This window comes from Sphingobacterium athyrii, from assembly GCF_003071065.1.
GTDB classification, from domain to species: Bacteria; Bacteroidota; Bacteroidia; order Sphingobacteriales; family Sphingobacteriaceae; genus Sphingobacterium; species Sphingobacterium athyrii.
Genome location: NZ_QCXX01000009.1, coordinates 57,672 through 115,342 on the forward strand (window position 1 = coordinate 57,672; position 57,671 = coordinate 115,342).

Annotated in this window: 37 protein-coding genes (1 of these 37 only partly in view); 19 read left to right on the top strand and 18 right to left on the bottom strand. The window is 41.2% G+C overall.

The genetic code is table 11. From position 1 onward, the window contains the following. The 5 genes from DCO56_RS25105 to DCO56_RS25125 form a co-directional block, all read left to right on the top strand. Nucleotides 1–42, top strand: partial view of an alpha/beta hydrolase gene (locus DCO56_RS25105; RefSeq protein ID WP_108636447.1) — the end only. It extends 765 nt beyond the left edge of the window; 42 of the gene's 807 nt are visible here — the last part of the coding sequence; its start codon lies off the left edge, out of view; the stop codon is at nt 40–42. Between the two features lie 160 nt (nt 43–202). Beyond that, a complete protein-coding gene (locus DCO56_RS25110) occupies nt 203–691 on the top strand; it encodes a hypothetical protein (RefSeq protein WP_108636448.1) in 489 nt (162 codons plus the stop codon). Between the two features lie 279 nt (nt 692–970). Beyond that, a complete protein-coding gene (locus DCO56_RS25115) occupies nt 971–1,858 on the top strand; it encodes a DUF3347 domain-containing protein (RefSeq protein WP_108636449.1) in 888 nt (295 codons plus the stop codon). Between the two features lie 11 nt (nt 1,859–1,869). Then, the gene (locus tag DCO56_RS25120; RefSeq protein ID WP_108636450.1) at nt 1,870–2,301 is read left to right on the top strand and encodes a TRASH domain-containing protein; all 432 of its coding nucleotides are present in this window, start codon (nt 1,870–1,872) and stop codon (nt 2,299–2,301) included. A gap of 248 nt (nt 2,302–2,549) precedes the next feature. Next, nucleotides 2,550–4,835, top strand: coding sequence for a multicopper oxidase family protein (locus tag DCO56_RS25125; protein WP_108636451.1), 2,286 nt, complete (start codon nt 2,550–2,552; stop codon nt 4,833–4,835). A gap of 322 nt (nt 4,836–5,157) precedes the next feature. Here DCO56_RS25125 and DCO56_RS25130 read toward each other — a convergent pair whose 3' ends face one another. Both DCO56_RS25130 and pdxR read right to left on the bottom strand, forming a co-directional pair. Further along, nucleotides 5,158–6,156, bottom strand: a complete 999-nt coding sequence (locus DCO56_RS25130; RefSeq protein ID WP_108636452.1) for a beta-ketoacyl-ACP synthase III — start codon at nt 6,154–6,156, stop codon at nt 5,158–5,160. 307 nt (nt 6,157–6,463) lie between these two features. After that, nucleotides 6,464–7,903, bottom strand: coding sequence for a MocR-like pyridoxine biosynthesis transcription factor PdxR (gene pdxR, locus DCO56_RS25135; protein ID WP_108636453.1), 1,440 nt, complete (start codon nt 7,901–7,903; stop codon nt 6,464–6,466). Nucleotides 7,904–8,122: 219 nt separating this feature from the next. Between pdxR and DCO56_RS25140 the strand changes: the two genes are divergently transcribed. Next, nucleotides 8,123–9,289: an aspartate aminotransferase family protein gene (locus DCO56_RS25140; RefSeq protein WP_108636454.1), complete on the top strand. Its 1,167-nt coding sequence runs from the start codon at nt 8,123–8,125 to the stop codon at nt 9,287–9,289. Nucleotides 9,290–9,494: 205 nt separating this feature from the next. Continuing rightward, nucleotides 9,495–9,911, top strand: a complete 417-nt coding sequence (locus DCO56_RS25145; RefSeq protein ID WP_108636455.1) for an NUDIX hydrolase — start codon at nt 9,495–9,497, stop codon at nt 9,909–9,911. 23 nt (nt 9,912–9,934) lie between these two features. Here DCO56_RS25145 and DCO56_RS25150 read toward each other — a convergent pair whose 3' ends face one another. Continuing rightward, the gene (locus tag DCO56_RS25150; RefSeq protein WP_108636456.1) at nt 9,935–10,468 is read right to left on the bottom strand and encodes a hypothetical protein; all 534 of its coding nucleotides are present in this window, start codon (nt 10,466–10,468) and stop codon (nt 9,935–9,937) included. An 80-nt stretch (nt 10,469–10,548) separates the two neighbouring features. Beyond that, a complete protein-coding gene (locus tag DCO56_RS25155) occupies nt 10,549–13,719 on the bottom strand; it encodes an AsmA-like C-terminal region-containing protein (RefSeq protein ID WP_108636457.1) in 3,171 nt (1,056 codons plus the stop codon). Between the two features lie 180 nt (nt 13,720–13,899). On the opposite strand from DCO56_RS25155, the gene DCO56_RS25160 reads away from it, so the two are divergent. The 7 genes from DCO56_RS25160 to DCO56_RS25190 all read left to right on the top strand — a co-directional run bounded on the left by DCO56_RS25160 (nt 13,900) and on the right by DCO56_RS25190 (nt 28,573). Next, nucleotides 13,900–15,246, top strand: a complete 1,347-nt coding sequence (locus tag DCO56_RS25160) for a sensor histidine kinase (RefSeq protein WP_108636458.1) — start codon at nt 13,900–13,902, stop codon at nt 15,244–15,246. A 310-nt stretch (nt 15,247–15,556) separates the two neighbouring features. After that, nucleotides 15,557–18,160 carry a zinc-dependent metalloprotease gene (locus DCO56_RS25165; RefSeq protein WP_108636459.1) on the top strand — a complete coding sequence of 868 codons (2,604 nt, stop codon included), beginning with the start codon at nt 15,557–15,559 and terminating at the stop codon, nt 18,158–18,160. A 34-nt stretch (nt 18,161–18,194) separates the two neighbouring features. Beyond that, complete coding sequence (locus DCO56_RS25170; RefSeq protein WP_108636460.1) at nt 18,195–21,533, top strand: SusC/RagA family TonB-linked outer membrane protein; 3,339 nt, start codon at nt 18,195–18,197, stop codon at nt 21,531–21,533. 20 nt (nt 21,534–21,553) lie between these two features. After that, complete coding sequence (locus tag DCO56_RS25175) at nt 21,554–22,873, top strand: RagB/SusD family nutrient uptake outer membrane protein (protein ID WP_108636461.1); 1,320 nt, start codon at nt 21,554–21,556, stop codon at nt 22,871–22,873. A 75-nt stretch (nt 22,874–22,948) separates the two neighbouring features. Beyond that, a complete protein-coding gene (locus DCO56_RS25180) occupies nt 22,949–23,674 on the top strand; it encodes a LytR/AlgR family response regulator transcription factor (RefSeq protein ID WP_108636462.1) in 726 nt (241 codons plus the stop codon). Nucleotides 23,675–23,936: 262 nt separating this feature from the next. Next, the gene (locus DCO56_RS25185; RefSeq protein WP_108636463.1) at nt 23,937–27,047 is read left to right on the top strand and encodes a SusC/RagA family TonB-linked outer membrane protein; all 3,111 of its coding nucleotides are present in this window, start codon (nt 23,937–23,939) and stop codon (nt 27,045–27,047) included. Nucleotides 27,048–27,088: 41 nt separating this feature from the next. Next, nucleotides 27,089–28,573, top strand: a complete 1,485-nt coding sequence (locus tag DCO56_RS25190) for a RagB/SusD family nutrient uptake outer membrane protein (protein WP_108636649.1) — start codon at nt 27,089–27,091, stop codon at nt 28,571–28,573. Between the two features lie 245 nt (nt 28,574–28,818). On the opposite strand, the gene DCO56_RS25195 is transcribed toward DCO56_RS25190, so the two are convergent. Then, nucleotides 28,819–30,000 (bottom strand): PepSY-associated TM helix domain-containing protein, encoded by a 1,182-nt coding sequence (locus DCO56_RS25195; RefSeq protein WP_206531814.1) that lies wholly within the window; start codon nt 29,998–30,000, stop codon nt 28,819–28,821. Beyond that, a complete protein-coding gene (locus tag DCO56_RS25200) occupies nt 30,001–32,331 on the bottom strand; it encodes a TonB-dependent receptor (protein ID WP_108636464.1) in 2,331 nt (776 codons plus the stop codon). A gap of 363 nt (nt 32,332–32,694) precedes the next feature. On the opposite strand from DCO56_RS25200, the gene DCO56_RS25205 reads away from it, so the two are divergent. Continuing rightward, nucleotides 32,695–33,600 (top strand): glycerophosphodiester phosphodiesterase family protein, encoded by a 906-nt coding sequence (locus tag DCO56_RS25205; RefSeq protein ID WP_108636465.1) that lies wholly within the window; start codon nt 32,695–32,697, stop codon nt 33,598–33,600. On the opposite strand, the gene DCO56_RS25210 is transcribed toward DCO56_RS25205, so the two are convergent. The 4 genes from DCO56_RS25210 to DCO56_RS25225 form a co-directional block, all read right to left on the bottom strand. Beyond that, nucleotides 33,597–34,022 carry a tetratricopeptide repeat protein gene (locus tag DCO56_RS25210; RefSeq protein WP_108636466.1) on the bottom strand — a complete coding sequence of 142 codons (426 nt, stop codon included), beginning with the start codon at nt 34,020–34,022 and terminating at the stop codon, nt 33,597–33,599. The two genes, DCO56_RS25205 and DCO56_RS25210, sit on opposite strands and share 4 nt — an antisense overlap. Nucleotides 34,023–34,122: 100 nt before the next feature. Then, nucleotides 34,123–35,670, bottom strand: coding sequence for a SusD/RagB family nutrient-binding outer membrane lipoprotein (locus DCO56_RS25215; RefSeq protein ID WP_108636467.1), 1,548 nt, complete (start codon nt 35,668–35,670; stop codon nt 34,123–34,125). A 5-nt stretch (nt 35,671–35,675) separates the two neighbouring features. After that, nucleotides 35,676–38,858, bottom strand: coding sequence for a SusC/RagA family TonB-linked outer membrane protein (locus tag DCO56_RS25220; protein WP_108636468.1), 3,183 nt, complete (start codon nt 38,856–38,858; stop codon nt 35,676–35,678). Between the two features lie 585 nt (nt 38,859–39,443). After that, nucleotides 39,444–40,976 carry a sulfatase family protein gene (locus tag DCO56_RS25225; RefSeq protein WP_108636469.1) on the bottom strand — a complete coding sequence of 511 codons (1,533 nt, stop codon included), beginning with the start codon at nt 40,974–40,976 and terminating at the stop codon, nt 39,444–39,446. Between the two features lie 89 nt (nt 40,977–41,065). On the opposite strand from DCO56_RS25225, the gene DCO56_RS25230 reads away from it, so the two are divergent. Further along, the gene (locus tag DCO56_RS25230; protein ID WP_108636470.1) at nt 41,066–42,247 is read left to right on the top strand and encodes a sialidase family protein; all 1,182 of its coding nucleotides are present in this window, start codon (nt 41,066–41,068) and stop codon (nt 42,245–42,247) included. A 91-nt stretch (nt 42,248–42,338) separates the two neighbouring features. Here DCO56_RS25230 and DCO56_RS25235 read toward each other — a convergent pair whose 3' ends face one another. The 5 genes from DCO56_RS25235 to DCO56_RS29930 form a co-directional block, all read right to left on the bottom strand. After that, nucleotides 42,339–43,658, bottom strand: a complete 1,320-nt coding sequence (locus DCO56_RS25235; protein ID WP_165308838.1) for a serine hydrolase domain-containing protein — start codon at nt 43,656–43,658, stop codon at nt 42,339–42,341. Between the two features lie 521 nt (nt 43,659–44,179). Continuing rightward, nucleotides 44,180–44,455, bottom strand: a complete 276-nt coding sequence (locus tag DCO56_RS25240) for a hypothetical protein (RefSeq protein ID WP_108636472.1) — start codon at nt 44,453–44,455, stop codon at nt 44,180–44,182. A 4-nt stretch (nt 44,456–44,459) separates the two neighbouring features. Further along, nucleotides 44,460–45,167 (bottom strand): hypothetical protein, encoded by a 708-nt coding sequence (locus DCO56_RS25245; RefSeq protein ID WP_146191136.1) that lies wholly within the window; start codon nt 45,165–45,167, stop codon nt 44,460–44,462. 207 nt (nt 45,168–45,374) lie between these two features. Beyond that, entirely contained in the window at nt 45,375–47,612 is a 2,238-nt protein-coding gene (locus tag DCO56_RS25255; RefSeq protein WP_108636474.1) for a Tex family protein, read from the bottom strand. An 85-nt stretch (nt 47,613–47,697) separates the two neighbouring features. Beyond that, complete coding sequence (locus DCO56_RS29930) at nt 47,698–48,213, bottom strand: Sec-independent protein translocase subunit TatA/TatB (RefSeq protein WP_108636475.1); 516 nt, start codon at nt 48,211–48,213, stop codon at nt 47,698–47,700. Between the two features lie 239 nt (nt 48,214–48,452). Here DCO56_RS29930 and DCO56_RS25265 point away from each other — a divergent pair, with 239 nt between their 5' ends. Beyond that, a complete protein-coding gene (locus tag DCO56_RS25265; RefSeq protein WP_108636476.1) occupies nt 48,453–49,826 on the top strand; it encodes an MATE family efflux transporter in 1,374 nt (457 codons plus the stop codon). A 161-nt stretch (nt 49,827–49,987) separates the two neighbouring features. On the opposite strand, the gene DCO56_RS25270 is transcribed toward DCO56_RS25265, so the two are convergent. The 3 genes from DCO56_RS25270 to DCO56_RS25280 form a co-directional block, all read right to left on the bottom strand. Continuing rightward, nucleotides 49,988–51,337, bottom strand: coding sequence for a dihydrolipoamide acetyltransferase family protein (locus tag DCO56_RS25270; protein WP_108636477.1), 1,350 nt, complete (start codon nt 51,335–51,337; stop codon nt 49,988–49,990). Nucleotides 51,338–51,461: 124 nt separating this feature from the next. Further along, nucleotides 51,462–52,709: a competence/damage-inducible protein A gene (locus tag DCO56_RS25275; protein ID WP_108636478.1), complete on the bottom strand. Its 1,248-nt coding sequence runs from the start codon at nt 52,707–52,709 to the stop codon at nt 51,462–51,464. 143 nt (nt 52,710–52,852) lie between these two features. Next, on the bottom strand, nt 52,853–55,528 hold the full coding sequence (locus DCO56_RS25280) for a putative LPS assembly protein LptD (protein ID WP_245935914.1): 2,676 nt from the start codon (nt 55,526–55,528) through the stop codon (nt 52,853–52,855). 156 nt (nt 55,529–55,684) lie between these two features. Between DCO56_RS25280 and DCO56_RS25285 the strand changes: the two genes are divergently transcribed. Beyond that, complete coding sequence (locus DCO56_RS25285; RefSeq protein ID WP_108636480.1) at nt 55,685–56,485, top strand: N-acetylmuramoyl-L-alanine amidase family protein; 801 nt, start codon at nt 55,685–55,687, stop codon at nt 56,483–56,485. Between the two features lie 62 nt (nt 56,486–56,547). After that, on the top strand, nt 56,548–57,495 hold the full coding sequence (locus DCO56_RS25290) for an MlaD family protein (RefSeq protein WP_108636481.1): 948 nt from the start codon (nt 56,548–56,550) through the stop codon (nt 57,493–57,495). Nucleotides 57,496–57,671: the final 176 nt, after the last annotated feature.

The following is a 57,671-nucleotide window of genomic DNA, read 5'->3' on the forward strand; positions in this document are numbered from 1 at the left end:
TGCCTGCTGATGCTTAAATGGATCAAAGAACAGGAGAAATAAATAGGTGGTCATTTCGGAGACCGGAAATGAAATCTTACAAATAAAATAAAAAATAGTACAACAGCGATTTGGAAAAATTTACGACCTTTATTCCGTAATAAAGATATAACCTGACATTTGTAATCGGGTAGCTGTAAAAAAAGATAAATTTTAATCCGTTATGTGGGTAAAAGTCAACATCCTGTTGGTCATCTGTATATTGGGGCTGTTTTTAGCTCCGAGCCCGGTGTTTGCCTGCCATCTGAGTCCTGAAAAAACCAAGCAGGAGGACAAAAAGTCCTGTTGCTCGGAAAAAGAACCATATGTAAATGCGGCCGATAAGGGTGAAGGTATAAAAGATACTGACAAAGGTCAAGATTCACATCACGCGCGGAATAACGGCGACATAAAAGATATCGAAGGAAAAGATTGCTGTAAGGATAAAAGCGAGGGGTCACCAACAACACAAGATCACGGTGATGACTGCACTAAAAATTGCGGTGAAATGTCCTGCCGAACCTCCACGCAGTATAATCCCATTATTCCTTTTTATGAAACGGATCTGATTTTACTTTTCGATACGGATCATTTAAAACTATACACCCTGTATAAGCAATCTTTTTGTTCGGATGCTTATTTTTCGATCTGGCAACCGCCCAAAATAGCCTAATAATTGACAATAGCCCATGCTATGTCCTTTTGAATCGTTGTCTACATTCAAAGTCTCTTTTAGTTATTCAATGAAAATTTCCATTGGCTGACATCATCCGATGCCAGTCAACAACTAATTGCTTTGAACGGCAGTTTTCATTGGTATTCATTTAATCAAATTTTATTTATCGTGAAATATCCCCATTTGAAAAGTACAAACACAGATCAAATATGCAGGGATTGAAAATGATGTTTAAAAACAATTCAAGCGTAACAAGCTCAAAAATATAATTTAGCTATGAAATCAATTTCACTAATTGGTATGGTAAGCCTGGTATTACTGACCAATATTACAATACATGCACAGATCAAAAATGCGAAAACAGCAACCGTAAAGGTATTTGGAAACACGCCGGCGGCGAAAGCGGCCATTGAGGGGGGAGGTAAGTCTAGAAAGACCGCCCGAGTGGAGTGGGACCGGGAAACAAATATGGCGACCATTACCTATGATGCGTCAAAAACAAATGCAGATGAGATCCTAAAACGTATTGCCCTGGCGGGATTTGATAATGAGAAATTTCTTGCTCCGGATGATGTTTATGCACAGTTGCCTAAAGCAGATCAATACGTCAGAACCTTGAAGCCAAAGGTGGAAAGCCAGCCTATGAAAGTCATTCCAGAGGACGGACAATGGAGCACGCCGGCAGCTGATCATTCAGCCCATCAAGCAGCGGCGGAAACGGATGCGGGCAAAGAAACACAGTTGACAAATCTGCTCAATCAATATTTTGCTTTAAAAGATGCACTGGTCAAAACAGATGCATCAGCGGCAGCAAATAAAGCTGCCTTATTGCAGGAGGCGATCAAAGCCGTGGATATGAACAAGCTTTCTCCCACCGAACATGCCGTATGGATGAAAGTGATGAACAACCTGGCTACTGACGCAGCTGCCATTACTAAGGGCAAAGATGTGACCAAACAACGGGTAGCATTTGCCTCGCTTTCCACGAAGCTCTATGAACTGGCCAAAGTCAGTTCTTTCGGGAATCCTATCTACTATCAACATTGTCCGATGTTTAATGACGGCAAAGGTGCAAACTGGTTGAGTAAGGAAAAAGCGGTTAAAAATCCATTCTACGGATCGCAGATGATCACTTGTGGAAGTACAATTGAAACGCTTAACTAGTAACCGGCCAAATGAAATATTTAGTTGCTATTATAGCGGTGTTTGTCCTCATATTGACGGCATGCACCAATCCACAAAGTAAATCGAAAGCGGCACTTCTGGAGTCCGAAAAGAATACAACAATACAGGTGGCAACTGCTACAAAGCAGTACAAAAAGGGGGATCTTGTGCCTACCGAAGAGGTGTGCATGGTCAACGATGCTTTTATGGCCAAGAAACAACTGCTAGTCAAACATGAGGGCAAGGTATATTATGGCTGCTGTGAAATGTGTAAGGAACGAATTCCTAAAGATGCCGCTGTTCGTGTTGCTATTGATCCCCTGTCCAAGAAAGAGGTAGATAAGGCCAGCGCAGCAATTGCGATAACAGGTGATCAAGGTGAGGTCTCTTACTTTGAGAACGAAGAGAATTATCGGACGTATGTTGAAAATTTAAATCAATAATACTGCTTTTAAAATTTTTGGCGTTCATGGCTGTTATGACTGGATCAGCTTCGGGTTTTTAGGCATAAATACAGTTGTCCGTTTTGTGACGCTGCGGCGGAGTACCCTAAACTGGACAAACTATTTAATAATGATTTTGTTGATAAGTTTGTCCATGACACTATTTATTACCGGACACCATGGCGTGCAACTGGTCTATCAGTATGGTGTGGGACCTAAAAGCAATGGCGTTTTAATCAAGTAATCGTATGAAAGTAAGTAAAAAGAGAAATATTGTATTAACAGTTGTTTTATTCGTAGCGACACAGGCCGCGGTATTTGCCCAAAAGGTGGTACGGCATAACCTTTATGTACGGGATACCATTGTCAATTATGCTGGCAAAGCAAAACGTGCCATTGCCGTAAATGGGCAGATTCCTATGCCCACGTTGACATTTACCGAGGGGGATACCGCTGAAATCGTTGTTCACAATGAGTTAAAAGAGGGTACCTCACTGCACTGGCACGGTATTTTTCTGCCAAATAAAGAGGACGGCGTACCGCATCTGACCCAAGAGCCGATCAAGCCTAATTCGACCTATACTTATCGTTTCCCGATCATCCAGCATGGAACACACTGGTATCATTCCCACTCGGGTTTGCAGGAACAGATTGGTATGTACGGCAGCCTTATTCTGAACAAACGGGCCGATGACAAGACTTTTCGCAAAGGGATAGATGACTTACCTACTATTCCGGTCATCATAAGCGAATGGACAAATTATAATCCGGATAATATTCAACGGATGCTGCATACGGGAAATGATTGGGCAGCTATTAAAAAAGGCGCGACCCAATCTTACGCGGAGGCGATCAAAGAAGGGAAATTTGCAACGAAAATCACCAATGAGTGGAAGCGTCAGCTCGCTATGGATGTCAGCGATGTGTACTACGACAAGATTCTGTTGAATGGTGCCCATTCCACGGATCTAAAGGAAGTGGATGGCAAGGCATTGAAGGCGGGAGATAAGGTGCGTTTACGGATTTCCAATGGGGGTGCTTCATCCTATTTTTGGCTGCGCTATGCCGGTGGAAAAATTACCGTGGTCGCTAATGACGGGAATGATGTGGTACCTGTGGAGGTGGATAGGCTAATGATCGCCGTATCGGAGACCTATGATGTCGTGGTGACGATTCCGAATGCGGGAACAGCCTACGAATTTATGGCGACGACGGAAGATCGGACGCAATCTGCCAGTTATTTTGTCGGTAGCGGCATCAAACAGCTGATCTCGCCGCTTCCCCGCCTCAAATATTTTGAAGGGATGAAGATGATGAATGACATGATGAAGATGGACGGTAATCTCAATGATATGGGTATGAATATGAGTCTGAATCAGATGGATATGAATGTGGTCATGTATTCGGAAATTACCGGAGATGGAAAGAAAAAAGACGATCATGGCAAGCATAGTGGTATGGATCATGGTAAGATGAAGGCGGATGAGGATCCAAACCGTTACAACGCGAATGCACTGGGGGATATCGTCACGCTCAATTATGCGATGCTGGAATCTCCCAGTAATACCGAATTGCCGAAGAGCGCTCCCGTGCGGGACCTCAAGTTTACCCTTACGGGAAATATGAGCCGCTATGTGTGGAGCATGGATAATAAGATTCTTTCGGAAACTGATAAGATCCCGGTTAAAAAAGGGGAGGTGTTACGGATCACTATCTACAACAACTCGATGATGCGCCACCCGATCCACTTGCATGGCTTTGACTTTAGGCTGCTAAATGGCAAGGGCGCAAAGGCGCCGCTGAAAAATGTGGTCGATATCATGCCAATGGAAACGGATACCATTGAGTTTTTGGCAAATGAAGAAGGAGACTGGTTTTTCCATTGCCATATCTTATATCATATGATGGCCGGAATGAACCGGGTTTTTGCCGTGGATGACTATAAAAATCCCTATTTACCCGATAAGGCCAAGGCCTATAAGGAACTGCAACATGAAAGCAATATGACGCATTTCATGGCACAGAATGATTTTGCGACAAATGGAAATGATGGTCAGGCGATGTTCCAGAATGCACGCTGGCAACTGGGATCGGAATGGCGATTGGGTTACAACGATATGCATGGTTATGAGGTGGAAACGCACCTAGGACGGTTTTTTGGAAAAATGCAATGGTTTATGCCTTTTGTAGGTTTTGATTACCGCTACCGCCGAATGGGCGAAGACGAACATGAAAAAAACATCTTCGGTCAGGCCAATAAAAAAGATAGCCGCAAGGCGGTGAGTCTGGGTTTTATGTATACACTGCCGATGCTGGTGAATTTTCAGGCCGAAGTATATCATGACGGTATTGTCCGATTACAAATGATGCGTGAGGATATCCCGATTTCCCGTAGAATACGTGGTGATTTTATGGTCAACTCGGACCTTGAATATATGGCAGGGCTCAATTATGTCATTACAAAAAATATGGCTTTCAGAACGCATTATGACAGCGATATGGGATTTGGTGTAGGACTATCGTTGAATTATTAACGAACAGATTTTATTTTTCTCGGTTACTAGTTAATAAGGGAGCAAGCTGGGATTATCTCCTTCAATAAGATAGGTCTAGAGGTGAAATTATTCGGACTTTATACGCTTTTATCCAAATGAAGGTGTGTATGAAGTCCGGACAAAGTCCCTATTAATATACTTGTTGATATGAATTTGTAGACCTCTTGTTTCTCTGGAAGCTCAACGTTTTTAAGCAGATGTTCTCCATGGCGGACAGCACAAAAGAAAGCGCCAGAAATTAACGATTTCTGGCGCTTTTTATATTGCTCAGGGGCTTTTGACCGACGCTGTTTTGATTGTGTTAGATCATCCACTTAAAGATGCTCGCCCCCCAGGAGAATCCGGCTCCGAAAGCCGTAAGCATCACTAAATCGCCGGTGTTCAGTTTCTTGATATTTTGCCAGATACACAACGGGATCGTCGCGGCAATGGTATTGCCTAAGTATTCGATATTGCTGAGTGCTCTGTCTTCAGGGATATTAAGACTACGGCCGACGGCATCGATGATACGTTGGTTGGCTTGATGTGGAATTAACCAGTTAATATCCTCAATTTGTAAGTTATTACGCTGTAAAACGGTATTACAAGCATCACTCATGGACTGAACAGCATGTTTGAAAACTGTTTTGCCGTCTTGTTTGAGAAAACGGTTGTCGTTTACAGGAAGATTACTGTCAATCGGGTAGAGTGAACCCCCGGCCTCGATTTTCAAAAACTCACGTCCAGCGCCATTGCTACGCAGGTAGGCATCCATGACGCCCCCTTCAAGTGAAGGTTCGAGCCATATAACGCCAGCGCCATCGCCGAAAAGAATATTGGTGGATCGATCTTTTAGATCAACATAGGTACTGATGTTATCGGCGCCAACAACAAGTATATTCTTGTAACGTTGTGTCTCCACGAGTGACGATGCCATATCCAGTGCATAGAGAAAACCTGAACAAGCAGCATTGACATCAAATGCCCATACGTTGGTCAATCCCAATTTTTCGAGAATAATATTTGCCGTAGCTGGCATAGGCATATCTGGTGTTGAAGTTGCGACGATAAGCGCATCGACATCCCGAAGGTCTTTATTGTATTGCTTTGCTAAATCCTGAATGGCTTTGACCGCCATGTCCGATGTGGCCAGATTTTCATCCAATATCCTTCGCTCCTTAATTCCCGTACGTTTGATAATCCATTCATCGGAGGTCTCGCAAAACTGCTCTAAATCGGTATTGGATCTTCTGTTTGGTGGAATATATCCTCCAACCCCAGTTATTGCTGCATACGGCCTGCTCGGTATTCTTTCAGTCATAAAATAATGTACTCTTTTCTCTCTTTTTATACAGCCAGATCTAACAAATTAGACAGGGTGTAATTTTGCGCCGTAAAACTACGGTTAATTTGTACAACTAAAAGCGGAAAAGATAGGTTTTTGACAAAATAATTACGTTTTGTGGCAAAATTAACCGTTTTTAACCTTTGGTCTATACTATTCTTTTAATTGGTCTTGATGAAGCGAAATTATATGTTGTTTGTTTCGTGTTTGTCGAAATATTAATCTTTTTGTTCTTTTCAGAATAAGGAAACGGTCTAGCTGTTTTTGATGCATTGAGAGCATTTTATGTCGAAATTCGGGCGAGCTGGAGAAGATCAGCTAAGATCCGGATTCCATCTTCGATCTGTTCTTCGGAAAGTGAACCATACCCTAGGCGCAAGCCTCCGTAACAATTGTCTTTATGGTAATTATCGGGATGGGGGATATGAACTGATTTTTCTTTCAGCTTTTTGAACAATAATGTCCAGTTTATTTGGTGTCTGAATTCAAGCCAGACAGCTAATCCACCTTGAGGAGCCTGATAACTGATATGCTCCAATAAATGCAGGTCCAGTTGTTTGACCATAAAGTCGCGCTTGTTCTTGTAATAGTTGGTGGCTTTGCGGATGTGTCTTCTGACGGTACCGTCTTGGATAAGTTCCAGAACTGCCTGCTCCATGATATTATCCCCCTGTATATCGACCATATAACGCAGTTGCGCAATAGCCTGCAAGAGCTGTTCATCTTTGCTGACCAGATAACCTATACGAAGTGCCGGGGCGACCACTTTGCTCAATGTCCCGATGTAGATCGAGTTTTGTAGTTCGGTATCAGCAGCAAGCGGGTAACAAGGTGTATGGTCGAAGTGAAATTCGTAGTCATAATCATCCTCGATAAGCGTAAATCCATACCGATTGGACAGTTGAATCAGTTCGGATCTACGTGCCTGACTTAATGTAGCCGTAGTTGGGTACTGCCGATGTGGTGTAAGGTATGCAGCCTTAATATTTTTGTTTTCTTTGAGATGGGGGATCATTTCATCAACAAGAATACCATCCTGGTCGACAGGGATTTCTATGAGCTGTGCGCCAGTATGCTCAAAAATCTTCCAGGCTGAATGATAACCCGGAGATTCAACGAAGATAAAATCGTCCTTTTTCAATAAGCATTGAGCAACAAGGTACATGGCCATTTGGCTGCCACGGCTGATGCATAGGTTGTCCAGCGTAATATTCATATTACGCTCCTGATTGAGCATATCCGCGATCGCCTGCCTGAAATCAATATGTCCTCTCGGATCAGCATACCCCATCATTTTCCATCGGGCACTCCGTTTGAAAATCTGCCGATAGGCACGTCCAAGCTGGTCTATGGGTGCGATTTTACTGTCCGGATTACCATCATCAAAAATAATACGCAGCGGTACTGAGGTTTGGGGTTCAATGATGCTGTGCGCTGTGTATTCAGTTGTGGCAATTAATTGTGGGAGCTGCTGGGCAACGAAAATTCCACGGCGCTGCTCACTCACTACCCAGCCTTCACTCAGAAGCTGCTGGAACGCTTCAACAACGGTGTTGCGGTTTAGTTTTAATTGTGCCGCAAGTGCCCTGCTGCTGGGCAGCGCTGTTCCGCGGGTTAATCTGCCCGACTGTATATCCGCAGCAATACTATCCGCTAGTTGTAAGTAAATCGCCTTTGTGGAGGATCGGTCAATCTCCATTGTCAAATTCCAGGGTCTGAGCATGATCAATTATATCGGGTAATTCACCCAAAGATACAATTGTTCTGCAAGATTGAAACCTTTTACAGTGATCTGGGCGCATTTGTCGTTGATGCATTCGACTTGTGATGAGTAGCTTGCATTTCCTGTCCGGAACTGGACTATTGACTTTAAATTGATCCTGGATCACCTTTAAGGGGAGATTTAATCTGATTTTTGGGGTAAACCAAACTTGATCATTTGATGAAACCATTTTCGGTATTTGAAAAATTGGCCATACAGATTGACCGTGCTGCTGGCTGCTTTGTGTACGACCAGTCAGGACAGGCGTACTTGGACATGTATGGTGGACATGCTGTTATTGCTGTGGGGCATACCCATCCGCATATTGTAGAAAGCACCTTGCGACAGCTCAATAAGATCGGTTTCTACTCGAATACGATATACAATGATCTGCAAAATAAACTGGCAGATCAATTGGGACTGATCAGTGGGTATGTAGACTATGGGGTGTTTTTCTCTAATTCCGGTGCAGAGGCCAATGAAAATGCTTTGAAGCTATCTTCTTTTGTTACAGGACGAAAAAAGGTCTTATCCCTATCCAATGCTTTTCACGGACGCACTTCGGGAGCTGTATCAGCTACCGATATAATTAACATCCGAGCTGCGGTAAACGATAATCGTCATTATTTTTTTTCACCTTTCAATGACCCGTCCAGTTTGAGAAAACAGCTGGAAACAGAGGAATACTGCGCCCTGATTATAGAACCGATTCAGGGAGTCGGCGGAATCCATGTTGCTTCGGCAGCGTTTTTACAAGAAATCAGGCAGATCTGTACAGCAACGGGAACGATGCTTATTCTCGATGAGATCCAGTCGGGATATGGGCGTACAGGGAAATTTTTCGCACATCAGCATGCCGGAATAAAAGGGGATCTGATTACTGTGGCGAAAGGAATTGCCAATGGTCTCCCGATGGCCGCGACACTAATCTCTCCTGACATCACACCTGTAATGGGGCAACTGGGAACAACCTTTGGGGGCAATCATCTGGCCTGCGCGGCAGCAATTGCTGTATTGGAAGTCATCCGGGATGAAAAGCTGATGGACAATGCGGCAAAGATTGGTACATTTTTAATGGAAGAATTACAGGGCATGACGGGCATTGCCGAGGTGCGGGGAAGGGGATTAATGATCGGTGTGGAGTTTGACACAGATATACGGCAGCTGCGCCATGAACTGCTGTTTGGCGAGAAAATCTTCACGGGATATGCCGGTGCTTATACTTTACGGCTTTTACCGCCGCTGTGTTTTACAAAGGAACATGCGCAGATTTTTCTTAGGAGCTTGAAAACATTGCTTCTGAAAAATGATCACTATTCCCAAAATCGTTCGTATCAGATGCAGTAATTAAACTTATCACAAGCAGTAATGAATTGGAGAATTGTGCTTCGCCGTTCTCTGCGCAATTTTATTGATAAATCAGGGGGGCAGCATAGCTTGCCTCGATGAGGGGATAGCGTTGTACTTGGATAAATGCCGTTAAAAAAGTAACTTCACGACAGGATACTTTAATACAAAACGATACTTTAAATTAGAATATACAAGGAAACAAATGTCTACAATTGCACAAGGTTTGCCAACAGCTGGATTAATTAGTATAGCGGATCATAAAATATTACTTGCTTATAGCAACAATAAAAAAGCCTGGTATCTCCCCGGTGGAAAAATTGATGCGGGGGAAGATTCCCTGCAATCCCTTCGTCGGGAGATTTCAGAGGAATTGAACATCGACCTTGATCCCCAAAAGATTTCATACTACTGTCACATCACGGCTCCTGCGTATGGTATGGTACCCGAAGTGATCATGGAACAGGACTGTTTTCTATATCCGCTCACCGAAACGATACAACCTAGCAATGAAATAGGAGAAGTGAAGTACTTCTCCCATGAAGATTATTTACGTGAACCTATTCAGGTCATCGGTGTATTGCATGTCTTTGACAAATTGAAAGCAGATGGCCTAATCTAGGCTAAATGCCTCGGGCAATCCTATTAGATACCATAGCCTTCATTGGCACAATTGATTGTTTTGGTATTCTGTATCGGACTAATTTTTCCGGTCTTGGTATTCAGTCGCCAGGCTTTGACAATCTGATCAAAGTATTCTTTGTTTTCCTCCACAACGCTAATGGCAACAATTTCACTGTCCACTTTGTTGCCTAATCTACAATTACAGAGACTAAGTTGTTCGTTGGATTTCAGTTTAGGGATATTGATCGTGTCCAATATTTTATACTTTACCTGCCCCTTTCCATTCTCCTTGTCGTCAAGCAATTCGTTTAAAATACAGATGCCGTTTTTATCGTTGGTATAATATCCAGCAGCAAAGCGATAGTCTCCACTGGCACTTTTGCCCGCATCTATTACTGCTCCTGAGGCATGGCCATAACTGCCCAATCCGGGGATTTCATTTATTTCCCGAAATATTTTTCCATACAATGGGTTTTTTTGATCTTGAATGGCGCTAAAACTTGACCAGCTACAGATGGCCAATACCGCAAATAATACGCTTGTTAGATATCGCATAGTTTCAATGGATTTAAATGCAGTAATAAAGATAATAAATCCCACTATATTCTTAAATAATGGGATCTATATTTTACTATCTATTTTTCCGTCGTGGTATTTTCTTTTTGGGATTCTTTATAGATTTTGCTGTCCTCATCGTCCATGTCCATATCGAGATCTTCCTCTTTGTATTTTCCCATTTTAAGCTGAAAATTATCCGCCGTACCAGTGATGCGCATTGGTATTCCGAAGATTCCGAATGGGGGCAGCCCCAGTCTGAACCCGAGATTCATCCGTCCATCTAGTGTCACCTGACCTTCAAACCGTGGTCTGAATCCCATCATCTTCATTTTGGTGCGTTCGATGGTCATGACATTGTTTTTGATATGGGATCTGATCACGACTTTTTTAACTTCGCCGTCTTTCAATTTTTCTTTTGAGGTAGATTCGCTGATGCCATTCAGTAACTTGAAACCTCTGAATTTGATCTGGTTTAGCGTCAAGGTACCTTCACCGACAATGGAAGGCATTACCGGTTGCATATTTCCGTTTAATAAACCACCTAACTTATAATCCAAGGAGACAAGGCCATGTGCATTTTTTGCCGCGGTAACCATCTCTCTGAACATTGGAATTTCTTTATAAGCACGTTGGATATCAAAACTATCGGCTTTTACGGCATAGTCGAATGCTGCCCGGCGGGGATTTAATGGGTTATAGTTTCCTTGCATAGCCGCTTTTAATCCTGCCAGTTCAAAAGTGGTCCTGTTGAGTGCCAACTTACCTTCTTTGAAATGTAGATCGCCCTTAAAATCTTTGATGTTCATGTTGTTGTAAAAAACATTGTTGACTAGGCCGAGTACCTGGACGTCCAGATTTTTGGGCAAAAGAACCACACCTGTCTCCGCAGAAGAGGATGTTGCCGATGGATTGTCCGCGAAAACCATGAAGTCATCGACAGTGATCTTTTTGCTGTTGAGTGTGAACTGCCCCTGTAAGGATGCATTGCTATTCGTCAGGTAGTTAATGATATTATTCATGTAACCTTTTATGGAAATAGCATTTTTACCGTAATTGACCAGGAATCTATCAAAGTTCATTTTCTCCTGATGAAAACTAAAGTCACCGCTCTTGATCGCTATGGGCTGAGGGAGTAGATCTGTCTGTACCTGGATCTGGCCGATATTGATGCGTCCACTATTGTGGAGTCTGGCATAGCGACCACTGCTTGCATCGCTCTGGAGTCCCTTGAGACTGAAATCTGTGTGGATAAATCCATCGACATTGGTTCCGTCCAGGGCAAAAAACTTATAGATGGGACCAAGGTTGAGTTTTCCTTTGGATTTAATATCATACTTGATATTATTGAAATTGCGTAAATCAGCATTTAGGAAAAATGGTTCACCCGCAAATGTGAATGATACAGGTAGTATCTTGACATTCAGATCACGTAAAGATCCTTTCTCACTATTGACAAAGGCTTCCACATGTATGTTTTCCATGGGAATAGGATACTCCTTGGATTTGATAAACCCATCTTTCATCACAATGGAGGTATTGGTCTCCGGAAAAATATTCCGTTTCAGATCAACGTAACCTTTTGCATTGAGGTTGACATCAATCAGACCCGCCAGTTCGATATCCTTGATCGGATAGAAGCTTTTGATGTCCGCCAGATTGAACAAGGCTTTGAGATCAGACTGCACTGCAATTTTATTGAAATCCGTTATTGAAATATAGCCTTTGATATAATTACTGAGTGCCTGAATCGAAATATCATGTATGGAGATAGAAGCACTTTTCATTTTTCCATCCGGATCTTTCGCTTCTAAGCGATACGCGATTTTTTCAAGTCCTTTAGGGAGATCGGCCAATTTGAAATGTCCATCTGTGAGGGTATTTTTAATGTCAAATGTCGGTATGGAAGCAATGTACTCCTGTTCGCGCTTTTGAAGACCGACTTTGCGTATGGCTTTGGCATAGGTTCCATGGATCTTTGCGTCGAGATTCCAGCGACCTCCGAAGGAGAATCCCGGGAATTGCAAAGAGGAATGGAGGATGCCCAGATCCAGGTCACTTTGCATATCTGCGTGCACTGTAACTGGATGTAGTCCGGCGATCTGACCTTTTGCATTGAAATAACCGGAAGCGACTTTAAAATCAAATTGATGAAGATCTACCTTGAGGGAATCGAGATTCAATGCGGGGAGATCTATCCTTAATTTTGCATTCCAGTCTGTTAGTGGATTCCCGGACTGTTTATACGCAAGATAACCGTTGTTGATGGTCAGGCCCAGAGAAAGATCGGGCATTTCGTTCTTGTCCACAATATAATCCCCTATCAAGTTGACAAATACCTCAGAAGTACCCTTGACTGATAGATCTTTTATCCAAGAAACATAACTATTGGGAACAAGTGACAGCAATTCGCTCAGTGTGCTCTCCTGAGATTTTAACTTGAAATCCAGGTGATAACCGTGTGAGATAAAGGACAATAATCCCCGAAATCTTACTGGTAGCTGGTTAATCTTGATATCATTTCGTTCAAATACAAAGGATAGATTGTCGGTGTTGATACGGGTTAATAAGGTGGCGTCAATGGATTTTTTATCGACATAGAGTTCATTGTTGAAGGAAAAGGAAAAAGCGGCGATCTTGGCTTTTGTATTCAGGTCAAAGATATTCGACATCAGATCACCTTTGCCTTCGTAGTCCAGATCTTTGGCTTCAATCCATAATGGAATAGATTGATCTTCGTAATGTAGATTAGTCTTTTCAAATTTGATCAGCTGAAAGGCAAGTGCGCTGCTTTCGGAATCGTCTTTTGTTTTGGAGGAATCCGTAGGTGCGGATTTATAAATGTTGTAATTCGCATTGCCCAGCGTATCTACTAAAATATTGATTCTTCCGTTGTTAACGATAAACTTGTCAATGATAATTTTAGACTTAAGTAAGCTCATGAGGTCAACCCCAAAACTTACTTGTTTGGCGGCAAGCAAGGTGTCTTTTTTAAATGGTTCGGCACCTTTTAACAACACGTCATCCATGGATGCTGTCAACAGCGGAAATTGGTCAAAGAAAGTCAATCTGACTTTTGTATAGTTGAGTTCCCCATTGATATGTGCATTCGCCAAAGATTTGACTTTGTCGTTTACTTCCTTTTCGAAGATATAGGGAATAGATAATATACAAAGAATGAATAGTGTTATTAAACTTGCTAGACCGATAGAGATTCGTTTGGCAAGTTTTAGAAATGTTGCTTTTGACACAGTGTTGTTTTTTTGTGGCTACAAAAGTCCGAAATTTATTGTTAAAGTTCGCTTATTGATAGATTTATTTTTGGCTTTTTACGTAAAATATGTCGTGATTCAATGACAAACGGATTGGCAAAAGTCCTTTCTTATCAGCTGGTTTTGTAATGCTCGGGATTTTTCCCGTATTTTTGCGGTGTGAATTTTCGATTTAAAAATGCGGAACAGAAAAGTGGTACCATCCTCATTTTCTGTTTGCTTTTGTTGCTGTTGATAGGTGGGGGACTGCTCGGTATTATCCATCATAAAATAGATCGACTGAATAAAAGGGTGCTGATAGACTTTGCCGATGAAAATATGTTGCTGCTGAATAAGCAGCTGGAACTGTTACAACAAGAACTGCTCACGTCTGAGAAAAGATTGGTGGATACGCCGTCAACCCAGATTCGTCGCGATTCCCTGTTTATTCTCATTCCTGCAAGCCCGTCGAACCGTGTGGACAATAGGCTATGGATACTGCTCAAAACGCGCACGATACAGCATCGCTTATACCATCTCTATATCGATATTGAAAAATTAAATGCTTATTTCGCCAATCGCTATTTTGGAAGAAGGGCTTATTTTGAAATATATAGTGATAAAGGGATCTGTATTGTTTCACCCGAAAACCGAAAATGGGGGCGTCCGAAAGATAGTGATGTTATCACACAAGGAAAAATCGTTAAGTCGGATTACTTAAAGCTGGATGTGATGCTTACTTCCTACCCCTGTTCGATTATTTTTGTAGGGGGTGAAATTCGGGTAAGTACTTTGCTGTTGACGATTGAGGAGGAAGTTCAGGGGGTGATGACCTATAGTATTTTACTTGGCGTAGGTCTGATGCTTGTAGCGATAGCACTTATCTATTTTAATGTGCTGGAACGTCGCAAGACTCAGCAGCTCAAATTAATAGCCCTGCAACAGGAAAATGAATATACGCAGATGCGGCTGGTTCAATTGCGGCAGCAGATCAATCCTCATTTTTTGTTTAATACCTTTGGTTCACTCCAGTATCTGATCGGTAAGGATAATGATCTGGCCAAGTCATTCGTCGGTAAAATGACGAAGGTCTATCGTAAAATGTTGCGCACCGATGACTCGGAATGGTCTTCGGTACAGGAGGAACTGGAACTGGCCAAAGCCTATTTCTTTTTGCAACAGGTACGTTTTGGAAAGGCTTTGAAAGATATGGAGATTTCCATTCCAATGGATATGATGGGGGCGAAGCTACCGCGGTTGACCTTACAGATGCTGGTGGAAAATGCCATTAAACATACAAGGATTTCGACGGAAAATCCACTTCAGATCCATATTGTTTATCTATCGGAGGCCAATATCATCAAAGTAAGCAATAACTGGCAGCCGCGGCAAGGGACTGAAACGGAAGGTGAGGGGTATGGGCTTAATTACTTGGCGTCTATGTATTCCCATTATACATTGGATGGCTTTGGTTATGGAACAGAAAAGGGCTGTTTTTTTGTCAATTTACCCCTGTTGGATCATTAAAATAGTACAGAAATAGGTCAGCTATATACGTGTTCATAGTTTTGGCACCCGTGTTCATACGTTTGAAACACGTGCTCGTCTCTTTTGAAGTGATTCTGTACAATATTTTTAACAAATTTGGCTCCTGATCTAGGAATTTAATTGCAAGATTAACCTAATCTTATTCGGATGAAATGATCTTCAGCTCAATAGCGCTTGATAAGAGACCTATCATGCGTAGCTGATGGTTTCAATGCCATTGAAAAACAAACCGGGTGTAACAAATGCATGTATGCTATTGAAAAACAGCACTCAGAAATAATTATTCTAAATGAACAACACTTATACCAAGCTAGCCCTAAGCCTCTTATTTTCGGCAGGCCTCATGCAATCTTGTTCTGTATTGCAAACTGTAGGTTTACGAAAAAAAGAGACTGTTACCTCTGCGAAAGATTCTACAGCCAAGAAAGATACGACGATTGCCTATGACAAATTGTTTAAAGACGCGCGTGTGGATAGCGGCATGTTTGCTGTGATCCGAAAAGAAAATAATTATTACTTTGAAATTCCATTGAAAAAAATGGGCCAGGACATTCTCCTGATCCAAAAATTGTCTTCCGTTCCCTTGGCGCTGAACGAGGCTGGTGTAAATAAGGGAATGAATTATGAAAATAAGGTCATTCGGTTTACCCTGCGCAAAGAGAAGAAAGAGGTATGGGTGTCCGAGATTAAACCGCAGGTAGAAGTGCCTAAAGACGATGCGATAGCCGCGTCGGTCTACGATAATTATCGCCCTTCTTACATTGAATCGTTCAAGGTGGAAAGTTATTCGAAAGACTCAAGTGCTGTGGTGATCAAAGTCAATAAAGTGTTTGATGGATCAGAAAAGAGCTTTACGGATGTTTTTACCGCTTTGGGCTTAGGTACCTCACCCAAAACGAGCATCTCAACGATCGAGGAAATTAAATCGTATCCCAATAATATTGTTGTCAAGTCGGTATTGTCGACAAAGGTAACTGAAGGAAATGAATCGGTGCCCGTTTCACTGGAAGTCACAAGTAACCTTTATGAACTGCCTGAAACCCCGATGGTGGCACGTTTTGCAGATCCACGTATTGGCTTCTTTACATCGCCGCGCTGGTATTTTAACGATAAACAACAGGAATTGGATAAAAAAAATCTGGTGAATCGCTGGCGTCTTGAGCCGAAAGATGAGGACAAAGCACGTTATCTAAAAGGTGAACTGGTAGAGCCGAAAAAGCCTATTGTTTTTTATTTGGATCCGGCAACGCCAAAGCAATGGCGACAGGCTATCATCGACGGGGTTCATGACTGGCAGGAGGCATTTGAGGCGGCTGGTTTTAAGAATGCGATTTTGGCCAAACAGCAACCTGACAGCGTCAAGTTTGATCCAGATGACGCCAATGTATCTTCTATTGTATATGCGGCATCAGCTCAGGCCAATGCGATGGGGCCATCTGTAGTGGATCCGCGTTCAGGTGAAATCCTGGAAGCTGATGTGATCTGGTGGCATAATGTGATGACGATCCTAAATAGCTGGATGCGGATCCAAACAGGTATCGTGGATACTTCGGTGCGCTCGAATGTGTTCTCGGATGAAAAAATGGCCCATGCCATCCGTTTTGTTTCTTCACATGAGATCGGACATACCTTGGGACTGATGCACAATATGGGGTCGTCGGCAAGTTTTCCAGTAGATTCGCTCCGTAGTAAAAGTTTTACGGCAAAAATGGGCGGTACGGCACCATCGATCATGGATTATGCGCGTTTCAACTACGTCGCACAACCTGAAGATGGTGTTGAACAGATTACACCCGTGATCGGAGCCTATGACAAATATGCTATTGGATGGGCTTACCGCTGGTACGGCAAAACACAGCCTTGGGATGAAATACCTTTGCTGCGGAAAGATATTGATGCCCATGTACATGACCCGATATATCATTACGGTGAACAACAAGATTCCAAAAATATTGTGGACCCAAGGGCACAGTCCGAGGATCTGGGTGACGATGCGATGAAAGCCGGTGAATATGGGATGAAAAATTTGCGTCGCATGATGCCGAACATCATTCACTGGACCACGAATACGGGAGATGACTATTATCGTGCAGGTAAATTATACATGGGCGTGGTTGGTCAATGGTATGCTTACGCTGACCATGTGCTCAATAATATTGGTGGTATTTATCTTGAAAATGCTGTTTTGGGCGACCAAAAAAATGCCTACAGCCCAGTACCCAAAGAGAAACAGGTAGCTGCGCTGGAATATTTAAAGAAAAATGTGTTTTACATGCCGGAGTGGTTATTTGTTCCGGAACTGATGGCGAAAACTTTTCCTTTGCGGGACTCGCCAATGGGACCGTTTGAATATGCACCTTATAATCTACAGCGCGAATTTCAATATGCCATGCTCTACAAATTGGTCAACGATGAGCGTCTATTGCGTATGGTCGAAATGGAGAACCTCTTTGGCGACAAGAAGGCATGGAGTGCACCTGCATTTTTGGCATCGGTACGCAAAGAGATTTTTGCAAAAACGCTCAGTGGACAGGCGTTGGATCTTAAAACACGCATGTTGCAACAGAATTACGTGGATGTACTGATGGTTTCTACGAATAAGTCCATGGAGAAATTAAATGCCAAGAAATTAGCAGGTATCGAACAATTGATCGAAGGAACTCAGCCTAATCTGTGTTTACATCAACATCATGCAGCTTCTGCGCAGACAGGTTTACGTAATGTACATGTAACGGGAATGATCCGTACATCGGATATGCTGACGTATAAACGTGCTGAATTGTATGAGATATACCAATTGTTGAAACAGAAACAACGGACTGGAGACGCCACAACAAAAGCACATTATATGGATCTGCAATTGCGTATTGCAAATACCCTAGAATTGAACTAATATATTAACATCTATTATATCAACATCTACCAAAATGAATAAGTTTTTAATACCGCTGACCTTTATGTGTGTGCAGATGGCACATGCACAGGAATCCAAGGAACTGAAAGGAAAGGTACTGGATGCGGTCACATTAAAGCCGGTCGTGGGGGCGACGGTGGTTGTCGAAAGTTCGGCAGTAGCGGAAGATATCGGCGTACCTAATCAGGTACAGCAATCTGCATTGGGCTCATTGACTGATGCTTCGGGAGAATTTCGCCTGAAAGTTCCAGGAAATTTAAAATACGTCACCATTAGTTATGTGGGGTACCAACGTATTCAAGTGCCGGTATTTCAGGATCACAAGACGATTTTGCTGCAACCGAGTGGTGAATCACTGGATGAAGTAATCGTAACAGGGTATACCGACATCAAAAAACGTAAAAATACAACAGCATATAATAAAATCAATGTAGCAGATATTAAACAGACTGGCGTTGCATCTATTGATGAGATGTTGGCCGGTCAGGTCGCAGGTTTACAATTAAGTAATCTGAATGGTGGGCCTAATAGCGCTCCACAGATTCGTATCCGGGGTACCGTATCACTCAATGGTACACAGGACCCGCTGTGGGTTATCGATGGATTACCCATAGAAGGGACAGAATTGCCAAATCGAATTGATAAGGATAACTTGAATAGTCTGAATAATCTTCCGATTGCAGGCATCAATCCAGATGATATTGCAGATATTACCGTATTAAAAGATGCGGCAGCAACTTCCATCTACGGCGCCCGAGCTGCTAACGGGGTTATTGTGATCACAACAAAAAGGGGGAAACCCGGGCCAGCAAAATTGCAGGTCTCAGCGAATACATTTGTGACGGAACGTCCAGATTTTAGTCATCTCAACTTGATGAATGCCAATGAGAAAGTAGACTTTGAGCTGCTGATGGCTAACCGTACCGATTTGAATTATCGTACGGGCAAGGGAGCGGTGATGCGTATCCTGGACAAAGCAAATGCACTGGATGCTTATCGCTCCGGTGGATTAGCGGCCTTGTCACCAGAAGTGCAGCATTCCATCAATCAATTGCGTACGCAGCAGACAGACTGGGGGAAAGAACTCTATCGTCAAGCAGTGAATCAGCAGTATTCAGCATCAATCTCCGGAGGAAATGATGCGCATCGTTACTATTTGTCAAGTGGATTTTATGATGAGAAAGCAGCTACAAAAGGAACTGACCTCCGTCGTTATTCATTGACACTAAATAATGATTTCAATATCAATGACCGCTTTAAAGCGGGAATCAATCTATTGGGATCAGTTTCAAATAGACAGAATCCAATCCAGGACGATGATGCATTTACCAATCCCAGTAGCTATATGCGCTTGGTTAATCCGTATTTGACCGTACGTGACCAATCGGGTAAATATAACTACGATCCGGATATCGAAGGCTATGAAAAAGATACTTACGTTCCTTTTAATAGCGTAGAGGAGCGAGAAAATACCAAATATGCATTAACGAATAAGGCACTGAAGGCGATAGGTTACCTAGAGTATACCATTATTCCCCAATTGTCCTTGCGTACCGAATTTGGCTTGCAATTTGATGAAAATAGCACCGAAAGATTTGCCGATCAGGAAAGCTATAATACCCGAAAATTGCGCGCTGCGACACGGTACTATGATTCAGCAACGAAAACGTTCAAATACTTTTTGCCAACAGGAGGTAAGATCGAGAATACAAGTAACAGTATCTTCCAATACAACTGGAAAACGTACCTCAAGTATACTAAAACATGGAACGATAAGCACGAGCTGGAACTCATGGGCGGAACAGAACTTCGTCGTAGTACAAATAAAATGATCGCGACCAAAGGTTTTGGATATAATCCCGCAACGTTAACCACACAGAATATTGTTTTTCCGAATAGTAATTATCAAGATGATCAACGTTTTGTTCAGTATAAAAAAGGACTTATCGAGAATTCATATGCCTCTTTCTATGGAAATGCAACCTATACTTTTGACCGTAAGTATAACCTGTATGGTAGCATACGCTATGATGGCTCAAATATGTTCGGGGTAGATCCAAAATATCGTTTCTTGCCAATCTGGTCTTTGTCCGGATCTTGGAATGTACTGGAGGAGGATTTTATCAAAGGAAAAACAGCTTTATCCGATCTTCGTGTGCGTGCCTCGTATGGTATTCAGGGGAATGTGGATCGTAATACCTACCCGTTTATCGTTGGAAAGTATGACAATTCGACCATACTACCTGGCTATCCGGAAGGCTCAGTTGTGGTTGATATGCCTGCAAATGATAAATTACGCTGGGAACGCACAAAATCTTACAATGCAGGGATTGACTTAGGTCTATGGAAAAATCGACTGAATATTACAGTTGATTACTACAATAGAACAAGCACAGACCTTATTGCAAATAGTGCTTTACCGATGGAGAATGGTTTCCAGGATGTGCAGGTCAACTGGGCTTCAGCGCGAAATCAGGGAGTAGAACTGACGATCTCGAGCCGTCAGATCCAGACGGATAAATTCTCCTGGTCTACGGATTTTAATATTGCCCACAATAATAATAAATTATTGAAGGTCATGAATAATCCCAAAGCCTATGCGCCCGACACACAGGAAGGCCGTCCGATCAGTGGTATGTATGTACTTGAAACAGCGGGATTGGATAAGGATGGTGTAATGCAGTTCAGAAATCAGGATGGATCAGTTTCGAGCTTTGAAGAGTTTTACGGATTATATGATCCTTGGGCAGATTTCTTACCGGGATATACCTCCCAAACGAGTATGACCGCAGCAGATTACCGCGCTAAATTTAAATACATCGGGAGCAAAGACCCGAAATTTGTAGGTGGTATGACCAACCGTTTCCGCTATGCGAATTTTGATCTGGCAATTTCAACTGTATTCAATTTAGAGCGTTGGGTAAACCGTACACCGACCTATAATCCGGCTAAAGTAGATCGTGGACAAAATTATACGAAGGATCTGTTGGCGGCCCTACAGGGCAACGCTGCTTTGCCTGCATTGGGAAGTATAAGTTCTGAGCTAAATGACCGATGGATGGCCTATGCCTGGTTGGAAAGCAACGACCCGATCAACTCCTTTAATCAGTATGATATCTGGGCCAAGAAAATGAGCTATGTACGTATCAATAGTATTCGCTTGGGATATACACTGCCGGCTGCCATGAGTAAAAAAATTGGCGCAAGCAATTTGCGCGTGAACGTAGAAGGACGCAACTTATTTGTTTTCGGAGCGAATTACGAAGGGTACTTTGATCCAGAGACCTACGGCAGCTATTATGCGCAGCCGATTAGCAAATCCTTTGCCTTTGGTCTTTCAGCAAGTTTTTAATCCTTTTAATTGAATATAATATGAAGAAAATAATTTATTTTGGAATGATCATGACCGCAAGCGCATTGACATCCTGCAATAAATATTTAGATATACAACCTGTAGGTACTGTCATCCCGACTTCGGAAAGTGATTTTAGAGGCTTAATGACAAGTAGCTATACGAGCTTCCCTGCCCATAAATCTTATTTGTCTTTACGTACAGACGAATTACTTCTGGACGAAAGTTCGACCGATGCAGCTAGGACCAAAGATATCTATCTCTGGAATGACCAGAACCCAGACCCGGCAACGACAGCGTATCCCTATCTTGCCTTTTACAAAAGTATTTTTTACAGCAATCAGATCATCAGTACCATTGATGAAAAATTGAGCAGTAATGCGACGGTAGATCAGATTAAAGGTGAAGCTTACCTCATGCGTGCTTACGCACATTTTGAACTGTTAAATCTCTATAGTGAGGTCTATTCAGCAAGCAATGTCGGTTTGCGTGGAGTTCCACTATCGACCAAAATCGACCTTGAACAACGTTTTGTTCCGGCAACTATAGGTGACTCGTATGCGCTGGTGTTATCAGATATGGAAAAGGGGACGGCATTGCTTACGGTAGATGATCAGGCCAAAGGCGCAAATTACCGATTTAGCAAGCGTGTGGCTTATGCGATGGCATCACGTCTTCATTTATACCGTGGCGAATGGAAGGCGGCTATGGAAGGCGCTCAGAAAGCGCTGGCGATAAATGACAAATTGGTGGATCTAAATGCGGTAGCAAGTTTATTGCCCAACGATTTTGAATCGGTAGAGGTAATTATGGCCTTGGAGAAAGTATCTATTCCCGAAGTTCGTTCGAGCTCATTTATTTCGCCCTCTTTGTTGTCGGCTTATTCGGATGGAGATCTAAGAAAAGGACGCTATTTCCAAAAAAGAGGTGCTGACTATGTCTCACTTAAAGGAGGAGAAAACCGTTTCAATGTGAGTTTCAGAAATGCGGATCTTTACCTGACAATTGCTGAATGCAATGCGCGTTTAGGAAACACCGCGGAGGCGTTAAAATATCTTTCCGCATTGAAGAAAAACCGATTCACGGCGGATGCTTATAGCAAAGAAACTAAAGCTGATGCCGGTTTGTCGAAAGACCAATTGCTGGATGCGGTGTTGCTTGAACGCAAACGTGAACTGGCGCTGGAGGGATTACGTTGGTATGATTTAAAACGAACAACGAGACCTACCATAACACACAGCAGTTTTGGGAGAACAATGACTTTGCAGCAAAACGATCCGCGTTATGTGATCCGTTATCCACAGGAAGCGATCAATAATAATCCAGATCTATTAAAATAAGGTCAATTTTTTTAATCCTTTATATATTAATCCATTTTCTTTCTTAGGAAATGGATTTTTTATTACATTCAACCCATGGGATGGAATATATTGATTGTTGAAGATGAAGACTGGGCTTTTGTAGGCTTAAAGGAGATGTTGATAGACCTTTATGGGGATAGCACATTGACTTTTACCAATGCAAAGGAGATCCAGGAGGCGGTGACGGTGATCAATAAACATCATTTCGACCTGATCTTTATGGACATCCATTTGATGGACGGGTTGAGTTTTGAAATATTTAAGCAGGTTTCGGTCGAAGTGCCACTTATTTTTACGACAGCCTATGAACAATATGCATTAGAGGCTTTTCAGCATCAGGGCTACGCCTATCTGTTGAAACCTTTCGATGTGGACGAACTTGTGCAAACCATGAAACGTATTGAGCTGCTGTTACCCAAAGCAGAGGTTCGTTTAAAACAGCGGTTTCTTGTAAAGTATGGTAATTTTTTAAAGTCTTTGGCGATTGCCGATATCGCTTACTTTATGGCCGAAGATAAAGAGCTATATGCGGTGGAAAAAGGGTCAGGCGTAGCCTATATCATTGAAGACAGCTTGGTCCACTTGGTCACGCAGGTAGATCCTTTTGCCTTTTTTCAGATTAATCGGAAATTTCTTATTCGTATAGATTCCATTCAGTCTATGTTGAAAATAAGTCGGAATAGAATTAAATTGGAACTAATTCCCCCAACTCCAAAGGGGATTGATGTTGTAGTTAGCGAAGAACGTTCTCCAAATTTTCAGCGTTGGCTGGATCAATAGCAGTTTGTTAGCTTGCTTACTTTCAGTTTATTGTCATTAGTTGGTTCTGTAATTAGTTGATTTTCATTTGTTTATTTTTTTTAAAAAAAATGTCTATTAAATTAGTATAGATTATATTATATTTGCGCCCTGTAAAATCTATCAATTTAGTAGATTTTTAGATATGCAGACTTTTGTCTTGTTTTTTGGTAAAATAATTACATTAATTTATTTATTTTCTATATAAGTATTATACTTAACTCATTTATTAATTATCCTTCATATGCACTCAACATTCAAATACATTCCTATTGTCGCGTTAGCTTTGTCTAGTGCGAGTGTGAATAAATTGTATGCACAGCAACGTTCCATTCAGGGAAAAGTGACCGATGCCAATACTGGGCAAGTACTTCCGGGCGTAAGTGTGCGGGTATCCGACCAAAATAAATCGACGCTGACCAACGCTAACGGGGAGTTTACGATCAATATCACAGGTAAAGATGACCCGTTCCTGGAGTTTTCTTTTATAGGCTACGAATCGCAACAACTGAGAGCCACGGGAAGTACAATCTCTTTGGCTTTGAAGCCGTCAAGTACAGATTTGGAAGAGGTGGTCGTAGTGGCTTATGGTACATCTAAGCGGTCCAACATCACGGGGTCGGTGAGTACGGTGAGTAGCAAAGCAATTGAGAATAGACAGGTATCGAATATTACAAAAGCATTAGAAGGACAGGTTCCGGGCTTACAATCGGTGGCATCTTCGGGGCAACCAGGTACAGGGGCTAGTATACGAATTAGAGGAATAGGATCTATTAATGCTTCCAGCGCACCTTTGTTTGTCGTGGATGGAAGCCCATATATGGGGGATATAAATTCATTGAATCCAAATGATATTCAATCAATATCGGTGTTAAAGGATGCCGCTTCCAGCGCACTTTATGGTTCACGTGGAGCAAATGGCGTTATCATTATTACAACAAAATCTGGTACAGCCTCGAGTGATACCAAGATCAATCTTAATTTCACACAGGGATATTCAACGCGGGCAGTTCGAGATTATGATCAAGTGACAACAGATGAGTATTTTCAATTGTATTGGGAAGCTGTGCGAAACAAGGAATTGTCCAATGGAAGAACCGCAGAGCAGGCTGCTAAAAATGCGAGTGCATTCGTATTGGAAGATTTAAATATCAATCCTTATGGCAGTCAATTTCCACAACCTGTCGGGTTGGATGGAAAGCTTGTGGCGGGCGCAAAAACCCTCTGGGATGATCCTTGGACTGATGTATTGCAGCGTACAGGTGTGCGAACACAGGCGGACTTGGGCTTTAGCGGCGGGGGAGCAAAAAGTACCTATTATATTTCTGGAGGGTATCTTAATGATCAGGGAATTGCAATTGAATCGGGATTTAAACGCTACAATTTACGTGCAAATCTTGATAGCAAAGTGAAATCCTGGTTAAATGTTGGGGTAAATATCGGTGGTAGCAGTACGTTACAAAAATATCCGCAATCCGAAGATAGCAATACTGCCAATATCATAAATTTTACGCGACTTGTTCCATCCTTTTATCCGTATTATGAACGGAACCCGGATGGCTCTTTTGTGCTTGATGCCAACGGTAATAAAGTGTATGATTTTGGCGAATATCGACCAAGCGGTGCTACTCCACGAAATAACCTAGCAGCTTCATTACCATTGGATAAAAATGATATTCGCAGAGACAACCTCTCAGCCAGGGCTTATCTGGAGGCGCTACTGACTAAAAATCTTAAATTGAAATCGACTTATAGTGTTGATTATATTAATGGGAATACACACGACTATGTTAACCCATTGCTTGGCGATGGAGTGAATACAGGTGGTTCTGTATCCCGTTCAAATGTTCGTACTGTATCACAGACCTGGAACAATCTATTGACCTATGAGAAGCAGTTCGGACTGAATTACATCAATGTGTTGGGTGGGCAGGAATACTATGCCTTTAATAGCAGTAATATCAGTGGAAGCCGTAATCGCTTTGTGTTACCCGGGTTTTATGAGCCTGCTGCTGCCTCACAGTTAAACGATTTTACCGGGTATAGTGATGAATATAGGTTATTGAGCTTTTTAGGAAGAGCGGAATATAATTACAATAGTAAATATTATTTATCCGCTTCATTGCGGACAGACGGTTCCGCTCGTTTTTCTAAAAATACCCGCTGGGGGACCTTTTGGTCTGTTGGTGGTTCATGGAAAATAGCACAGGAAGACTTTTTGAAAGATAAGACTATATTGGATCAACTGACTTTAAGAGCAAGTTACGGTGGGCAGGGGAACGATAATTTGTCTACTTATTATGAGTATCAAGAACTCTATGCTATTGCCAATAATAACGGTAAGGGAGGGACATACACCAGTAGGTTGGGGACGCCGGGTCTACAATGGGAGTCCAATCTTAATATGAATATCGGACTTGATGTTTCTGCTTTTAATAATAGAGTTGCCCTAAATGTCGAATATTATATTCGGAAGAGTAAAGATCTTTTGTTCACCATGCCAATGGCGCCTTCTACCGGTTATAGTGGATTCAGTGCTAATGCAGGGGCAATGCAAAATACAGGAATAGATGTCGACATCCATACGATACCTGTACGTAATGATAATTTTAGGTGGAATCTTGATGTTAATTTTTCTCATTTCAAAAACAAGATCACGTCTTTACCTAATAATAACAAATCGATCAGCACAGGCAATAAGCTAATGCGTGTCGGTGGAAGTTTGTATGATTTCTATATTCCTGAATGGGCAGGGGTGAATCAAAAAACAGGCTTACCGGAATGGTATGTGGCTGATGAAAATGGCCAGAGAACCGAAAATAAAACATCTGAATATGGAAAGGCCGGGAATGTTATTGGTTCAAGTTCCCTACCGGATTTGACTGGAGGTATTCAAAACAGTTTTAACTACAGAAATTTTGATCTTTCTGCATTTGTCAGTTTCAGTTTGGGCGGGAAGGTATTGGATAGCGATTATGTCCAGGTAATGCATAATGGTAGCAATCCTGGAAGAGCTTGGTCTAAGGAGATATTGGAGCGTTGGACACCTGAAAATACACAGACAGATGTGCCGAAGTTGACAACAGACAACTTGAGCTGGACATCGGCATCTACACGTTTTTTATACAGTGGTACCTATGCACGTCTTAAAAATGTAAGTTTGGGATATAGTCTGCCAGCAGTATTGACCAAAAGAATTGGTATCGAAAAATTACGCGTTTTTGTCACCGGCGAAAATTTATTGACTTTTTATGGTCATCAAGGTATGGATCCGGAGCAAACTGTGAATGGGGCTACTTATTTCCGCTATCCGGCAATGCGTACCGTTTCAGGTGGCCTCCAACTCGCTTTTTAAAACAATTGGATTGTTAATGTTAAGAAAATCAAATGAGAATCATGAAACTAAAAATTGCTTATATATTATTGGCGCTTTCATTGGCGAACACTGCTTGTAAAGATACTTTGGAGACGTCTCCGACAACGTCGGTACCGGCAGGTGAGATTTATAAAAATACAGACAATATTGCTACGGTGATCAACGGAACCTGGGGATACCTGAATGAGCAATATTCCACCTATGCCAATCCGGGATATACTGCTGTGATGCGAACGAGTGATGCCATGGGAAGTGATGTTGCTGTGACAACAAAATATGGGTATCGAGATGCGTATGCATTCACCGAATTGAGCAATAGCCGTTCGGGGCGCTCGTCCTTCTTTTGGACCTTGTTGTACAAGGTGATCGATAACGCGAATAATGTGATTACTAAAGTTGATGGCGCTGCCGGATCACAGGAAGCTAAAAATGTTTTGAAGGGACAGGCCAAAGTGTTACGGGCTTTTTCCTATCTTAATTTGGCTTCTTTTTATCAGTTTAGCTACTTAAAAGATAAAAATGCAAAATCAGTTCCAATTTATACTGAACCCAGTACGTTAGAGACCCAGGGGCATCCGAAAGCCACACTAGAAGAAATCTATAAACTTATCGTGCAGGATTTGAAGGATAGTGAAGCGCTTTTAGCAACAGCTAAACGAGAAGCGAAGTACGACATTAATATTGATGTGGTGAACGGGCTGTTAGCTAGGACATACCTACAGACCGGAGCGTGGAAACTTGCTGCTGAATATGCAGACAAAGCATCTCAAAATTACCCCTTGATGAGTGCTGCGGCTTATAACGAAGGGTTTAATGATCTTGGCAATTCGGAATGGATATGGGGACACTTACAGACGAACGAACAAAGTGGAGCGAGTTATACATTCCATTATCTGGATGTATCCTCTGCAGGATCTTATTATTATAGCTTTATGGCCGATCCCTATTTCAAGGAGTTATTTGATCGTGATGATATTCGTTCAGGTTTATTTGAGTGGGATGGTCTAAAGGGAAGAGAAGGTTTTTTACGTTATAAGAAGTTTAAATTTAAATCAAATTTGATCGGTGATATCGTATATATGCGTTCAGCTGAGATGCTTTTGATCGAAGCAGAGGGCTATGCGCGTGCCGGAGAAAAAGAAAAAGCGATAAATGCCTTGAATACATTGCGGAAAGCACGGAATGCAGCTTTATTTGTTGGAGATGATAATGCTAAGTTGATTTCAGAGATTTTGATTGAGCGCAGAAAAGAGCTTTGGGGAGAGGGATTTGCGCTGTCGGATATTATTCGTACACAAGGAAAGGTGGATCGGAAAGCGTATGTCGATGCTAAAGGAAATGCGATTATGGTAGATGTCGTTGGCGAAGATGGGGTCGTCAAAAAAGTGACCGGCAAAGGACATCGTGTTATCCAGTTTCCTAACGATACCAAATTTGTGGAAAATAGCCCTTATTATTTATTCTCGATCCCATTTTTGGAAACTGATCGAAATCCAAACTTGTAGGAGGCAAGCTGCTTATTCATATAAAAGCCGATGCATCTCTGTATCGGCTTTTTGGTGTTTATGCTTTTAAAATAGCCTTTGATATAGTAACCTTGCACTGCTTTTTTTCATAGTTCCTAGATCCGTATCTATTCGGAAAGTTGATTTGCTCCGATAGGTTCTTGATAGAAGTTACTGATAGTATACTTTTCCACATTATGTTAATAACTGTGTTAATAACATGTTTAGAAAAAAAGATGCTGTTATCAACAGTACTTATTAACATTATGTTGATAACCCTTCTTTTTCTTTGCCTTCTTACTTTTGTTCAACCAGATTATATAACCCGTGATGGGTAGGGAAGCACAAAAAAGGCTTGCGATAAAAGCAATAATCTTTGTTCCCATGCCGCCTATACTACCGGTGTGGATATCATAATTCAACGATCCCAGTTTATCACCGAGGCGTAAGTTCTCACCCGTTTTGATCTCCTTTAAACGGGCTTGTTTTCGGTCAAAATATAACCAGCTAAAGACACCGCTTCGTTTTTCGTACCGTCTGATTTGAATATCGACTTCTTGCTCTGTTTCTTTTTTCAGTCGGATGGAAAACATTTCAGCCTGCGGATAATTTTTGAGACTGTAGTGTAGTGCATTGTCCTGCAATTCTGCGTAAGGCAAGGGAATTAGTTTTGGGGCTGGTAGAAGAGTAGATGCCGCTTCCTGTTGAAAAAGATTAAATGTAGCGATATACGTCTTTTTGAATCCCGGAAATGCAAATGCCAAACCTGTAATCGCAAAAGCCAGTGCAATAAAAAGGCTATAGAAGCCAATTACATTGTGCAGATCGTGATTTAACCGTTTCCATTTCACCTTCGTATCTACCCAAAAGCTCCTGCGGAGATTTTTTCCCTTCCATTTTTTCGGCCACCACAATACGATTCCGCTCAGTAGAATGACAATAAATAGCGCCGTAGACCAACTTACTAAGGCATGGCCATATTTTTTCCCAAGCAACAAGTTGAGGTGGAGCTGTAAGACCAGTTGAAAAAACTCCGTCTTTGTGTTTTCAACCTGTTGCACCTTACCTGTATAAGGATTAATGAATACCCTTTTATAATAACGAAAGTAATTCCAGTGACCAAAGGCTGTCTCATCTGTTTTCATGGCACGAAATACCCAGGTTCGATTTTTCGCTGGATAGAGGTCTACACGAGAGATTTTTTGCCCATCTTCAAGATTACTTTGTGCATTGTTCAGTAAGGTACTTAAAGGGAGCGGATCCGTGGAGCTATCAACAGGAGCTATAAAATACTTTTCAGGATAAGCCCATAATTTGAGCTCATCCTGAAAGGTATATATACACCCTGTTATACTTAAAATGAGTACGATAACACCCGTGATTATACCGAGCCATTTATGCAGCCAAAGTATGCTAGATTTGATCATCTAAAATTTGTAATTGATATTAAAGGAAGCCATCATTCCCTGACCTCTTACGTATTCCTCATTTAATGCACGATATTGACTTACAACGGGGTAGTAGTTCGTGTTGAAAAGATTTTCAATACCTAGCCCCAATGACCATTGTCTGTTGATCTGATAATTACCATTTAAGTTAAAAAGATCAACAGATTTAACCGGCCCCTCGCTATTTTTATAAACACCTTTTTCGTTAGGCATGAAACGATCGCGCGCGCCGGTATGTACCCAGAATAATTGAAAGGTCAATGGTTTGATAGGGGTATAATATATATATCCCGTCGCTTTGATCGGAGCGATACGAGAGCCGTTGAGGTAGGATTTCGTACCGTCTTCTTTTTTCGATTTTCCCTCCACATAAGCATAAGTTCCACCTATCGTGAGCTGAGGACTGATTGTCGCACTTAGGGCTACTTCATAGCCATAAACATCCTCAGGAAGTCGTTGTGGCATTAGATAACCACCAATGTCTACAAGTTCTACTCCCATTTTTGAAGTACTGTAATAGTAAGAAGCAGCTAATTGGAAAATACTATAGTTGCTAGAAAACCCGACTTCATAGTTATTGGTGATGATGGGATCTGTTTTCAGACTATCCAGGTCGTTGTCCGTTGCCCTGCGGACAATTCTGCCAAGCTCATTGATAGCAAAACCCTGTGAAAAGCTTATGAAAGGGTTAAAGAAAGAATATTTATTATAACGGAGGCCGGCATTGAACGTGGCTCCTTTATACGGTATTTCACCGCCTTTGACAGCAATACTACCTTCATTATTCGGTCCGGTAGCAATGGTGTTGAAATCTTTGATTTTTACGGTTGCATTTTCATAACGGACCCCACCTTTGAAGATTAGATTTTCGAGAAAATCAATTTTTACTTGAGCATAGGGCGCCACGTTCAGCATATTCATATAGGGAATATAGACCCTGCCGTCCGTCAGGTTTTGATCCGTAACATCATTCAGGAGATCAAGTCCGTAAGTGACATCTGCGTTAGAGCCAAATACCTGAAATGGCGTGTTGAGATTGATCCGTAAACCTTTTTTCTCGGAGTTGATCTGTGTCTGGCCGGGACCATACCAGGCCGATGCTTTTTCGACATAACGATTCATGGACCGAAAGGTGTTGTAATAGGCCGATGCAACGAGAGAGGTGGAGGCAAAAAGATTATTTTTGGTATACGTCAGCATTGCATTGTGATTGTATGGCGTACCGGCAGGTTTGCCTGGGTCATCACCTTTTACTCCGATGGTCGGGGACTGTCCATAGACACCTGTCTGGCTAATGTATCTGTTGTGCTGGTTGCTTCGATAAAAATTATATACTGCGGATAGATTGGAACTGCTATCGATGGTGTAGCCGATTTTGAGAAATGCATTGTATTGATAGGTGTTTGAAAGACCATCTGTTTGACCAAGCGGTGTCCCATCTCCATCGCGTTGAAGGCCCACATAATCTGCCGATCCGCTGACGGTGTAATCCCAGCTGTTTTTTCGGCCATATAATGTTTGGACCGCACGATAGCCTAATGTTCCGGCACTGTTTATAGGATTGAAGGTTGTCCTCAGGCTGGTAATTCCTTGGATGGGAGCTGAATCTTTTGCTGGATTGCGCGTGATGTAGTTGATGATCCCACCAGCTGAGCCATTGCCATAGATGGATGTTGCTCCTTTTATAACTTCCACACGCTCAATAACACTAGGATCAATGGTGCGTAGATCACGTTGGCCGTTCATTAATGGTGTGGATTGGGGAATGCCGTCTATTAAAACCAGTACGGATCGTCCACGTAAGGTCTGACCCGAATTGGTTGCTTTATTGGTCGCTGTTCCCAGCCCGGGAATTGTATTACCAAGTATTGTGGAAAGATTGGTGCTGATCTGACTCTGTGCCTCGATCTCTTTTGTGGTTAAGATGGATACAGAGGAGGGAACAGTCGATATACTTTCGGCTTTACGGCCGGCAGTAACAATAATCTCGTCTAAAATCTGCGTTGCATTTAACTGGAATAAGAGAGGGCCGGTGAGTGTATCTAAACGCACTGTTTTTTCAAGAGGAGAAAAACCGGTATAGGAAACACGAAATTGAAGCGGACTATCCGATGGCACTTTACTGAGCTGAAATTGCCCGTGCTGATCGGAATATCCAATGTTTTTTCCATTGAGTTTGATATTGGCTTGAGCTACTGGTTGATTTTCTTTGTTTTTTACGAGGATAGATAACTCTTGTGCATGTAACTGCGTCCCGAGAAGGACAAGGGTTCCCGCTGCGAACATCATATATCGTGTTCTATTCTTCATGGTAGTTTATTTAGATCAAATATAAATTGGTGCAAATATAGAATATTTAATATTTCTTCATCAAAAAAAACTGCTATTTTTTCTCGTAAAATTCTAATATAGTGGCTGTCTCTATAGCGACTTTCTCATTTACAAAATCTCCGAAGATAAATCGGAATTCGATTTGGAGTGTCTCTCTTGATCGCTATGAATATGGAAGAATATAGTGATGTTGTGTTGTCATACATTGACAGTCATGAAAAATTTATACGGCCTGGTTAAGCGGTATATTTTATTTTCTTCATTTTGAGTATATATTTTGTTTACAATTTATTGATACAAGATAGCTATTTTAGCAGGGTATATTTCAATAATCAAAGGTAGATGGCTGTTTTAGGATCCAATTATATACGCTTGAAAGCAATTTCTGTCGTTCTATTATTATTTTTTTTCAGTTTCTTGGATACCCGTGTTTTTGCCCAAAGCACTCATTGGTTGAATTTTGAATCTGCGGAAGCGATGCGGGCACATTTCCGCTATGCTGAAGGAAAGAAAATCATCAGTGGTCATCGGGGGACGATAGAGGATGGTCTTCCTGAAAATTCGATTGCGGCTTTTGAAGCTGTATTACGTAAGACTCCGGCTATATTTGAAATAGACCCGCGTTATACCAAAGATAGTGTTGCCGTATTATTGCACGATGCAAACCTGGAACGGGTGACCAATGGAGTAGGGCGGGTATCAGACTATACTTGGGCTGATCTACGTAAACTTCGTCTGAAGGATCATGCGGGAAATATAACCCAATATCCTATCAATACCCTGGATGAAGTGATCGCATGGGCAAAGGGAAAAACCATTTTAAATCTTGATAAGAAAGATTTGCCACCGTCAGCAACCGCGGCTATATTACGGAAACATCAGGCCTATAGCTGGGTTTGGGTAACTGTACATAACGTTGAGCAGGCGGCCTACTATCTGGCCCAACATCCAGACCAGTATATGTCTATGCATATCAAAGATCAGTCTGCTTTAGCTAAATTTAAAGCATCAGGATTACCTTATGACCGGATGATTGTCTATATAGGAGCCGAGCTAAAAGAGTCAAATACAGAAATGTACCGTTTTTTTAATGCAAAGGGAGTCATGTGCATGATCTCCTCCGCTTCTACTTATGATAAGCAGCCAGAAAAGGTTGAGCGGCAGAAAAAATATCGGGCGATATTTGCCCAGGGGGCATCCATTCTAGAATCTGATTTACCAATGGAGTTGGCAGATGCAATTGATTAGTCCAAATCGACGTTATCAGCCAGAAAATTAAAATAATTTGGTGATTCCTCTTCAAAAATTTCCTTTCCTTCCATCATATAGGCGCGAAGAAGATATTCTTGTGCAGACTCTGTATTGGCTGTTTCGAGGTAACACTGCCCTAACCGCAGCATGATAAATGGATTTTCATAGGCATTCTCGATGATATTGCCTTTGGCATTTTCAAAGTGTGGAAGTGCGTTTTCGAAGTCGTCCTCTAAGAAATAAGCATCCCCAATGGAGGCTTCCAGCCAAAGACTTTCAGCGTGGACATTTTGTGGACTGGGGATTAAATTGAGCGCCTCAGTCCAAACCCTAATTGCTTCGCGAAAGTTCTCTTCATCACAATAAGCATTTCCCTCTTCACTCAGTTGGTCGATTTTGTCTAATATTTGATCATCCATGGCATTTTTTCTTAATGGTCTTTACGAAGTTATGAAATAATTGAAAAAAAACACCTGAAATCTTAAACTTCAGGTGTTCAAATAGGTAGAAAATACTTTTTTATTTATTCCACCATACTTTGGTGTTGATCACATCATCTCCTTGTTGGGCCAGCGCAGCCTGATAATTTGCTTTATTGGTACTTTGTTCCTTTAACGGGTAAACAAAGCGGCTGGGTATTTCTTTTCCCACTTCTGGTGTAAAGTAATAGCTGACCGTTTCACCATTAATAGTGCCTGTCCAAAGTAGGTCGCCTGCTTTTGTCAGGAATAATGGATATCCCGTTCTTCTGATCTCTGACCACGCTTCGACGCCTTGGTTGAAAAGTGCCAGGTATTTCTGAGTAAGCACGTGCTCTTTGTTCGCTGTGGGAAGTTTGCCGATATAGCTGTTGATATCATCTTGTGATACGCCCCATTTTTCCAGCGATGCTCTGGTTCCTTTTTCATAGTTTGCTTGGTCCCAATTATTATTTTCTGCCAGGATGAAGGCAACTTCGGCGTATTCCATAAGAACTTCGCCATAGTCTGCCGCATTGATCAGGTCACTTGGTAGCGATATTTTATCAACCGGGAACAGATTTCCGGCAGCTAAAGGCAGGCCGTAGGGCTGGCCTATAAATTTCCCATCTGCAGCTGTTGGTTTGGCAAATTTAGCTAACCTTGGATCGGCAATTTTAAAGGGACCGCGGGTGCCTTGAAGGGCTTTAATAAGTACATCGGAGATCGCGAAATCTGTCCGGTTGGCTGTTACTGTAGCCCGGAATAGAGGCGATTCATTGGGTGAGGTCTTCGAATATTTGAATACAGCGTTGTCACTATTGGACGTAAAAACTCCTTTTGCCAGGGCATCGGCAATATGTGCTGAAGCTAAAGCGGCATCTTTGGCCTTGATACGATTGGCTACCCTTAAGCGGAGGGAATTGGCAAATTTTGCCCAGTTTGCATTGGATCCCCTATAGATAATATCAGCGCTGCCGAAGGTTTTATCTGATGAATACTTGAGCAGGGTATCCGCTGCCTGTTGAAGTTCGTTGAGAATATCCTTATAGATTTTTTCCTGACTAGCATATTTGGGCGTAAGATTGTCCGGATCCTGCTGTAAAGCTTGAAAATCAGGGTCTTTATTACCATAAGACTCATAGGGAATATTGCCAAAGACATCGGTCAATGATTGGAAAGCATAAGACTTGAGAATTCTTGCAATGGCAATTTGATTGGCATTGGTGCCGGCTGTCCCTGCTGTGGCGATTGCTCTGGTGCTTTCATCCGTATTGAGTTTGATGATATCATTCAGGTTATTCAGTGATTTGTATGTTGCTGTCCAGTAATTATCCGAATAACTCTGGTCTATTCGGTAGCGGGATTGGTCAGTATAGATATTCTGACTGAAATATTGGGCGAATAACTGCGCTCCCCGAAGATTAATCTCCTCACTCCGTAAGGCATTGACCAACTGTTTCTCCGCAGTAACCAATAGCGTAGGCGTTGGTACCGAAGCCGGACGATTGGGATCGGTATTAATCTCAGCAAATTTAGTTTTGGAACAGGAGGACGCAAAAACTGAGATGCCGATCGTTGCTGTATATAGTATATTTAATAATTTCATTTTTTTTAGAATTTTAGATTCACATTAAAACCATAAGTAACAGGCAGCGGAATAGCTCCGCCTTCGATACCCTGTACATTACCACCGCTGGAGGTGAATTCAGGATCAATGTATTTACTCTTGGTATAGATATTCCAAAGGTTACGGCCATAGACATTGACACCAATATTTTTAATGGTCTTGGTATTGGCTAATTTGAAATTATAGCCCAGTGTCACTTCTCTCAATTTAACATAAGTGGCATCAAAAATAGAAAAAGTGGTTGGACCATTGTATTCATTACGTGCCCATTGCTGTGCAGTGATATTAGTGGTGTTTTGTTCAATATTCTTCACTTCGTACGTTCCGTCACTATGAAAGGTGACATCTCCTTTGACCCCGTCAAGGACAACTCCGGTTTCACGAATATTATTGGCCGCGGTTTTGTCCAGAATGCCGGAATACATGCCGACTTTATAAGTTTGGGAGAAGAAGTTGCCACCGACACGACCTGATACTAAAAATCCCAAGCTAAAGTTTTTGTAACGGAAGCTATTTTGAAAGCCAAAAGTAAAATCAGGTAGAATCGTTCCTAGTGGAACGAGTTGAGAGGTTTTCATGTAAGTTCCATCTGCTTGTACAACCCGTTGACCATTGGAGGCATATACAAAATCATATCCTAAAAATTGTCCATAAGACTCACCTTCTCTTGCGGCCAGTTGCAATAAGGAGTTGCTTAAACTTAGGGTATTCACTTGATCGTCTAACTTGACCACCTTGTTTTTGTTCTTCGCCCAATTGATTGTTGCGTCCCAGCTGAAGTTTTCTGACTTAATCGGTGTTCCATTGAGGACAATTTCAACTCCTTTATTATTGATCTTTCCGGCATTAAGCCATTTACCTTCATACCCAAAGGAAGAGGATACAGGGACCGCTAGAATCTGATTTCTGGAATTATTGTTGTAATAGGTTACATCCAAACCCAATCGGTTTTTTAGTAACTGAACATTAATACCGGTTTCCCAGGAACTTGTACGTTCCGGACGTAATTTGTCATTAGGTTTTATAGATGTTAATGTGTAGGACGGATTACCTTCAAAAGATTGTTGAGCATCATATGCTTTTTCTAGTTGATAAGGATCTGTGTCATTTCCCACGTCGGACCAACCTAGCCGAACTTTACCAAAGCTTAACCAGGGAAGAGTTTTGAGCGCCTCTAGATTGCTGAATACAAAGCTTCCGGCGATAGATGGGTAGGTATAGGACCAGTTTGAAGTAGGAAGTGTCGAGGACCAATCGTTTCGAATGGTCGCATCGAGGTAGAGTAGGTCATTATAGCCCAACGACACACTACCGAAAACAGAAGCAATCCGTTTATGATATTTAAAGTTATCTATTTGAGCTGAAGTTGCATTTTTCAAGTTGTAGTAATTGGGGATAATTAATCCGCCCTGGGTAATGGCATAGTTGTTCTGCGATTTCCTATCTCTGATATTCCCCCCTGCAAAGGCAATGAGTGAAAATTTATCCCAATTTTTCTTGGCTGTTGCAATGAACTCATAATTATATTCATTGAGCTTCCGGTTTGTTTCTTCATATTGGGAAGCACTTCGGGAATATACAGCGATACGGTCCTGTGCTTGGAATGAATAGATATCGCCATGAACTTTCGCTCCCAGCGTTAACCAATTGTTGACAGCATATTCTGCGCCAATATTTCCATAGAAACGGTCCCTGCTATCTTCCATATACGATTCATAGGCTGACCAATAGGGGTTATCAATAAAACGTGTTGCCTCGGCAGCGGGGGTATTTTGCCAGCCGGTACGGTTCCACGCCAGTGGCGTTCCATCTGCCCGTTTGTAATTTTCCAGTATTTTGTAGTCGACTTGAACAGCTCCCCATTGAAATGCTTCAAGGATAATATTTCGGTTAGAAGCGCCGGTCCAGGGACGTCCCAGTGCAGAACTGCGGATATAATTAAAGGTCGAGTTGATTTTTAATTTTCCCAATTGGGTGCCCCCCGAAAAATTAAAAGCATTTCGATGCAAATTTGAATTTGGAGTAGTGCCGGTTACATTTTTGTTTGTGTAAGAAAAACGATAATTGGTATTTCCGCTATTTCCGGCAATTGCGAAATTATTTGTGTTGGCAACTCCGGTTCTGAAGAAATAACTGACGTCATTTTTTGGATAGAGCCAGGGTGAAGGCTTTAGGTAGTTTTCCTCATCTTCGGGATTGAGGTTGTACCACTGTAAAACTGGTGTGCCATCCAATTTTGGTCCCCAGCTCTCATCGGCGGCATAATCTACGATCTTATAATCGGTACCAGCGATATTCTGTGTTTGAAAGCTGGTCGAATAGCCCTGTCCATAGAGATGCTGCCTTTTTGGAAGACGGACAATATTTTCGAAATCGATTCCTGTATTTAAGGAAATTTCCACTTTCTCACCTTTTGAAGCACGCTTAGTCGTAATCATGATAACGCCATTTGCGGCTCTGGAGCCATACAATGCTGCCGCTGTCGCTCCTTTTAGGACAGAGATGTTTTCAATGTCATCCGGATTAAGGTCCTGTATCATGTTTCCGACATCTTTTCCGGCACTTCCATTGATCGTTGAAGTTGAATTGAAATCCGTGTTATCAATAGGCGTGCCATCAACGACATAGAGCGGTTGGTTATTTCCTGCAATTGAATTGATACCCCGAAGCGAAACGTGGGAGGATCCGCCCATGTTGCCACCGGATGTCGTCACTTGAAGACCTGCGACTTTTCCGGAAAGCGCACTGAGCGCATTGGTAGGACGTGTTTGAAGTTCAGTAGACTTGACTTCCTGGACAGCATATCCTAATGATTTCTTTTCACGCGAAATACCCAAGGCGGTTACAACAACTTCATCCAGTTGGGAACTCGTGGGAGAAAGTTGAATTGTCGTAAGTCCGCCGGGATTGGTTTGGACAGTTTTGGGATCAAAACCAATATATTGAACTTGTATACTGATAGAATTCCCATTTGACGGTAATTCAAATAGGCCATTTACATCCGTTTGTACTCGTTTTTTACTTGTAATTTCTGTAATCGTTGCGCCCTGAATGGGCGCGTTGTTGTTGTCGACTACTTTGCCTTTTATGGTGGATTGAGCGTATAGCGTGCCCGTGCTTAAACAAAGCGCTGCCAGTACGACAAAATCTATGTTGTTTTTTGCCATATTAATTTAGTAATAATAATGAGTGGATCTTTTTGTGGTTATAGGAGATTGTTTGAATTTATCTGAAAAACATCTCCTAAAAGCATTCGTTTTACAGGTATATGTATTGCACTGATTTTCATGTGTTAAAAAATGTTAATGCAAATATATAAAATCCACCTGATAACTATACTTTCTTTTTTATTTTTTTGTAATTCTTTGGTCAGAATGCGTAGACTAAATATATCGGCTTGTGGAATGTTCATTATAAATGTAATAGAATACAGACGAAATACATTTATCGCAAAATAAACGCATTGTCTTGATGCAATTACTCCTATAATATGGATTGAATATTCACAAGGCACCTTTGCAGTACAGATTAAGTATCCATAAAGTATTCTTAATGTATCGCTATGGGTACATAAGTTGAATGCTTAAGCAGTACGTTCTTGTTGCTGCATACGTTATATATGTTATAAGGTGAAACTAGGTATAATCAATAAAACATACGGCGGAAGAGTGAATTTCCTTGTGGGTTAACAAGTATAGCATGAAGGCTTAAAATAACACAGGGTATCGCGTTTATGGATACCCTGTGTTATTTTACCGATCAATATCTACTTTATAAATCGCTTCGGCTTCTTTGTCGTCAAATTCCCGGATTTGTTCCATAAGTTTTTGTTTCATCCGGGTAACTATTTGCTGATAGGTGGGATCTTTATAAACATTTTGAAATTCATTCGGATCTTTTTGAAGGTCGAAGAGTTCCCAGCTTTCCACACGTTTATAATACCGGATCAGTTTGTAGCGATCATCTCTGACGCCGAAATGGGGGCTCACCGCATGTTCCCCATTTTCAAAATAATGATAATATAGGTCTTTGCGATGTTCTTTTTTTGTGTTTTTTAGGACATGAACGAATGATTTTCCCTGCATATCACTAGGCTTTTTGATCCTTGCCAACTCGAGGAGAGTGGGCGCGATATCAGCGTTCACCAACTTTGCTTCGATTTTTGTCGCGGGTTTAATCAATGGGGGATAACGCATTAACATGGGTGTCCGGAATGACTCTTCATACATCCAGCGTTTGTCGAACCAACCATGTTCGCCCATATAGAAGCCCTGATCCGAAAGATAGATCACGACAGTATTTTTACTGAGTGATTTTTGATCCAGATAGTCCAATACTTTGCCTATGTTGCGATCCATTGACTGCGCAGTATTGAGATAATCGATCATATAGCGTTTAAACTTCCACTCCGCAAGCTGTTTTCCGGTTAATTTACTGTTTTTGAGCTGTTCGTAGATTGGTCGATAATAAGCAATATAGCTATCTTTTTGCTCTTGGTTCATTCGTTTGAAATTTCCATCGTTCATCATATCTTCCAAAGAGTCGAACATCTTGAGATCATAGGCCATCTTCATATCTTTGTCAATGGACATTTCCTGTAACGCTGCAGCTTGTCTGCTTTGATAATTATCGTAAAATGTTGATGGAACAGTAAAATTCATGGCGTCATAGGTGCCAAAGTCCTTCGGGTCGGGCATCCATGTGCGATGAGTCGCTTTATGACCGATGACCAGACAGAAGGGTTTACTGGAATCCAGCGTATCCAGCCAATTGATAGATTTTTCCGTTACGATATCTGAAACATATCCTTCCGTGCGCTTGCGTCCTTGTTTACTGATGAAATCCGGATTGAAGTAGGTGCCCTGACCCACGAGGATATCATAATAATTGAACCCTTGTAGTTGTTCTCCCAAATGGATCTTTCCGACCCAGGCTGTTTGGTAGCCCACCTGCTGTAACTGTTTGACAAATAAATCTTGGTTGAAGTCAAATTCGGAAGTTTCATTGTCCTTAAATCCATTCTTGTGGCTATACTTGCCTGTCAATAGGGTGGCTCTGGCTGGACCACAAATGGAGTTGTTAACATAGGCATGGTTGAAAATTGCTCCTTCAGACGCAATACGGTCAATGTGCGGCGTTTTGGCATAAGTTGATCCATAGGCACCAATGGTCTGATAGGCATGGTCGTCTGATATAATAATCACGATATTAGGCCTATTTTGCCCCAGTACCTGGCCGCATATGCCCCATAGTATAAGTGCTAAGCAGATAGAGGTTAATTTCATTGTAATAATGGTTTTGTTGTTGATTTTGCTATCCTTTCTTTAAAGATAGAAGATTATTCTATTTTTATAGTTAAAAGTGATAAGTAAATATGATGAATACAAGGTGGATTCGAATGCGAAATGTTGTTGTGACGGCAATGTTTGTTGGATTGTATACCTACGCAGGAGCACAGGAAGTAAGTGTTTTTGTATCCGGTGAAGGCGGTTATAAAAGCTATCGGATACCGGCTATTGTCAAAGATAAACAAGGCCGGTTATTTGCCTTTGCCGAGGGAAGGGTGGATCATGCGGGGGATTTTGGTAATGTAGATATTGTTTATAAAATCAGTCCGGACAATGGTAAAACCTGGGGACCATTGCATGTCGCTGTTGACAATGACCATTTGCAGGTCGGAAATCCTGCTCCCCTGGTCGACTTGTTAGATCCAGCATATCCGAAGGGAAGACTGTTACTTTTTTACAATACTGGTAATAATCATGAAGCAGAGGTGTGTAAAGGTAATGGTTTACGCGAGTGCTGGTCAGTGAGTTCGACAGATGGTGGTAAAACCTGGTCCGATCCGCAGAACATTACACTGCAGACCCATCGTCCCAATCAGCCTTCAGTAAATACACGATATAACTTTCAGGAGGACTGGCGAACTTACGCGAATACACCAGGGCATGCGCTCCAATTTGATTCTGGTAAATATAAAGGACGTATTTATATTCCTGCGAATCATTCCGAAGGAAATCCAAAAGCAAATGGCGAAGACTATTTTGCCCATTCGTATTACTCGGATGATCATGGAAAGACATTCAAAATAGGAGCGAGCGTCAAGTTTGAGGGATCAAATGAGACAATGGCTGCACAAATATCGAATACAGGACTGTATATGAATTCCCGTAACCAGCAAGGTCATGTAAAAGAGCGAATCGTATCGTATTCAAGTGATGGTGGCGTTACTTGGGATACAACTTATTATGATAAAAACCTGCTCGATCCTGTCAATCAGGGTTCTGTGCTTTCCTGGCAGGGGAAAGGCGGATACGTGTTAGCTGTTTGTAATGCAGCAACATCGGACAGAAGAGATAATCTGACGCTGCGGTTGAGTAAGAATCAGGGGAAAACCTGGTATTTCAATCGAGTTGTTGCTAAAGCTCCCGAGGGTGTTAAAGGTGACTATGCGGCTTATTCCGATTTGGTTCTTTTAAATAAAAATAGAATCGGTATTTTATTCGAAAAGGAGAATTATCGAAAGATTGTGTTTGTGCCGGTAAACCTCAAATAGGTACTGTTGATTTAGTACATTGTGCCCCACTTTCTTTCTGATCTATAGTCTAAGAGAAGAAAGTGGGGCATCTGTTTTAGGGTAGCGAGAACTATTTTTTCAGGATAAGTGTTTGCCCATTTTGATAGAGCGTCATCTTATTCTCACTGCGATCAAAAACTATTTTTACACCATATTGAAGCTGCACCAATGTGTTTTTATCCTTTGGTTTCAATTGAAATGCGGGTTGGCCTACAACCTGTCCCAATATTTTGCCGTCATCTTTGGTAATATTGATCTGAATTGGAGGCTGTTCGCTTTTATATTCACCCAGTATGCTCGTGGTTTCCTCATCTGTCAATTGTATTTCTGAAAGATCAGGAAGGGGGAAAGGTTTTTGATACAGTTCACCAAAGCTGAATTTTAGTATTTCATTATTATTATAATTATTGCCGTTGCTGATGAGTGCAACATTATAATTGCCGTCATCAAAATGGCTCGCCACAGAAGAATAACCGTCAATCCCCCCTGTGTGACCGAATCCCCGGCGGTCATAAAATGGCATTTGGAATAGCCCCAGCCCATAGCCGCCAATAATTTTTTTCATCTCTTCAAGGCTGGTGGAATTGATCAGTTTATGGTTAAATAAACCATTAAAAAACTTGACCAGATCTGTTGGGGTAGACCATATTGCTCCAGCGCCAAGAGGAACAGAATTATCCGTATGTGGCTCTAGGTCCCAATCTTGTGTGAATCTATACGACTCGCTAACATCTTTGGCAATATTTTGTGGCCGGCCAAATGTGGTCTGTTCCAATTTTAACGGCTGGCAGATCTGCTGGTTCAATAAAAAAGCATAGTCTTTTTTCCAAACTTTTTCTAAGATGTAAGTCAGCAAAATGTAGTTTGAATTACTATATTCATGTTTACTGCCCGGATCAAACTCAGCGCCACCTTTGATCATACGCTCAACAAGTTCTTTTTCAGTTTGGGCTTTGGTGTTCCATGTTAAATAATCTTTGTCATCAGTGACACTGTGTACCCCGCTACTATGATCAAGCAATTGACGTATCGTTATTTTATCGGCATTTGGAATATCTTTATAAAAGGTAGATAGGGCTTGATTCATTTGCAGTTTCCCTAACTCGATTGTTTTTAATACAAGGGTTGCGGTGAAAGTTTTGGAGATGGAACCGATACCATATCGTGTATTGGTCGTGGCAAGCTTTTGCTGTGCTCTATCAGCGTAACCTATAGCCTTTTGATAAAGTAATTTATCTCCTTTCGCTATTGCAATACTTCCCATCCAGGCGTTTTTTTTATCCATGGCGGACATTAAGCTATCCATTCGGCTAGGATTAAATTCCTGTGCCCGTAGGACCACAATGGAAAGGCCGCTTAATAAAAACAGTAAAATTGATGTTCTTTTCATAATTTTTGTCGGGTTAATCATGGACTTAAATATATAACAAAAAATATAGTAATACAATGGATCCGATGTTTCATTAGACAAAATCAGATGTTTGTCCATAAACAAATAATTATCTAGTTTGGAGCGGGATCAGAAGAGAAGGTGCTGAATGTAATACCAGCAATAGCTTCATACATATAAAAAACACCTGAAGTGGGGAACTTCAGGTGTTTAACCTAACCAATTATTAACCTAAATTTATGAAAAGTATACTTTTTAAAGTATAGAAAACAATGTTCAATATTCATGCCATTTCATTTGTATGTCTTAAGCTGTTTTTCTTTTGTGTTATTTTTGTTACAAAAATAAACTCTAGTTTTTGTTTTGACTATATGTTCTGGCTAAAATTTATTGTTTGGGATAATTGATAAATTATCGGGATTGATTAATGCCATAGGGATATAAACGAAATTTACATCAAAAATGAGTAAGAGCATTTTAGAGAAAGCGATTATAAGAAGGGGGCAGGATGAATAGATCGATTAGAAATATAGTCGAAACAATTCCTTCCATTCCGCGTCAAGATCACCTGCATAAACAGGTTGATGTGCCCGATTATACCAGTAGCGGGCATTCCAGAGATCTCCTTCTTTTCGGTGAAGGTACGCATGTACATGGGCGGCTTCTAAATCATCCAATTGATCAATGAGGTCGTGTGCTGTTTTCCAATCTCCTTTTTTGTCATACCATAATGATTTTTGGACGGCAGACCAGTGATGAACAGGACTGTCCAATAATTGAAATTCTTCTATTGTCATCTTGTTAATTTGCTAATTCTTTACTCCAGATTTCATAAATATTATCTCCTTTTGAGCTCTTTCCACTGTGATGCCATTTAGTATCTTCGAGCTTCCCATCAAAATGAAGTTCTTGACCGACTTTATTGTTGTCTCTTGAAAAGAATAGTATTTTCTCGGTGTAACGATTGTTTTCATAACTGTAGCTTCCGCCCCCTGTTCCGTAAAAACCTTTTTGGGCTGGATTAATAGCAATCCATTGGAAGTAGCCGTCAACTAGGATCTTTATTGTTTTGCGGTCTGCTTTCGGAATCTCATGCATCTTGGCTTCTTGCTTCCTGCCCGTGATTCTCCATAATGCATCTAAATCTTGGACGATGGCTTTCTGCTTGACGAAAAGTTTGTTGGCATCGGGCAACTTGATTTGGATGGCTCCTTTTTCATTTTTAACAGCTAGACTGGTCGTCTTCCCGATATTTGTGCTGTCTTTGGTATCGTATTCAATAGTCACCTCAAGTCTGTCGTCTTGCTGTTGTATGGGGCCGCCCCAAGTATAACCAAATTGCTTTTTGCTGTCATCATAGTCGATCAAGGATAGGTAATGATCTTTGACCAAAATTAAGTTTTTGCTTGTGCCGGTTTGGGAAATATATGCTCCCTCTCCCAATTGGGCCTTAGCTTGAAAATGCAGCATTAGCAGCGAGAAGCATAAGAGTATAATACAGTGTTTCATATCACATTAAGGCTTGTTGTCTTTTAAAGATACGAAATAAAAGTGTTGAACGGTCTATATTAAGTATTATACTAACCAATGGATACGGATCGATTTAAATGGAATGAGCCCGGTGGAATACCGAGCTCATTATATCAAAAACACTGCGTAAATTAGTCCAATTTATTGGGGTCAGTCCAAAAATCAGCCTTTATTTAATCGTGGGATTTATTTGAATTTACTTGCCAACGCGGCTAGTTTACTCGCCATGTCTGTCTCTGGTTCCGCTTGCCGTTTGCCCTCATTTCGTTTATTCTTGGGGACAGCAGGTTTTTCATCTGTTTTCATCGACAGGGCAATGCGGTTGCGTTTTTCATCTACTTCCGTAACGGTGACTGTGACATGTTGTTGAACCTTAACCACCTCATGTGGGTCGGAGATATAGCGGTTGGATAATTGGCTTAGGTGTACCAAGCCATCTTGATGTACACCAATATCGACAAAAGCACCAAAGTTTGTAATGTTGGTAACGATACCGGGAAGTTTCATGCCAATGCGTAGGTCGCCAATGCTATTGACGCCTTCAGTAAATGAAAAAGCTTCAAACTTTTCCCTTGGGTCAAGCCCCGGTTTGGCAAGCTCATTCAGAATATCATTTAATGTTGGTAGCCCAACTTCCTCAGAAATATAGTTTTTCAATGGAATGGATTTTCTTAATTCAGCATCTTTGAGTAAATCTTCTACTTTTTTACCTAAGTCTTTGGCCATTTGCTCAACCAAGGCATAACGTTCAGGGTGTACGGCCGAGGAATCCAGCGGATTGTCCGCATGTCTGATCCGAAGAAAGCCAGCTGCTTGTTCAAACGCTTTGTCTCCGAGACGCGGAACTTTTTTTAGTTCACGCCGTGATGTAAACGGACCATTTTCATTTCTATATTTAATAATCTGTTGTGCCAAGGATGGTCCTAGCCCGGAGACGTACGATAGAATTTGTTTGGATGCCGTGTTCAATTCCACACCTACAGCGTTTACGCAGCTGATGACAGTATCGTCCAAAGACGTCTGCAGTTTATTTTGGTCTACATCATGTTGATACTGCCCTACGCCTATTGACTTGGGGTCAATTTTGACAAGTTCAGCCAGTGGATCCATTAATCTCCTTCCGATTGATACGGCACCACGTACTGTAATATCGTGGTCAGGAAATTCTTCGCGGGCTGTATCTGATGCTGAATAGATAGAAGCTCCACTTTCATTGACCATCACAATAGTGACGTTATCGAGCCCCAGTTTTTTGATAAAATCTTCAGTTTCACGTCCCGCAGTGCCGTTGCCGATCGCAATGGCTTGAATATCATGTTTTGATACCAGATATTTGATCGTCTTTTGTGCTTCGGCAAGCCCGTTTGCACCATTGTGTGGAAAAATAGCCGTGTTTTCTTTGAGCTGACCTTGTTCATCCAATACAACGGTTTTACATCCTGTTCGGAAGCCGGGGTCTATTGCGAGTAGTCTCTTCTGTCCCAATGGTGCTGCTAAAAGTAACTGGCGAACATTGTCTGCAAAAACTTTAATCGCTTCTTCATCTGCTTTTTGACGGGTCAACACGCGAATTTCTGTTTCCATAGATGGTTTCAATAGCCGCTTATAGCTGTCTGTCAATGCTAATTTCACTTGTGAAGCCGCCTCGTTGGAAGCTTTAATATAAATAGATTCAATGGTTGGGAGAATATCTTCTTCATTGATGTCAATATCCAGATAAAGCAATTCTTCTTTTTCACCACGGCGCATCGCCAAAACACGATGGGAGGGAGCATCTTTTAATGGCTCTGACCATTCGTAATAATCTTTATATTTAATCGCTGCTTCCTCCTTTCCGGGAACTACTCTCGATACAAATTCTCCTTTTTCTAGGAATATTGCCCTCGATTTAGATCGTACGGTAGCATCTTCAGCAATAATTTCAGCAATGATATCACGTGCCCCAGCTAAAGCTTCTTCAGCATTTTTAACTCCTTTTTCCTCGTCGATCAACGAACTTGCAAGTGTCAGAAAATCAGCCTTGTCTTGGGCCAAAAGGAGGTCTGCCAAAGGCTGCAGTCCTTTTTCGCGGGCAACGCTGGCTCTTGTTTTGCGCTTTGGCTTATAAGGTAGGTAAATATCTTCCAGATTTGCCATAGTCTCGGCAGTCATAACTTGCTGTTCAAGTTCTGCTGTCAATTTTCCTTGATCATTGATGGATTTTAATACAGCTTCTTTGCGCTTGTCCAGTTCCCTTAACTGTTGGGAACGATCTCTGATATTGGTGATTTGAACTTCATCCAGGCTGCCGGTCATCTCTTTACGATAACGGGAAATAAATGGAACGGTGGCGCCCTCGTCTAATAGTTCAATTGTCGTGCGAACTTGTTTTTCGCTTATGGATAGCTCGTTAGCAATAGTAGTTTCGTGTGATAATAAGCTCATTATTGGTTTACTTTAAAAAGGAAAGCTGTTGAATAACGATTCAACAGCTCTATTAAATATCTAATTGTAAATTAATGTAATAAGGTTAAGCAGGTTTGTTGGTGTTATCCTGTTCTGAAGGTTTCTTTTCTTCGCCTTCGTTATTTTTGCCCTCAGCAAAGTGGTCATTATATCCGTAGGTGATATGAGAAGGTTCTTCTCCGTAATCTAATTGCTTATGTGGATTGTGCTCCACAACTCCTGCCGGAGTTGAAAATTCATATTTTTTCTTTGCTGGTTCGGATTCCGTGTTTTCAGCTGTTTCCACAGCTTGGTTCTCTTGTTCAGCTTTCGCTTGCTCTTCCGCAACTTTTACTTCATTTGGAACGGTCTCCTCTTTGACCTCTGTCTTCGTGTCTATGTCTTTTTCGAAATTATTGATCTGATCTGAAATCTCACGTTTGATGCCTTCAGATGCATCTTTGAATTCTCGTATCCCTCTTCCTAAACCTCTGGCCAATTCAGGAAGCTTCTTGCCACCAAAAAGTAACAAGATCGCAAACACGATTAAAATCATCTCCTGTGTTCCGATGTTTAGGAATGTTATTACTGGATTGTACATACTCTTTTCCTCTTCTTTTGATTACTAACTAGATGCTAAGTTACATTTATATTTCTATAGTTCTTAGACTAACGGGCAAATTTAAGATAATTTTAAGGTATTTGAAACATAAAAATTACTTAACAAGGGGTAGGTACTTTCAGGGTAAATTTTGTTATATTTTTGCTAAATATTTTTTAATATGACGATAGATCGGAAATAACTTCGTATTTTCGTGCCTATTTTTTGAGGAATTGATTATGTTGGGAAAATTTAAAACATTCAAGCCGTATTATAAAAGTACAATTGTATTGGCTGGGCCGGTTGTCATTTCACAGCTCGGACATACATTGGTACATACCGCCGATAGCGTTATTGTCGGACATTTTGCTGGAACGATTCCATTGGCTGCCGTGTCCTTGGTGAATGCAGTTTTTATGATTGTTATGGTCGTTGGATTGGGAATTGCTTATGGTATCACGCCATTGATTGCGCAGGAAAACGGCCGCGATAACAGGAAGGAATGTGCGGTATTATTGTCCAATAGTTTCTGGTTGAATATTATTACGGGAGTATTACTATTTTGTTTGGTTTATTTTGGATCGATGCTCGCAATAGATCATTTGAACCAGGATCCGGCTGTTGTAAAAGAAGCGAAACCTTATTTACTTATCTTAAGTCTTTCCATGTTACCATTAATGGTATTCAGTACATTTAAGCAATTTGCCGAAGGTTTGGGATTTACTAAACAGGCTATGAACGTAACGATATGGGGAAATGTTCTCAATATTATCTTAGCCATCATCTTCGTCAAGGGAATGTTCGGAATTACGCCGATGGGGGTGAAAGGTGTTGGGTACAGTACGTTGATTGACCGTATCTTGATGATGTCAGTGATGATGACCTACGTATTGCGTTCGAAGAAGTTCAATGGTTATATACAACATTTTAAAATTACAGTCATAGATCGGGTAAGATTGGGGAAAATATTGCGGATCGGAGCTCCGGTCGCGATGCAATATGTTTTTGAAATCGGTGCGTTTGCAGGAGCATCATTATTGGCGGGGACAATTAGTGCTACCGCACAGGCTTCTCATCAGGTCGCTATTCAGCTCGCGGCGATGACATATATGATGGCAAGTGGTATTGCTGCTGCGGCAACAATTAAAGTGGGCAATAGCTATGGGAATAGAAATCTGTTCCGCTTGGAGCGCTTTGCGATCACGTCCTATCAGTTGGTTTTGCTTTTTATGTTGATTACTGCTTCTTTGTTTGCAATTTTTAATAATTACTTGCCGTACATTTTTACCTCGGATAAAGCAGTGGTTGTTATCGCAGCTCAATTGCTGATCATTGCAGGTCTTTTTCAGCTATTTGATGGTACACAAGTTGTTGGATTGGGGGTTTTAAGAGGTATGGGTGATGTTAATATTCCAACGATCATCACTTTTGTCGCCTATTGGATAATCGGATTGCCTAGTGGTTATGTGATGGGGATACTCTTTGATTGGGGTATTAAGGGCATTTGGTATGGGCTTACTTTAGGCTTATTGACTTCTTCGCTTTTACTTTATTTTCGCTTCCAATTGGTCATCAAGAAAAAGAAACTCCAGTTTGAAAATAGTAAACTATAAAACGTAACATAGGAGAAGTCCCTATCAAGTACGTGGAGTATGCCGAAAGTAGCATATTTGAGATGTAACCGTATAGAATATGGTTAAAAGAAAAAAGTGGCTATTCAAAAGTTATACAAAAGCTTTTGGATAGCCACTTTTTTATAACGACGTTGTCGTCTTTAAATTTCTCTGTTGCTATCCCAGTGTTCGAGATAGTCCGCAACCCGTTTTAAGAATGTGCCGCCTAAGGCGCCATCTATTGCACGATGATCGTAGGATAGTGAAAGATACATCATATGTCGGATTCCGATCATATCGCCGTATTCAGTTTCAATCACCGCGGGTTTTTTTGTTATGGTGCCGACCGCTAATATCGCAGCTTGAGGTTGATTGATAATCGGCGTTCCCATAATATTGCCAAAGGCACCAATATTGGTAAATGTAAATGTCCCGTCTTGGGTATCATCAGGTTTTAATTTATTGGCGCGTGAGCGTTGTGCAAGGTCATTAACCGATTTGCTCAACCCCACTAGGCTCAGTTGATCGGCATTTTTTATTACCGGGACAATAAGATTACCATTGGGCAACGCTGCCGCCATACCGATATTGATATTTTTCTTTTTGATAATATTGTAACCGTCTATCGATATATTAACCAAAGGGAAGTCTTTTAGCGCCTTGGTAATTGCTTCTATAAACAATGGTGTGAACGTTATATTTTCTCCCTCACGTTTTTTATAGGCGTCTTTTACTTTATTGCGCCAAAGAACGAGGTTTGTTACATCTGCTTCCACAAATGAACAGACATGTGGGGATACCTGAACGCTCCTGACCATGTGGTCAGAGATCAAGCGACGCATACGGTCCATTTCAATAATTTCATCATGACCGTTTACCACTGTATGGACAGTTGTCGTTGGAACAGTTTGTAGCGGTTCATCCTTGATAATGGGAGCGTTCTCCGCTTTTGAATGATCTATATTTTGGCGTGCCCCTCGATTGGAAACATAAGATAGAATGTCCTCTTTCGTCACCCGACCTTCAGCTCCGGTACCTTGGATACGATCTAGCTCTCCGAGAGATAGTCCCTCGTGACGGGCTATGTTTTTTACCAACGGTGAATAAAAACGAGTCGTGTGCTCGTAATGAACCGGAGTAATTTCTTCTTTAGGACTCTCTAATTGATCCATACCTGGTATTTCCAGATCGGCACCTTCGTCTGAGTCTGTAGCTTGATCCTTTGGACTTTCCTCCGCTTGAACGGCTGATTCACTTGTTTCGTTATTTCCTTCTACTTCTATAATTGCAACGACATCTCCAACCTGTACGATTTGGTCTGTGGTATAAAGTTGTTCCTTCAAAATACCTTTTACAGGAGAAGGTACTTCCGAATCAACTTTATCTGTTGCGATTTCCAATAAAGTGTCATCTTCTTCAATCAGGTCACCTGGTTGTTTTAACCATTTGGTAATTGTTGCTTCCGATACACTTTCTCCCATTTTTGGAAGTAAGAGTTTATATAAAGCCATATTTTTTAGCAATCTCGTTATAGAAAAACGAAGTTAATTAAATTGTGGTTTACTTTCAACAATTTAAAATATTATTCCTCAAAAAACGATTTTATTGAAATATTATTTTACGTTTATCCGATTCTTATACTTCTTCTTTCACAAGCAGTTTCCAAAGTAGAAGAAGGGCATTCATGCGCGTGCGCTCGATATTGACGAGTCTGTCATTGTTGAATTGAAACTTTTTTGTGATAATTTCTTTTTTTCCGGCTACTGCAATCCATACAGTTCCCACAGGTTTGTCCACGGATCCTCCCCCTGGACCTGCTATCCCAGTGGTGGCAATGGCATAATCGGTACTGAATTTTGCTTTTGCTCCAGCTGCCATTTCAATGGCAGTTTGTTCACTGACTGCCCCAAATTGATTTAAAGTCGTCTCTTTGACTGCCAATAATTGTTGTTTTAGCTGATTGGAATAGGGGATAGTACCACCGACGAAGATCTCGCTGCTACCCGGATTGGCAGTTAATGACGCCGCCAAACTACCTCCGGTACAGCTTTCCGCAGTAGTCAGTGTAAGTTGCTGTTGCGTAAACTCCTTGATCAAATAGGCTTCAATAGTCGTGTCATAATCCGCAATGGCATGATTTTTTAATCGATTCAGAAGTTTGCTCTTAAAGAGCTTTACTTCTTGTATGATATCCGATTTGTTTTTGCTCTTTCCGGAAAGCCGTAGGCGAATAAAAGCCAAAGTAGGCAAGTAGGCCAATTTAATGGTTGAGGGAAGTTCTTCTTCAATATCCTTTATTTCTTCTGCCAGATAGGATTCTCCAATACCACCGACGAGTATTGTCTCGTGATGGATGAATATATCTTTACTTTGCTGTTCGAGTAACGGAAAGACGCGTTTTTCCATCAAATGTTTCATTTCAAATGGAACACCGGGCATAAAAATATAATGCTTTTGTTCTTTTGAAACTAACATGCCCGGAGCTGTGCCGTAGTCGTTGAACAATATTTCACAGTTTGCCAATACATCCGCTTGCTGTCGATTAATCTCCAACATTTCTAGATTACGGGCTTCAAAGAAACTGGTGACATGCTGAAGTACTTTTTCATCCCGAATTAAGGTTGTACCAAAATATTTGGCAGCGGTATTTTTAGTAACATCGTCTTTAGTCGGGCCGAGTCCGCCTGTAATTAAAATCAAATCAGCTCTTGCGGAAGCACTTTTTAATGTATTGAAAATAGCGTCCTCTGTATCGGGAATGGATGTCATCTGGACAATGTCAATTTCGAATTTTCCTAATTGTTGTGCAATCCAGCTGGAATTGGTATCGATAATCTGGCCTATAAGAATCTCGTCTCCAATGGTGATAATTTCTGCTTTCATAGTATAAACTTACATAAAATTACGGATCAACTATAGGCTAAAATTGTTTTGATAAGAAGGAGTTTAAAATGAATGCTTTCGAGTGCAATGGAAGTGAATCTAGTATAGGAACTTAGGTAAGTGGAATAAAAAAAGCGGTTATTTTAAAAATAACCGCCTCCAGAACTTGCTCTTTTTGTCAGTTTGAGGTCTTGCAAGATGGATGCCTTCGCTCGAATGGTGACATTATAACTTCGATATCGTCCGAATGGCATCCAACCAAAGGACATATCCCAACAGTGTAAATCTCGATAGATATTAAATGAAGTCATGACAACTTCTTTTTGTTTGAAATCGTAGCCGGATTGAAAGGTGACTTTCCATTTAGGTGTAACACTGAAATCGCCATGCAAATTCAATGTACTCGTAATCTGGTTGTCCATGCGTCTGGTACTTGAATTAAAAAACTTGGACATGTTGAAACTGAATGAGGCAGCCAGATTCCAAGGAATGTTAAAATCCACAAAAGCATTCGGATCGGAACTAATCCGTGCTAAAGCCTGTGCTTGCTCCGGAGTCATTCCGGCACCAGACATTTCTTTTCTCAACGAATCAATATTGTTATTACGTGATTTGGCAGCTTTTGGATTTAAACTATAGTCAAAGGATAAACCAAAATTTGTCAGGCGGGCCAAACTTCCATCTTTGATCGCATATCTGTTGATACGGACACCATTATCGTCTACAGAATAGGGGTCAAAGGTACCATTGAAGTTGACGTTCATCTTCTGATCGAAAAAAGCTGTCCGGCCGGAAAAAGTTATCGGAGACAGTTTCAATGAATCTGCTACGAAATTGTAATTTCCGCTAAAGGTTAACCCCTGAAGAATTGGGATCTTTTTGAAACCGCCGTCGGTGGTGTCAGATTTGCTTTTTACCTTGGCCTCAATGTTGTTGTCAATTGAGAAGCCGATACCTGCGGATTTTCCGGCAGAAGGTGAGCCATACACACCCTGAGCAAAGATAGAATAAACATTGCGATTGCCGTATTGGTCATTATAATGCTGGTAGAATCCATAACGCGGATCCGAAAAATCGGGTCTGTAATTTAAATTAATTGAAGGGGTAACAACGTGTCTGATCGCTTCAATTTTTCCGATCTTTGGATACATACCGTAGATTTTTGTTGAAAGACCAGTAGATATGGAGTAATCATAAGCACGATTAAATCCCTGTAGTGTATCGAGCCGCTGTCTATAACCTGATGGGGTGTTATCAATACGTTGTCTTGTGCTTTGTAAATACCACCGTTCGGTATAATTTACACTTGTGTTAAATTGGAAATATTTAAACGCATTAAGTGAGAGACTGATGGGGATATTATGCTGGAAACCATTTTGAAATCTTTTGAAGCCTCCTGACGAGAAAAGCAGTGAATCTGCTGTGTTAACTGTATTTTGTGCCTGGAAGCTATAGCCAACATTAATTCGTTGATACCACTTTTGTTCGCCTACGCGATCCTTACTGTCAAAAGGATTGAATGAGGATACGTTTAAACTTATGTTGGGTAGGCTCAATTGAATGCTTCTTGTTGCCATATCCTGACTATGTGTTAAACTGGCCGTTAAGTTTACTTTTCCATCGGCAAATACTTTTCCATAACTAATGGACGAACCCATTCTGTTACGGGCTAAATTCTCGTAACTATTTTGTACACTACCTGTACCCGTATTTTGGAAGAACGATGTTGTACCGAAGTTTACACTCGCGGAGAAGGATGTCCCAGGATTAGCTTCCTGACGTTGGGTATGGTTCCAGGTTACATTGAAATCTTTATTTGAACCATAATTATCGGTACCTTCCACACCGACTTTGGTATTGGCGTAGCGTATATTAAATCCACCATTGTACTTGTAATTGACTGTATATCGAGTGTTTACTGAAGCTTCCCAAGATCCTTTCGAATACAAAGATCCTCTGATCTCGCTATCCCAATAATCGTTGAAGGCTAAATACCAACCAATGTCACGCATGGAAAAGCCCCTCGTATAGTCCTCTCCAAAAGAGGGGAAAAGAAATCCCGAGGCTCTTTTATCTGGCTTTGGGAAAAATGCAAAGGGGAAAGCCACAGGCATAGGTACCCCCATTACTACTAAGTAAGCCGGACCTGAAATAATCTGATTTTTGGTCACTATCCCTTTCGAGATATGTATTCCGAAATGGGTATGTGGCTGTGGGAGGTTACAAGTACTGTATAGCCCCTTATAGATTGACATCTCATCATAGATATTTTTTCGGACGATATTGGCTTGGATAAAGCCTCCATCGACCTCAGTCATAATACCATAGGTGTTTCCTTCCTGTTTCTCATAATCATAATAAAGTGAATCTACGGTTTTGGGTGATTCACCATTACCCATAATGACAATAGGACGTCCTACATATTTACCGCTTTTATCATATATCCCCGACGCAAAGATCTTTTTCTGATTGCGGTCAAGACGGATGTAATCAGCCGAAAGCTCAAAATCCTGATACTTTACTTTTGCTCCGCGATATAAATGACTAATATTCTTTGCTACTTCCGATTTTTGAGAATCAACAGCAATAATGCTGACTTCCGCCTGCAGCCCGCTGCCTTTTTTCTTGGCGGTGTCTTGAACGGATTTGGTAGAATCTACAGGCTTAATTTTTGTTGTATCCTGCAGTTTACTGTTCGCCGAGACAGCGTCCTTACTTTGAAGTCCGTTCTGTTTTAATGGAATATTGCTCTGAGCCAACGTTGAATTGCTCGTTGCAAGAATGATAAATAGTGTTAAAATGTTGATTAACGACTTCAAAATTAAAGACAAATGTTATTTTTGTGAAATAATGTTAAACTTCGAAGGACAAAATTAGTCAAAAAACAAATAGAAAATATGTTAAATATCGTTATCTATTAAAGAAATAATATTGACTCATTTTGTATCGTTTATAGTAGAGCAAATAATTATTCAATGAAATCAGATTTAAGAATTAGAAAATGGTGTAGCATTATAGTTGCTACTTTGGGATTTTTTTTATTGAATTCTTTCAAATTAAACAACGGCCAACCCGAGCCACCTGACTATCAGATCAAGACTATTGTTATTGATGCTGGGCATGGTGGAAAAGATACTGGAGCACAGGGCCGTCGATCCCTGGAAAAAAATGTAGCTTTAGATGTCGCACTAAAGCTCGGAAGGCAAATTCAAAAAGATATTCCAGGGGTAAAAATCATCTATACGCGCACGACAGACGAATTTGTGGAATTATATAAGCGTATTCGTCTAGCAAACGCAAATAAAGCGGATCTGTTTATTTCGATTCACTGTAACTCTGGTGGCTCCAGTGCTCATGGAACAGAAAGCTTAGTGTCAGGTTCCCATCGTCTAGGACAGCAGGATGCTGCCGTTCGAGAAAATGCATCACTTTTGCTGGAATCGAATTACAAAGAAAACTATCAGGGATTTGATCCAAAAGATCCCGAAAGTGCAATTATTTTCTCATTGATGAAAAACAGATTCCGTGAAAAAAGTATCCGCCTGGCACAAATGATTGAAGGTGAGTATGTAAAAGCAGGAAGACATAGTCGAGGATTCTGGGAAAAAGGTTTAGCTGTACTTGCTGAAGCAGGTATGCCAGCTGTCTTGACAGAAATTGGATTTATCAGCAATAGGGAAGAAGAGAGTTATCTATTGTCAGAGACAGGACAACAAGAAATTGTCGATAATTTGGTTTCGGCTTTAAAAATTTATAAAAATTCAGTAGAACGCTAAACAGATTTGCTTTTGTACTGTTTTAAACTTATATTAATGATGCATTACAAAAGAAATAATTTGTGAAAATATCAAACGAAACAAAAGTCGGCATATTAGCAACCGTTGCGATCGCGCTATTATTTATTGGGTACAGTTTTCTAAAAGGAAACGACGTTTTCAGTAGCGATAATACTTTTTATACGACTTATAGCACAGTCGATGGATTAACATCTTCCAAACCGGTTTTAGTGAATGGTTATCAAATAGGCAGGGTGTCAAAAATGACCTTGCAACCAGATGGTAAAATAAAAACAGAATTTAAGATCCATTCCCATTACGATATTCCTAAAAATACCATCGCCCGAATTTCAAGCACAGATTTATTGGGTAGCAAGGCGATTGTATTTGAAATGGGTAATAGTACGGACATGGCCAAGGATGGTGATTTTCTTAATTCAGGTGTGCAGCCCAATATTATGGACAAGGTCGAGCCGATTCAAAAGCGTATAGAGACCATTACGATTAAGCTGGATTCTACACTTTCCGTAGTTAATACAGTTCTGGATAAGCAATTCCAGGATGATTTTAAAAGCAGTATCCATAGTATTTCAACCTCGTTGAAGAATGTAGAAGGGATTACAAAAGATGTGGAAGGCTTGGTTGGAGATGAGAAGGGACGATTGAATAGGATCATGGCAAACCTGGAATCCATCACATCCAATTTCGCACAAAATGGTGAAAAAATAAATTCAATCATGGCTAATCTAAATAATATTACAGACAAAGCAGCGCGATTGGATTTTGAACAAACTATGAATAAGGTAAATGCAACAATGGCCGATTTTCAGAACATCACGAGTAAGATAAACAGTGGTAAGGGATCGATAGGCTTGTTGCTCAATGACGAAGAATTATACAACAACCTGAATAATGCATCAAAAGAGATGGATAATCTGATGAAAGATGTCAAGGAGAAACCTGGTAAATATATCAAGCTTTCTATTTTTGGAAAAAAAGGTGAAAAATAGATTTCGTTTATTGGATATAGTTAATAATACAAAAAGCCTGCAATTTGCAGGCTTTTTGTATTTAAGACTTCTTTAGCAAGTGAAGTTGGCTCGCTCTGCTGGTACTTAACTTATTACCAAGTTGATACCATGTCCAATATTAAAACCCTATTAATACTTTTTTTATAGGGTATTAA

Coding starts and splice junctions, on each gene's coding strand:
- DCO56_RS25110 (WP_108636448.1), top strand. CDS start 203: ATGTGGGTAAAAGTCAACATCCTGTTGGTCATCTGTATATTGGGGCTG.
- DCO56_RS25115 (WP_108636449.1), top strand. CDS start 971: ATGAAATCAATTTCACTAATTGGTATGGTAAGCCTGGTATTACTGACC.
- DCO56_RS25120 (WP_108636450.1), top strand. CDS start 1,870: ATGAAATATTTAGTTGCTATTATAGCGGTGTTTGTCCTCATATTGACG.
- DCO56_RS25125 (WP_108636451.1), top strand. CDS start 2,550: ATGAAAGTAAGTAAAAAGAGAAATATTGTATTAACAGTTGTTTTATTC.
- DCO56_RS25130 (WP_108636452.1), bottom strand. CDS start 6,156: ATGACTGAAAGAATACCGAGCAGGCCGTATGCAGCAATAACTGGGGTT.
- pdxR (WP_108636453.1), bottom strand. CDS start 7,903: ATGCTCAGACCCTGGAATTTGACAATGGAGATTGACCGATCCTCCACA.
- DCO56_RS25140 (WP_108636454.1), top strand. CDS start 8,123: ATGAAACCATTTTCGGTATTTGAAAAATTGGCCATACAGATTGACCGT.
- DCO56_RS25145 (WP_108636455.1), top strand. CDS start 9,495: ATGTCTACAATTGCACAAGGTTTGCCAACAGCTGGATTAATTAGTATA.
- DCO56_RS25150 (WP_108636456.1), bottom strand. CDS start 10,468: ATGCGATATCTAACAAGCGTATTATTTGCGGTATTGGCCATCTGTAGC.
- DCO56_RS25165 (WP_108636459.1), top strand. CDS start 15,557: ATGAACAACACTTATACCAAGCTAGCCCTAAGCCTCTTATTTTCGGCA.
- DCO56_RS25170 (WP_108636460.1), top strand. CDS start 18,195: ATGAATAAGTTTTTAATACCGCTGACCTTTATGTGTGTGCAGATGGCA.
- DCO56_RS25175 (WP_108636461.1), top strand. CDS start 21,554: ATGAAGAAAATAATTTATTTTGGAATGATCATGACCGCAAGCGCATTG.
- DCO56_RS25180 (WP_108636462.1), top strand. CDS start 22,949: ATGGGATGGAATATATTGATTGTTGAAGATGAAGACTGGGCTTTTGTA.
- DCO56_RS25185 (WP_108636463.1), top strand. CDS start 23,937: ATGCACTCAACATTCAAATACATTCCTATTGTCGCGTTAGCTTTGTCT.
- DCO56_RS25190 (WP_108636649.1), top strand. CDS start 27,089: ATGAAACTAAAAATTGCTTATATATTATTGGCGCTTTCATTGGCGAAC.
- DCO56_RS25195 (WP_206531814.1), bottom strand. CDS start 30,000: ATGATCAAATCTAGCATACTTTGGCTGCATAAATGGCTCGGTATAATC.
- DCO56_RS25200 (WP_108636464.1), bottom strand. CDS start 32,331: ATGAAGAATAGAACACGATATATGATGTTCGCAGCGGGAACCCTTGTC.
- DCO56_RS25205 (WP_108636465.1), top strand. CDS start 32,695: ATGGCTGTTTTAGGATCCAATTATATACGCTTGAAAGCAATTTCTGTC.
- DCO56_RS25210 (WP_108636466.1), bottom strand. CDS start 34,022: ATGGATGATCAAATATTAGACAAAATCGACCAACTGAGTGAAGAGGGA.
- DCO56_RS25215 (WP_108636467.1), bottom strand. CDS start 35,670: ATGAAATTATTAAATATACTATATACAGCAACGATCGGCATCTCAGTT.
- DCO56_RS25220 (WP_108636468.1), bottom strand. CDS start 38,858: ATGGCAAAAAACAACATAGATTTTGTCGTACTGGCAGCGCTTTGTTTA.
- DCO56_RS25225 (WP_108636469.1), bottom strand. CDS start 40,976: ATGAAATTAACCTCTATCTGCTTAGCACTTATACTATGGGGCATATGC.
- DCO56_RS25230 (WP_108636470.1), top strand. CDS start 41,066: ATGATGAATACAAGGTGGATTCGAATGCGAAATGTTGTTGTGACGGCA.
- DCO56_RS25235 (WP_165308838.1), bottom strand. CDS start 43,658: ATGAAAAGAACATCAATTTTACTGTTTTTATTAAGCGGCCTTTCCATT.
- DCO56_RS25240 (WP_108636472.1), bottom strand. CDS start 44,455: ATGACAATAGAAGAATTTCAATTATTGGACAGTCCTGTTCATCACTGG.
- DCO56_RS25245 (WP_146191136.1), bottom strand. CDS start 45,167: ATGAAACACTGTATTATACTCTTATGCTTCTCGCTGCTAATGCTGCAT.
- DCO56_RS25255 (WP_108636474.1), bottom strand. CDS start 47,612: ATGAGCTTATTATCACACGAAACTACTATTGCTAACGAGCTATCCATA.
- DCO56_RS29930 (WP_108636475.1), bottom strand. CDS start 48,213: ATGTACAATCCAGTAATAACATTCCTAAACATCGGAACACAGGAGATG.
- DCO56_RS25265 (WP_108636476.1), top strand. CDS start 48,453: ATGTTGGGAAAATTTAAAACATTCAAGCCGTATTATAAAAGTACAATT.
- DCO56_RS25270 (WP_108636477.1), bottom strand. CDS start 51,337: ATGGCTTTATATAAACTCTTACTTCCAAAAATGGGAGAAAGTGTATCG.
- DCO56_RS25275 (WP_108636478.1), bottom strand. CDS start 52,709: ATGAAAGCAGAAATTATCACCATTGGAGACGAGATTCTTATAGGCCAG.
- DCO56_RS25285 (WP_108636480.1), top strand. CDS start 55,685: ATGAAATCAGATTTAAGAATTAGAAAATGGTGTAGCATTATAGTTGCT.